This window comes from Pseudomonas sp. B22(2017), assembly GCF_002113105.1.
Lineage (GTDB): Bacteria > Pseudomonadota > Gammaproteobacteria > Pseudomonadales > Pseudomonadaceae > Aquipseudomonas > Aquipseudomonas asiatica.
In genome coordinates, this window is sequence record NZ_NEJN01000006.1 from 1 (window position 1) to 57,242 (window position 57,242).

The window sequence follows — 57,242 nt, forward strand, 5'->3', positions numbered from 1 at the left end:
CGTGACGCGCTTCGACAAGCTCGCGAAAAGCTATGCCGCCATGGTCTCACTGGCTTGTTCCATGCGGTGTCTGCGACATCTCTTTTCGTACAGAGCCTAATCATGCGGCCATGCAGGCGGGCGAGGTGAATATTCATAAGCTGTCCAATATTATTTATCTGCCTAAGTATGAGGAGAGCCATCCGGTGCGAACGGTGCATCGTGGCTCTCACGCGCAATATAATTCGGCTGTAGAGAAGAAACTGGATATTATTCACGAATACGGCAAGAAAAATGGCTGGACCAAAGCGGACTACCAGAAGGCTATTCACGGAGTCATGGTTGATGAGAGAAAAGGTCTGCGTGCAGGTAAAACGATGCTGAATAAAAACTCTGTTCGGGGAGCGACTTGTGGCTAAAAATTTTATACTTTCTATTTCAGATGACTATCCTGAAAGTTATTGGCTGAAGACAAAGATGTTGTCTGGTGAGGATTCTGGGATTTTCAAAGAGTGCGTGGTTGTAAGCAAGGATATAAAAGTCTGTTTCGAGGGGCCGAAAAGGGTCAGTGCTTCCAAGCTCCTTAGCTATGATTTTTTTTTCAGTGATGGGCCCAATTTGATTTCGCCGCGGCTCTACGAACTAATGAGGAGAGAAAGTATTTCTGGTGTTCAGTTTGTGGATGCGGATCTACTGATAGGTGAGGCTTCCTATACTGGTTACAAGATATTCAATGTTATAGGTAAATCACCAGCCTTTAACTTGAAAGAATCTGTTAGTGAGCCGTTACTTAGCTATATGCCAGATGGTCCGAGGTGGTTCAGTAAGATAGTTTTGGATAATGAGGCGGTGCTTTCTAGTGATGTCGTTAGGGCTGAAGAGGACAGCCCTACGATTGTGGTGACTGCTCGCGTCAAGTCTGTTTTGGAGAATGGCTTGGTGCGCGGGGTGCAGTTTAAGGATTAGATGCCTGTGCCGTCGAGTTTTCCCGAGAGTTATTTTCTGTGTAAATTTTTTGTTGTACGACTTTGATGGCGTGATCTTTAACAGTTAAAATAGACTGGCTCTGCCAAATTGCTGGCGGAGCCAAATATTTTTAGGGCAAATACGGTCAGCGCAACCCGCACGAGCAGGTGTACCTGGTGTGCACCGAGGGCGGCCACTACATCCTGCAAACGCGGGACAACCTGTTCTTCTACTTCGGCGAAGTGCCAGACACCAACACCGAAGTGCCGCTGCAACGCATCGAGAACGTTCTCGGCCACTTCCTGCATTTCACCCGCACGCCTGACGGTACGCTGACCGACATCAGCGCCACCGGCGGCACCCGCGTACACCTGCACTACGACCACCCGCTGGGTCGCCTGACCGACATCAATTGGTGAACAACGAATTTCTGATCGCGCCGATCTGGAAGCCTTGAGTGTTTCGTGACTTGGCTCTCGCTTTGCGGGAGGTATCAAGCTTGCCCTCAAAGGCATGCTGATTTACCCTCCGAACCGGCCATGATCATGGCTATTCGACACTCACGGACGACGATCACAGGAGTCACCAATGGAAGGCATCCCACAAACCCAATCCACCCCAGATAACCTCAAGCCAAAATGGCGGGAGCGTTTCGCTTTCTTCGATCAGTACGGCGCACCCACCTCCGAGCCCTACAAAGCCGCTTTCCGCGCCTTGCCATTTGGCAAGAAGCTGCTGATCAACAACAACTTCATCGCCTTTTTCTTCGGCCCGATCTACTGGTTCGTGCTGGGGCTGTGGAAGAAGAACCTGGTCATGCTGGCCATCATGATCGCCATCGGCGTTCTCCTGAGCTACTACGAGATCGCGACGGGTAGCGAAATCCCGCGCCCGGTGGATAACGGCATCAGCATGGCGTTTGCGTTTCTGTACAGCTTCCTGACCAACCGTGCCTACTACCTGAAGCAGACCAAAGGGCAGCAGAGCTGGAACCCGTTCGAGGGGCAGCGGTTCATCTGAGCCGTCAGCCAGTTCAACCGGTGCTCGCAGGTTGATGAAGCCCTGGTCACGGTCTCTGTAGGAGCGGCCTCGTGTCGCGAAAGGGCCGCAAGGCGGCCCCGGCGATTTTGCGGTGATGCGCAGATCCTGGGGGCGCTTCGCACCCCTTTCGCGACACAAGGCCGCTCCTACAGGGGCCGCGCATGTCTTGGGGCGGTGTAGTCAGTGTCGGGTGATATCCCCGGTTTGCCGGTGCAACAGCAACTCGGCCAAGGCCTTGGTCATCTGTACGTGATGCACCGCGTTGACCAGCATGTTGATGCCGGGCTCGCTGGCATTGGCGCAGATGTATTCGTCCAGCGAGTCTTCGATGCCGGCCATCAGCTGGAGGGTGTGGATCAGGGCGTCAACCGAGGGTGTGTCCTGGTTGATGGTGTAGAAGGGGCGGGCCGTTAGTTTTACGGGTGGATCGGGGACGATCTTTTTCGTGATTAAAACCCTTTGCTTGATCAGAGAATGCCACCACCGCAACCTTCTCACGGGTTTAGGTGGCAGCCGTGCGCGTGGTGAGAAACCGAGGAAGCAAAGGAAAACTCGGCCAGACCGAAGTCTGCCCGCGCGCGGCCGCCATGAAAGCTGACGGAATTTGCTTATCGTCGGGTTCTCACACCCGGTCACCGAAGCGACCCGGAAACGTTATCCGTGAGGTGTTTCCCCGACAACAGCGATAGTTCGGCAGCGCGCGTAGGATAATTCCTAAGCGGGTTGATCTTGAAGCATTGGGGTGCAGGTTCAGAAATATCTTACGGTGGCACCGGCTGCGCCGGTGTTCGCGGGCACGCCCGCTCCCACAGGGGGCGTGTAAGCAGCCAATGACTGTAGGAGCAGCCTTGTGCTGCGAAGAGGCCGGTATGACAGAAGACTGTCTGTGGCAGTCATGGCCTCTTCGCAGCACAAGGCTGCTCCTACAGGCCGGCGCGGTCACTGTGGGAGCGGGCATGCCCGCGAAGAGGCCTGCACAGGCAGCACATCACTTGGGATAGAGCGGCGGCAGGCTGCCGTTCTCGCCGGTCGGCAGCAATACCTGCTCAGCCGGGGGAATCGTACCGATCGCCCGCCACAAATCTTCACCCTGCCAATACTGCCCGCTCTCGCTATACAGCGCCCCGTTCAACCCATCCAGTGCATCCGACAACGGCACGAACCGCGCCGCCATCTCGGCCAGGGTTTCCGGCTGCTGGCGGGCCCAGGCGTCCAGCGCCTGGCGGGTTGCCTGTGGGTCGTTGGCCTGGCACGCGCGCTTGAGATCATCCAGCAAGGTACGTGGGCTCGGCCCGGCCTGCGCGGCACGCAGCACCGCTGGCTGCGAGCGGGCGCGCCACCACAGGGCAAAGCCCAGCACGGTGGTGAGGGCGAACACCAGGGTGGCCAGCTGCCAGGGCCACAGCAAGCTGCTGGCACTGCTGTTGTCGCCGACCGGGGTGTCGGCGCTCAGCGCCGGGTTGTCCTGCACGTTCAGCGTGCGCGCCGGCAGGCTGCTGTGCTCCAGGTGGTTTTCTCGGGTATCCCACCAGGCCACTTCCAGCGCCGGCAGGGCCAGCGCGCCGCTGTGGGTCGGCACCAAGGCTTCGCGCTCTTCGCGGTTGGCAATCATCCCTCGTTCGCTGATTTCGTTGCGCAGCAATGGCTGGTCGGGGTACCGGCGCAGGCCGGTGATTTCGGTGGCTGGCAGCGGTGGCAGCTGGGTGCTGGACAAGCCTTCGGCACGCAGGGTGATGTTGCGGGTCAGCGAGTCGCCAATCTGCACCTGCTGGTTGCCAGGGTCGGGGTTCCAGTGCTCTTCAAGTGTCAGGCTGCGGGCCGGTAGCCAGGGCACGCCAGCAGGCCAGGCCGCCGGAATCGGCCGCACGGCCAGGCGCAATGGCAACGAGCTGACCTGCACCTGGTGGCCGGCCCGGACCGTGCCGTTGGCTTGCGGGGCCTCGTCCTGGCTGGCGGCGGCGGTGGCGGTGAAAGTCAACGGTGGGATGTCGAGGGTGCCGCTTTGTTGGGCATACACGGCATAGCGGGTTTCGATCACGCCGTGGCGGACGCCGTTGATTTCCTTTTCATAGGTGCGCGATTCACCCAGCGGTTCGACCTTGGCGTTTTCCAGTTGCAGCGGGCTGAGGCTGCTGTCGTCGTACAGTGCCACTGAATGGTAGATGCGCAGGGTGAGCACGGCCTGGGCCTGGACGTAGACCTCGCTGCTGTCGAGCGTGGCTTCGATGAACACCTGTGAGGCACTGTCCTGGCGGCTGGCATCGGCCTGCAGCACTTGCAGTTCGATGGCCTGGCTGTGCGACTGGCCCAGTTGCAGTTCGGGGATGCGCAGGCTGCCGCTGCGCCGAGGCAGCAGGGTGATGATCCAGCGGGTACTGGCGCGGGTTTCGCCGTCGAGGCTGTGCAGGCTGTTCAGCTGGCGCGTGCCGCGCACTTCGAAGTCACCCTCCAGCGCGCGCAGGTCGGGCTTGCCGAACTGGGTGACGTCCTGGCTTTCCAGGGTCAGCTCCAGGCTTTCGCCGGCTTCCAGGCGGGTACGGTCGACGCTGGCGCGCAGCAACGGTTCGGCCTGGGCCAGCACGGCCCACAGCAGACAGAGGAGAAAGACGCCGAAGCGACTCATCGTGAGGTTTCCTGATGCAATTGCTGTTCATACCAGAATTTGCGCCGCAGCAGCTCCGCAGGGTTGTCGGGGATCTCCCGCAGCCATTGTTCCAGGGCCTGGCGCTGTTCGGTATCAAGGCTGGTCGATACCGGGCGCTGCGGCGGCTGGGTGACGCTGTCGTCCGCGCCCGCTTGGTTGCCGGGCGTTACCTGGCTGTTGCTGCTGCCTTCGCCGGGCTGTTCGGCGCTGGCCTGTTCGTCGTTGCCGGGCGTGCCCTGGGCCGGGCTGCTGGCCGAGCTGCTGTTGCCTTCGGTTTCGCTGCCGGGCGTGCCTTGGGTATCGCTGCTGGCCGGTTGTTCCTCGGCAGTGGCCTCGCGCTGTTGCAGCAGTTGCTGCACCAGTGCCTGGTTGTCCAGCGCCGCTTGCAGGTCGGGCTGGCGTTCCAGGGCTTGTTCGTAGGCGTCCAGCGCAGCTTCCAGCTCACCGCTGCGGGCCAGGGCGTTGCCTCGATTGTAGTGTGCGGCGGCGGTGTCGCCTTGGGAAAAGGCTTCGGCAGCGCCGGCATAGTCGCCGGCCTGGTACAGGGCCATGCCGCGCCATTGCGGGTCCTGGAACTGGCGCGCGGCGCTGGCCGGGCGGTTCTGCTCCAGCAGGCGCTGGCCTTGCTGGTCGGGGCGCAGCCACAGGTCGTTGAACTCGAAGGCCTGGCTGGGCTGGGGTAGGGCCAGCAGCAGCGGCAGGCAGAACAGCCAGCCGCGTCGGCCGGCACAGGCGGCCAGCAGCAACAGCGGCAGCAGCAGCCAGTAACCCTGGTCGGCCCAGCTGTCCAATTGCAGGGTCTGGCCATCATTGCGCCCGGTGCGCGGGCTGTCGAACAGGCCCAGGCCTCGCAGGTCGAGGTCGTCGATGCGAGCATTCCGGTAGCGCCCGCCGGTGCCGTTGATGAAGCCCTTGAGACTGGCGCTGTCCAGGCGTGGCAACAGGATGCCGCCCTGGTCGTCCTTCAGGTATTCGCCATTGGCCTGGCGCACCGGTGCGCCTTCGCGGCTGCCGATGCCCAGCATCAGCAGGCTCGGGCCCTGGCGGCCGAGGGCCTGGGCGATGCCTTCGCGTTCCGGGGCGCTGAGCGACGAGCCGATCAGCAGCAGGCGGCCCTGGCCCAGGCCGCTCTGGGCAAGCAGGGCAAGGCCTTTTTGCACGGCCAGGTCGGCGCGCTGGCCGGGCTTGGGCATGATCGATGGGTCGACCGCCTCGAGCAGGTTGCGGCTGGTGGCCAAGTCATCGGACAGCGGCACCAGGGTGTGTGCGGAGCCAGCGTAGACCACCAGCGCGGTCTGGCTGTCGCGGCGGTGCTCCAGCAGGTCGAGGATTTTGCGCCGCGCCTGCTCCAGGCGGTTGGGCGGGCTGTCCTCGGCGAGCATCTGCGGGGTCAGTTCGAGCAGGATCACCAGTGGGTCGGCCGGGCGCTGGCGGCTTTCTTCCACGCGCTGCCAACTGGGCCCGAGCAGCGCCAGGATCACCAGGACCCAGGCCAGGCCCAGTGCTACCCATGGCAGCTTGCTGGTGCCGCCGCTGCCACCGCCGAGCAGGACGCCATGGAACGCCGGTGGCAGAATCATCTGCCAGCGCCCGGCGCGCTTGCGCCGGTGCCACAGTTTGTACAACAGCCAGCCGAGCAGGGGCACGGCCAGCAGCCAGAGCGGGCGCAACCATTCGGGCCACAGTTCGATCATCGCCGCCTCCTCAGGCGCAGGCGCTTCAGGCGCTGGCGCCATTCCGGGTGCGGTTGCAGGAAGCGCGGCTTGCGCAGCAGGCGGTGCAGCAGGTTGTCGGGCCATTGCACGGCCAGTACCAGCAGCACGCTCAGCAGCAGGGCCAGGGCCAGGGGCCAGGCATACAGGGCCTTGGCCGTGCGCGCCTGGGTCGGCTGCTGGGCCACCGGTTCGAGCTGGTCGAGGGTGTCGCCGATGGCGTCCAGTTCGGCGCCGTCATGGGCGCGGAAGTAGGTGCCGTGGGTGATGTCGGCAATTTCCTTGAGCGAGGCTTCGTCCAGGTCCAGGCTTGGGTTCAGGCCGAGCAGGCCGGGGGTGCCGCTGGCTTCGGGGTTGGCGCCGATGCCGATGGTATAGATACGCACGCCTTCCTGGGCTGCCAGGCGGGCGGCGGTCAACGGGTGGATCTGCCCGCCATTGTTGGCGCCGTCGGTGATCAGTACCAGCACCCGGCTTTGTGCCGGCCGTTGACGCAGGCGCTTGACCGCCAGGCCAATGGCGTCGCCGATGGCGGTGTTCTTGCCGGCGATGCCGATCTGCGCCTCGTCGAGGAAGGTACGCACGGTACGTCGGTCGAAGGTGAGCGGGGCCTGCAGGTAGGCCTGGCTGCCGAACAGGATCAGGCCCACGCGGTCGCCTTCGCGGTCCTGCAGAAAGTCGCCGAGCAGCGCTTTGACCAGGTCGAGGCGGCTGATCTCTTCGTTCTGCCACTGCATGTCGGGGAAGTCCATCGACCCGGACACATCCACCGCCACCAGCAGGTCGCGGCCACTGGCAGCCACTGGCACCGGCTCGCCCAACCATTGCGGGCGGGCGGCGGCGCACAGCAGCAACAGCCAGATGACGACAAAGGGCGCCTGCTGGCGCCAGGTCGGCAGGTTGAGCCGCGCGCGGCGCCCGGCCAGGCCTTCGAGTTCGTCGAGGAAGCCCACCTTGAGCACCGGTTCGCCGCTGTCGGCGGCCGGCAGCACCAGGCGCGCCAGCCACGGCAGCGGCAACAGGGCGAAGACCCACGGCCAGGCCAGTTCAAACATGCTTGCGAATCCAGGTTTCGACGGCTTGGCTGAGCCCGGCGATGGCCTTGTCGTCGAGCTTGCACTCGGGTTTGTAGGCGCCTTCGACCAGTACCATCCAGCGCGTCAGGCCGGCGGCCGGGCAGCGGTTGTCGAGAAACGCCAGCCACTGGCGGCCGTTGAGGGTATGGCTGTTGGCACCCGGGTAGTGGCTGCGGCACAGGCGCTTGAGCAGGGCGTTGATCTGTTGCAGCCACGCCCCGGCCGGGGCGCCGTCGTAGGGGCGCGGCAGGCGGGCAAGTTCGGCCAGTGCTTCCACGCGTACCGGGTCCAAGGGTTGTTCGGCACGCACGATACGGCGTTTGCCCGGGCGCCAGTGGCGCACCCGCCACAGGCCCCAGGCCAACAGCGGCAGCACGGCCAGCAGCAGCCACCAGCCGGGTGCCGGTGGCCAAAGGCCGATCGGCGCGGGGGCGATCAGCGGCTGCAGTTGATCAAGCGGGTTCATTGGCCGCTGCTCTTCATGACGCGCTCCGTGGCCGCTGGGCGTTCAGGTACTCGCGCAGTTGCTCGATCATGTCGCTTTGGGTGCTCAGTGGCATCAGCAGCACGCGCAGCTTTTGCGCCATCAGCTCCCAGCGCTCGATGCGCGCTTCGGCCTGCTGGCGGTAGGCCTGGCGCAGGTTGGCGTCCAGGGTGTCGAGCTCCAGCTGCGCGCTGCGCTGGGCGAAGCGCAGCAGGCCAGCGGCGGGCAGGGCATGATCGAGCGGGTCGGACACCGGCATCAACAGCAGGTCGCAATGGCGCGAGAGCATGGCCAGGTGCTGCTCCACCTGGGCAGTGAGCGAGCGCTCATCGCAGATCACGATGGCCAGGCTGCCGGGGCGCAGCACTTCGCGGGCGCGGCGCAGGGCCAGGCCGAGGCTGTCGGCACCGGGCGTGGCCTCGGTGTGCAGCGCCTGGTTGACCTTGGCCAGGCGGTTGAGCAGTTGCAGCAGGCTCTGCTTGCTGCGCCGGGGCTTGATTTCGTGGTGCTCGTTGTCGCCAAACACCAACCCGCCAATGCGGTCGTTATGGCCCAGCGCGGCCCAGCCGAACAGCGCTGCAGCCTGGGCGGCCAGCACCGACTTGAACATCAGCCCCGAGCCGAAGAACAGCCGTTGGCTCTGCTCGACAAGAATGAAGATGGGCCGTTCGCGCTCTTCGTGGAACAGCTTGGTATGCGGCTCCTGGGTACGCGCGGTAACCCGCCAGTCGATGTTGCGCACATCGTCGCCAGCCTGGTAGACGCGCACCTGGTCGAAGTCCACGCCGCGCCCGCGCAGCTTGGAGTGGTGCAGGCCCACCAGCGGGCTGCGCTGGCCGGGCCGGGAAAACAGCTGGATTTCGCGCACGCGGTGGCGCATGTCGATCAGCTCGGCAAGGCCGATGCGGATGCCGGGTTCGGCCAGCGATGCAGTGGGCATGGGCTCAGGCAACGGCGACGACGTCGAGGATGCGCTGGACCACGCGGTCCTGATCGATCCCTGCCGCCTCGGCCTCGAACGAGAGGATGATGCGGTGGCGCAGCACGTCGAACAGCACCGCCTGGATGTCTTCGGGGCTGACGAAATCGCGCCCGGCCAGCCAGGCGTGGGCGCGCGCGCAGCGGTCCAGCGAAATGGAACCACGCGGGCTGGCGCCGTAGGCGATCCAGTCGGCCAGTTCGGCATCGAACTTGGCCGGGGTGCGGGTGGCCATCACCAGTTGCACCAGGTATTCCTCCACCGCATCGGCCATGTACAGGCCAAGGATTTCCTTGCGGGCGGCGAAGATCGCCTGCTGGCTGACCCGGCGCTCGGGCTTGGTCTCGCCGCCCAGGGCTTCACCACGGGCCTGCAACAGGATGCGCCGCTCTACCGCAGCGTCGGGGAAGCCGATTTTCACGTGCATCAGGAAGCGGTCGAGCTGGGCTTCGGGCAGCGGGTAGGTGCCTTCCTGCTCGATCGGGTTCTGTGTGGCCATGACCAGGAACAGCGGCGACAGGTCGTAGGTGCTGCGGCCCACGCTGACCTGGCGTTCGGCCATGGCCTCGAGCAGTGCGGACTGCACCTTGGCCGGGGCGCGGTTGATTTCGTCGGCCAGCACCAGGTTGTGGAAGATCGGCCCCTGCTGGAACACGAAGCTGCCGGTTTCCGGGCGGTAGATTTCGGTGCCGGTGATGTCGGCCGGGAGCAGGTCGGGGGTGAACTGGATGCGATGGAACTGCGCCTCGATGCCTTCGGCGAGCTCTTTGATGGCCTTGGTCTTGGCCAGGCCCGGCGCGCCTTCGACCAGCATGTGGCCGTCTGCCAGGAGCACGATCAACAGCCGCTCGACCAGTTTCTCCTGGCCTAGGATCTGGGAAGAAAGAAAGGTGCGCAGCGCGATCAGCGCTTCACGGTGTTCCATCGGTGACGGTTCCTGGTATGGGGCCGCAGGCGGCTGGAAGCAGCTGCCCTGGCAAGGGGTGATACTTTAATCCATCCGGGGGGGTGGCGACCAATGGCGGTAGGGAAATTTATCCTTGCCGGGGGCCATGCAGGTCCGGAAATGTCCTGTGTATCGCTGGCCATTGGCTGATGTTCCGCAGCAGCGTGCTGGCGCCTGCTTGTGCTTTTGGTACAAGCAGGAAGCACGACGATGGACCTGAACAGCTGTAGCACTGCACGCATCACGCCGGTCACCCTGCGTTTTGGCGTGTTCTTCGATGGCACCGGTAACAACCTGAGCAATGTGATGCCGGTGGATGCACCGGGGAACAAGGGGGGCAGTTATGCCAATGCCTTGAGCAATGTGGCCCTGTTGCATGCACTGTACCCGACGCAGGGGGCCAATGCTGATGGGACCATGGCGTTTCTGAAGCGCTATGTCGAGGGCGTGGGCACCCTGGCGGGGGAGGCGGATCATGCCTATGCCTTGGCCACCGGGTGTGGGCGTAGAGGGGCCGAGACGCGGGTCACCGAGGCCTTGGCGGGGATTGCCGGGCAACTGCGGGACTGGCGCCAGGCGCACCCAAAGGCAAGGCTCGAGCGGGTCGAGTTCGACTTGTTCGGTTTCAGCCGCGGCGCTGCGGCTGTGCGTCATCTGGCCAACCTGCTGCATGATGGCGGCAGCAGCCTGTTGGCTGTGCCCTGTGGCATCGTGATCAACTTCATCGGCCTGTTCGACACGGTTGCTGCAATTATCGCGCCGCTGCAGGGCGACTTCGATCCTGCCGACGACCGCCATGGTGGCTTGCGCCTTGGCCTGGGCGCGGGCATTGCCCGGCAAATGGTGCAGCTGGTGGCGGGGGACGAGCAGCGGCACAACTTCCCGCTGGTACGCAGCGGCCATGACATCGTGTTGCCAGGCGTGCACTCGAACATTGGCGGTGGTTACCCGGATACCACGCAGGAGCAGGTGCTGCTGTGCAAACCGCATTCTCAGCGGGTGCCGCTGAGAATGCGCGCCGAGCACACGCGTGTGCATGCCACAGTCAGTGCGTTGCTGGCGTCGTCGTTTGGCGAAATGGGCGCGCCCAGGCCGCGTGTGCTGGCCTGGGAGGTTCCGATTGCCGGTGGCCTGCCTAGCGAGGCGCAAAAACAGGTATACGCGGCGGTGTACCGCGAACGGGAAGTGGCGGGGCAGCTGTCGCGGGTGTACCTGAGCATCATGCGGGAGCTGGCGGTGCGCGCTGGTGTGCCGTTTGCGCAACTGGGCGGGCAGGTCGAGCACCGGCTGCCGGATGAACTGTTGGGCATCAGCCGCAAGTTGCATGCGTTTGCCCTGGCTGAATGCGAACAGCCTGGGTTGACCGAGGATGAGCAGCGATTGTTGCGAGACAGGTACGTGCATGCATCAGCGAACTGGAATGCGTTGAAGGGGTTGCACGGCAGTGTGCTGGATGTGTTGTTCGTCAATCGGCCGGGGGCAGGTGGGCGGGTGGTGCATGCCAATCCGGTCGCCTGAGTAGCCAGTGCGCAGATGAATCAATGGCCATGTGCTGTTCTGCAGGATCTGCCTTGCATTGCGAAAGGGCTGCAAAGCAGCCCTGGGGCTAGACAGGCTGTCGGTGCTTCCTGGCCAGGTAGGCCTCCTGCGCCAAGGTCAGCAGCACCGTCAGCAGCATGAACACGATCGATGCCACGAAGATGCCATGAGGCAGGCGTTGGTCGAGCATCCAGCCAAACGCCACCGGCCCGAGGGCACCGCCGATGCTGAAGCCGGTCGAGACCAGCCCGAACGCTTTGCCCTCGGCGCCGCTCGGTGCCGCTGCCTTCACCAGCATGTCCCTCGACGGGGCGATGATCCCGGTCAGCAAGCCAATGGCACCGAGAACCACCACCAACCCCCAGCCCCGAAGCAGCCCGAGGGCCACCAGCGTTGTCAACGCGGCAGCCAGTGCAAAGGCCGAGGCCGCCACCAAGCCGTGACGCCGGGTTCGGTCAGCCAGGGCCCCACCGCACAGTACACCTGCAGCACTGCTGAGCAGAAAGGCCGTGAGTGCCGTGTTGGCCCAGGCCAGGGTCAGGTCTTGGCCCTGGACCAGGGCGGCCACGGAGAACTTCTCGATGGCACTGGTGCTCAGGTTGAGCAAGATGAACAGGACCGTCAGCAGCCCGAGCATGGGCGTGAACAGTCGCGCGCGACCTGCTGCAGTGGGGCCAGCGCCGCCTTTGCCAGGCTTGGCAACGTGGTGGATTCCACTGCCTGGAACCGATATCAACAGCAAGGCGGCAACCCCCGCAGCCGAGCCCGCCATCAGGGCAGCCTGCGTGCCGAATAGTGCAGCGATGCCGAGAAATATCGCTGGCGTTACCGCCGAGCCGAGGAAGCCGGCAAAGGTATGGATCGAGAACGCCCGCCCCAGGCGGCCTTGTTCGATGCCGTTGGCCAGCAGCGCGTAGTCGGCCGGGTGGTACACGCCATTGGCCAGGCCGGCCATGGCCATCGCCACCAACAGCAGGATGTAGCTGGGGCTGACAGCAACCAGCAGGAAACTGATGCTGCCCAGCAGCAAGCCCGCCTTGAGCACCTTGCGCGCACCGTAGTGGTCGACGGCATAGCCTAGCGGTGCCTGCACCAGGGCGGAGACGATATTGAACACGGCCAGGGCTGCGCCGAGTTCGACGAACCCTACCCCCAGCAAGTCGGGGAGCACGGGTAGCAGCGCCGGGATAAGCATGATGTGCACATGGCTGACGAAGTGTACGGCAGCAATTTGGGTAAGAAGCTTGGGGCCAGCTTTGGGCATGTCGATACCTGTTGTACGGCGTGCGCACCTGGCGCACGGCAGGATGGTGGAAAGCCCGCTTACCGGGAGAAGTGGCAGAAACCGGGTAGGCGGCCGTTCAGTACGGCATAGGCCAGCAAGCCAATGACCAGCCCCCAGAATGCCCCGCCAATGCCAAACAGGTTGATGTTGGCTGCCGCGGCCAGGAATGTGATCAGTGCCGCTTCGCGTGAACGGGCATCTGCCATTGCGTTGGCCAGGCTGGCGCCGATGGTGCCGAGCAGTGCAAGGCCGGCCAGCGTGGTGATGAAGGTGGCCGGCAGGGCCATGAACACACTGGCCAGGGTGACCCCGAATACCCCTACGAGGATGTAGCAGACACCGGCAGCGATGCCCGCGACCCAGCGTTTGCCCGGGTCTTCGTGGGCTTCCTTGCCAGTGCAGATGGCGGCGGTGATGGCAGCGATGTTGAAGGCGTGCGACCCGAACGGTGCCATCAGCAACGACCCCAGGCCAGTGACTGCCACGATCGGATTGGCGCTGGTCTTGAAGCCATCGTTGCGCAGCACCAGCATGCCTGGCATGTACTGACCGGTAAGGGTGATCAGGAACAACGGCAGGGCCACGCTCAGGGCGGCGTTGAGGGAGAAGGTGGGCGCGGTGAACAACGGCGTGGCGAATTCCAGCCTGAGCGCTGTCAGGTCCACCTGGCCCTGCAGTAGCAGGTAGCCCAGGCCCAGCAGCAGAATGCCTACTACGGCATAGCGGGCGGTAAAGCGTTTGAATGTTACATAGGCCGCGATCAACAGCCCGGCCAGGGCGGGGTCGACCGAGAGGCCGCCGAATGCACCAATGCCGAATTGCAACAGGATACCCGCCAGCAGGCCGGCGGCAATTCCGCCCGGGATGGCCCGCACCAGGCGCTCGAAGTAACCGGTCACTCCCAGCATCACGAAGCCGCCTGCCGACAGCAGGTAGGCACCGATGGCGTCGCTGTAGGGCACGCTGGCCAGCGCTGTGACCAGGAACGCAGCGGCCGGCGTGGACCAGGCGGTGATCACCGGCTCGCGGCTGTACCAGGACAGGACCAGGCCACTGAGCCCGACGCCGATCGACACTGACCAGACCCACGAGGAGGTCAGCGCCGGGCTCAGCCCGGCCAGCTTGGCGGCCTGGAACACCAGGATGAAGGTGCCGCCATAATTGACTATTACCGAAACGATCCCCGCCACCACGGGGTGAAGGATGTCTGTCAGCCGTAGCGGGGTGGGAACAGTGTGTGCGGGCGTGTTCATCGAGGCCTCGGTCGTTCTGGCGCATAGGGTTGGAAAGGCTGGTTTTTATAGCGCTAGAATGGCCGGTATAGCCCCACCACTTTTCCACACATGGCCATACCAATGTTCAAGCATGCACAACTGGAGTCGGTGAAAGCCTGGATCGGCGACCCAGAGCGCGCGTCACTGCCTTTGCACGTAAGAATCCAGCGTGCGATACGCCAGCTTGTTCTCGAAGGGGCGTTGCCCGTGGGCAAGGCGTTGCCCGCCTCCCGTGCGCTGGCGGCCTCGCTGGCTGTGTCACGGGATACGGTCGAGGCTGCATATGGCCAGCTGCATGCCGAAGGCTTCATCGAGCGCCGGGTGGGCAGTGGCAGCTTCGTTTCACCCCGTGCGCAGCACCTGCCGGCCCAGCCCCGGGGCCGCAAGGTGAAAGCCCCGGACGAACCGCCGGCAATCAGCCGTCGTGGCCAGGCGCTGTGCCAGGAGGGCGGAGTGCACAATTTCTTCGTTTCTCGGCCGTTTGCGCCGGGGGTGGCGGAAACCCGCAACTTCCCGTTGCAGGCCTGGGAAAAGCTGCAACGGCAGGTGTTCAAGGAACATGGCTCCCAGGCATTGCAGCCCAGTAGCGCGCAAGGTACCGAGCCACTGCGGCGGGCTATTGCCGATTACGTCAATCTTGAACGTGGCGCACAGGCCACGGCTGACCGCGTGCTCATCCTTACCAGTTCACAGCAGGCGTTCAGCCTGTGTGCCCACGTATTGGCCGACGCGGGCGACCAGGTGGTTATCGAAGACCCGGCCTACCATGGGGTCAGGAAGGCGCTGGGTGCTGCTGGCCTGCATTGCATCGCCGTGGCCGTGGACACGGACGGCATGCAGGTCGAGCAGATAACACGGCTGGCTCCCCATGCCAGGGCTGTTTTCCTGACCCCTTCGCATCAGTTCCCTACTGGCGTGACCCTGTCCCTGGACCGGCGTCTGGCGGTGATCGAGTGGGCCCGGCAACAACGCGCCTGGATCATCGAGGACGATTACGACAGTGAGTTTCACTATGCCGGCAAACCCACCGCGTGCGTGCAAGGCCTGGATGCCCACGACCGTACGGTTTACATCGGCACGTTCACCAAGTCCCTGTTCGCCGGCTTGCGCATTGCCTACATGGTCTTGCCGCCGCAACTGGTCGAGCCGATGACCGCTGCGCGAACCTTGCAGGACGGGCATACGGCTTCGCTGGCGCAACTGACCTTGGCCAGGTTCATCGAAGGCGGGCACTTCGGCGCCCATGTGCGCTTGATGCGGGCGATCTATGCGGAGCGCCGCGATGCCCTGGCGGCATTGGTGCAGGCACAGCTGTCGGACTTTCTTGTCGCGCGTGTGCCCGCAGGCGGCATGCAGATGCCTTGTGTTTTCACCAGGCCGATGCCTGAAGAACAGGTCGTGAAGGCGGCGCAGGCCGCTGGTATCGACCTGCTGGGGCTAAGTGGCCTGTATGCGTCGACGAAAGGGGAGGCGGGATTGCTGATGGGGTTTGCGGCGCATACCCCTGGCGAGCTGGCGATGGCCGTGGCAAAACTGGCGAAGGTGTTGCGCCAGGTCGAGTCTGGCCAAGGGCGAGCAACATTGCCAGGATGAAGCCCGGCAGCAAGACGCCGCCGGGCAGTTGTCACGGTCAGGCGGCCAGTTCTACCAGCATGCTCTTCAGGTAGTCGTTGCCTTGCGCATCCAGCGGTTGCAGGGGCAGGCGTGGAGCGCCGACATCCTGGCCGAGCAGTTTCAAACCGGCCTTGATGGTGGTGGGCAGGCCACGGCGGGTGATGTACTCCAGCAGTTCATACTGCCGGTAGAACAACGCGCGAGCTTCGGCCAGGTTGCCTTGCTGCACCGCGTCCCACAGCGCCAGGTTCAGCGCCGGGATCAGGTTGGGCGCGGCGGTGCACCAGCCGGTGGCACCGGCCACCAGGGCTTCCAGGGTGAGCGGGTTGCAACCGTTGTAGAAGGCCACCTGGCCATCGGTGGCCTTGAACAGGCGGTGCATGCGCTGGATGTCGCCGGTGCTTTCCTTGACCATGGTCACATTGGGCACTTCGCCGAGGATGCGCAGGATCAGCTCCACCGACAGGTCGGTGCCGCTGGTGCCCGGGTTGTTGTAGAGCATGATCGGAATGTCGATGGCCGCGCCCACCGCCTTGTAGTGGGCGACCACTTCGGCTTCGGTGAGCTTCCAGTAGGAGATGGGCAGCACCATCACCGCCGTGGCGCCGCAGGCCTGTGCCAGGCGGGCGCGCTGCACGGTGCGTGCGGTAGTCAGGTCGGAGACGCTGACCACGCTGGGCACGCGGCCGGCAATGCGTGCCAGGCTGAAGCGCACCACCGTTTCCCATTCGCTGTCGGACAGGTAGGCGCCTTCGCCGGTGCTGCCCAGTGGTGCGATGGCGTGCACGCCGTCGGCGATCAGGCGGTCGATGGACAGGCCCAGGGCATCCAGGTCGAGCGCGCCGTCTGCCGTGAAGGGAGTGATGGTGTAGCCGATAACGCCGCGAATTACAGGTGTAGACATAACCAGGCACCTTTGCCGTTGTTGGGGAAAGAGTACAGCTTCAGTCAGCCCAGGCAGTCGCCATGGGCACGCAAGGCACGGCGCGCGTAATAGCTGAACGCGGCACCATGACGTTTGGGGGTGGAGATCCAGTCGTGGGCTTCCTTGCCCAGGGCATCCGGGATGGGGCGAATTTCACCGGCGCCCATGGCTAGCAGCTGCATCTTGGCTGCGCGCTCGAACAGCAGGGCGAGCACGCAGGCTTCCTCGATCGAGCGGCCGGCAATCAGCAGGCCATGGTGGGAAAGCAGGATCGCGCGCTTGTCGCCGATCGCCCTGGAAATGATTTCACCTTCTTCGTTGCCCACCGGTACGCCGGGCCACTCCTTGAGGAACGCGCAGTCGTCGAACAGCGGGCACAGGTCCATGTGCGAGATCGCCAGTGGCACTTCCAGCATCGACAGGGCGGCGCTGTGCAGCGGGTGGGTGTGGATGATGCAGTTGACGTCGGGGCGTGCACGGTACAGCCAGCTGTGGAAGCGGTTGGCCGGGTTGGCCATGCCGCGGCCTTGCAGCACGGTGAGGTCTTCGTCGACCACCAGCAGGTTGGAAGCGGCGATCTCGTCGAAGCCCAGGCCGAGTTGTTGCGTGTAGTAGGTGCCAGGCTGCTCGGCGCGGGCGGTGATCTGCCCGGCGAGGCCCGAATCGTGGCCGCCGTCGAACAGGATGCGGCAGGTAAGGGCGAGTTTCTGGCGAGGAGTGTAGGTGTTGTCGGCCAGCGCCGTCAGCATCTGCTGCTGGGCGAGTTTGACGAGCTGATCCTTGGGGGTCTGCATGGTGGTCGTCATGGGCGGTACCTGCATGAAGGGCCTATAAAGGCTGATTGGCGCGAAGCGCTATCAGGACACAAAATCGATATTAATGACACAAAGTGTCATTTGCAAGCGATGTGTCATCACCACTGCCACTCATGCGATGTGGTCCAGTGCAAACCGTTATGGCCCGCATACGTAACTGGTATTACTTGCTCCGAACGCGCGCTGTTTAGCATCGACCGGGTCTTAACCGCGACGAGAACAACAACGTGAACCTCGCAACCCTAACCAGTCGAAGTGCAAGATACTGGCCTGAGCGCTTGGCGGTGATCGACCGCCACACCCGCCTCACCTTCGCGCAGCTTGAACAGCGGACCAATCAGTTGGCCTCGGCCTTGTTGGCCCATGGCATCACCAGCGGCGAACATGTCGCGATTCTGGCTCCCAACCGGGTCGAGCTGGTGGAGGCTGAGGTGGCTTTCTACAAGGCCGGCCTGGTCAAGGTCCCGGTCAATGCACGCCTGGCGCTGGATGAAGTGATCCAGGTACTGAATGACGCCTGCAGCGTCGCGCTGATCGCCGACCCGCAAGCTGCCGAGGCCTTGCTGGCGCGCAGGCAGGAGGTGCCTGCGCTACGCCTGATCGTTACCCTTGGCAAGCAGGGCGGCGATATCGGCTACGGCGCACTGCTGGCCCAAGGCAGCAGCCAGCCGGTAAGTTGCGATCTGCCTGACGATGCACTGGCCGTATTGCACTACACCTCGGGCAGTTCCGGTGTGCTCAAGGCAGCAATGCTCAGCGTCGGCAACCGCAAGGCGCTGATCCGCAAGAGCATCGCCAGCCCCACCCGGCGTGCCGGCCCAGGCGACATCATGGCCCATGTCGGCCCCATCACCCATGCCAGCGGCATGCAGCTGATGCCGCTGCTGGCGGTGGGTGCCTGCAGCCTGTTGCTGGAACGCTACGATGACCAGTTGCTGCTCGAGACCATCCAGCGCGAGGGCGTGACCCGGTTGTTCCTGGTGCCGGCCATGATCAACCGTCTGGTCAATTTTCCCGGGGTCGAGCGCTATGACCTGAGCAGCCTGCGCCTGGTGATGTATGGCGCAGCGCCAATGGCGCCAGCGCTGGTCAAGCGGGCTATCGAAGTGTTCGGGCCGATTCTTGCCCAGGGCTACGGCGCTGGCGAAACCTGCTCGCTGGTGACGGTGCTGACCGAGCAGGACCACCTGTGTGAAGGCGGCGACTACCGCCGGCTGGCCTCGTGCGGACGATGCTACTTCGAGACCGACCTGCGTGTGGTGAACGACGATTTCCGCGATGTCCAGCCAGGCGAGGTGGGCGAGATCGTGGTCAAGGGACCGGACATCATGCAGGGCTACTGGCGCGCACCGCATCTCACCGCCGAGGTTATGCGTGATGGCTACTACCTCACCGGCGACCTGGCCACGGTGGACCAGCAGGGCTACGTGTTCATCGTCGACCGCAAGAAGGAAATGATCATTTCCGGTGGCTTCAACATCTACCCCAGCGAAGTCGAGCAGGTGCTCTACAGCCTGCCGCAAGTGTTCGAGGCTGCCGTGGTAGGCGTGCCCGACGAACAGTGGGGCGAAGCGGTGCGGGCAGTGATCGTGCTCAAGCCTGGCATGCAGCTGCAGGAGCACGAGGTGATCGAGCATTGCGCCCAGGCTCTTGCCGGGTTCAAGAAACCGCGCGGTGTGGACTTCGTCAGCGAGCTGCCGAAGAACCCCAACGGCAAGGTGGTGCGCCGCCTGATTCGAGACGCCTACTGGCAAAACAGCGAACGCCGCATCTGACTTGAGGAATTGCCATGTACCAGCCAAGCGAAAAGGCCAAACAGATCATCGAGGCCATCGGCGGCTTCGTTCGCAACGAAATCCTGCCCCTGGAGCAACGCGCCAGCCTCAGCTGGGCCGAACCGCACCCGCGTGAGGTGCTGCAGCAGGTGTGGCAACGCTCGTGCGAGCAGGGCTTCTACAACATCATGCTGCCCGAAACGATTGGTGGTGCAGGATTGAGCGTGTCCGACCTGTGTGCGGTGAAGGAGGCCACAGTGCTGACGGGCTCTATGCTGGCGCCGCACATTCTCGGCGAGCTTTCCGGGCCGCCGCGTGTCGGCCACCTGTTCAAGGTGGCCAGCCCGGCCCAGGTCGAGGCTTTCCTGCAGCCGGTGTGCCGAGCCGAAAAGGCAGTGTGCTTCGCGCTGACCGAAAGTGAAGCCGGGTCCGATGCCACGGCGATCAGGACTACCGCTCGGCGCGACGGCGAGCATTACGTGCTGAGCGGGGCCAAGCGCTACATTTCCGGGGCGCCTTATGCCGATATCGCAATACTGCTCGCGGTCACCGGCCCCGGGCGTGGCGCCCAGGGGATCTCGGCATTCTTTGTCGAGCTGGATGCGCCGGGCGTGCGGGTGGAAAGCGATTACTCGGTCATGTCCGGTGGCGGCGCCCATGGCGACATCCTTCTCGATGAGGTACGAGTGCCGGTGGCCAACCGCATTGGCGAGGAGGGGCAGGGCTTCAAGCTGGCAATGGGGCGCATCACGCTCAATCGTCTGCTGCATTGCCCAACCATGCTGGGCATGGCGGGCCTGGCGCTGAACCTGACGGTCGACTACGCCCGCACTCGCAAGCAGTTTGGCCAGCCGATCGCGATGTTCCAGTCGATCAATCACATGATCGCCGACATGGCCACCGAACTGCATGCGGCACGCAGCATGGTCTATGCCACTGCCGCGGTGAATGACGCCGGTGGCGATATCCGCACCCAGGCGCCGATGTGCAAGCTGTTCGTATCGGAAACGGCCTTCCGTATCGCCGACCGAGCGGTGCAGATTCATGGGGGGGCCGGGCTGTTGCGGGGCAACCCGGTGGAGTGGATCTTCCGTGCGACCCGTATGATGCGCATTCTTACCGGGACCAGCGAAATCCAGCGCAACACCATTGCCAAGGGCGTGCTCATGCCCGAGCAGTGAAACTGCACGCCCGGCCTCGAGTGGCCGGGCTCTCCCACAAGAACAATAAGAGAGATCGACATGACTCATACTGACTCCCGCGCGCGTGCAGGCACGGCCTGGATGATTGCGGTACTGCTGGCACTGCTTATGCTGGTGAACTTCCTGGACAAGGTGGTCATCGGCCTTGTAGCGGTGCCCATGTCCAGGGAACTGGGTTTGTCCCCGGCCGAGTTCGGCCTGGTGGGCGGCGCGCTGCACTGGTTCTTCGCCATCTCTGCAGTGGTCGGTGGCTTCATGGCCAACCGCCGGCCGACCCGCACCCTGCTGTTGGGCATGGGCGCGTTCTGGGCGCTGATCCAGTTGCCCATGCTGTTCGTCACCTCCCTGTGGGCTATTGTCGCTTGCCGGGTGCTGCTGGGCATCGGCGAAGGGCCGGCGTCACCGGTGGCAACCCATGCCTTGTACAAGTGGTTCCCCAACGACCGGCGCAACCTGCCGGTGGCGCTGTTGCATACCGGTAGTGCACTTGGGCTGCTGGTGGCAGGCGCAATGATTCCATGGATCAGCGTGCACTATGGCTGGCGCATGAACTTCATCGTGCTGGCCTTGATCGGTGCGGCGTGGTGCGTGCTGTGGTGGGCATTGGGGCGCGAGGGTACTCTTGACCGCAGCCGCCCCGGCCAGCCCAGGGAAGAACAGGCGCACATCGCCTACCGCCGTCTGCTCGGCGACCGCACCGTGCTGGGCAATTACCTGTGCCACTTCGCCGCCAATTGGTCGCTGGCCCTGACCTTGACGTGGGTGCCGAGTTATCTGGAAACCGGGTTGGGCATCGACCCGATCATGACCGGTCGGGTGTTCGTGCTTTTCGTGGTGGTGACCACGCCGCTGAGCCTGTTCATGGCCTGGCTGTCGCAGCGCATGATGCGCGCCGGGGTGGCGACACGCTGGTCGCGCGGAGCCTTCGTGTCCCTGTGCCTGATTGCCAGCGGGTTGTTGTCGGCGGCATTGTTCCTGCCGGGCCTGGGGAATGTCGAGCGAATCATCAGCCTGACTTTCAGTGGCGGGCTGGCGCTGGTCATGTACTCGGTGGGGCCAGCCATGCTGGCGGAGTTCACGCCCAGCGGGCAGCGTGGCGGCATCCTGGCTATCGGCAATGGTTTCGCTTCGCTGGCCGGGCTGGCGGCACCCGTAGTCACGGGGTTTCTGGTACAGGGTGCCGGAGCCGACCACCCGGCAGGGTATGGCCAGGGCTTCCTGGTATGCGGGGCGGTGCTGGTCATTGCCGGGTTGACAGGGTTGGTATGGATGGACCCTCAGAAAACCCGCCAACGGCTGCTTCAGGTGGGCACGGCCGCGCTGGCCCGTGCCTGACCTGCGCTGCGTCAGAGGCTCTGCTGGGGGAGGGGGGCACGCTCGATCAGGGTGCCTTTCCAGCGCTCGCTGCGCACCGCATCCACGAGCAGCCCGCGCACCAGGTCGCGCATGCAGGCGGCGGCGAACGACAATGGCTTGTGTTGCGAATGGGCCAGGGCAATCGTACGAGTGATGCGCGGCTCCACGATCAGTCGCGCGCTGGCCGGGGCGGCCAGGTCCAGCAATGGCGGCCAGTTGCTGATGGTCGCCGCCAGGCCGGCGCGTACCAGGCTGGCTATGCCGGGTGCAGACTGCTGTTCATAGCTTGAATCCAGGGCCACGCCGGTTTCCATGGCCGCCTGCTCGATGCGCCTGCGCAGGTGCAGGCTGCGCGGCGGCATTACCAGCCGGCTCGACGCGGCCTCGGCCAGGGTGATCGGTGAATCGTCCGGACCATGCGCAGGCAGGCCGACCCAGTACAGGTCTTCGGAGAACACGGGCTCGGCGACAATGTGCGCCAGCTCCTCGGCATTGGGCACCACACCGAAATCCACCTTGCCCAGCTCGATCGCCTGGCCGCCTTCGCGGCTAAGGCCGTCCCATACGGTGAGCTTGATACCAGGAAAGCGCGCCTGCGCCTGGGTGATGATGGCTGGCAACAACAGCGCCGAAGCCGTGGCCGGAATCGAGATGGCCACGTGGCCCTTGGGGTTGCCGCGGCTGGACTTGAGTTCGTCCTTCACCGAATCAAGCTTCTGTATCACCGAGCGTGCCACCTCGTACAGCTGGCGCCCTGCATCGGTCAGCTCGATGCCGTCATGCTGGCGCGCCAGCAACTGCATTTCCAGCTCGCTTTCCAGCAGTCCTATCTGACGGCTCAATGCTGGCTGGGCAATGAACGCGTGGCGCGCGGCGTTGGAGAAGCTGCCGGCTTCGACAATGGCAATCAGGTAACGCAGCTGTTTCAAAGTCATGGCAATTCTCAGGCTATGCCGAAGTGGTATGGCAACTATCGAGAGACGTTATTTGTTCAGCTCTAGTGGCCTACTTAGTATCGGGGAACACCGGCTCGAGGATAACAGAAACTTTCACTCATTTATCCAACCCCTTTTTACACAAGCCTTTGCGCCGTGTTTCGGCGCTAACTCGCAACTCACTCTCGAATAAACACAATAAGAGGTTAAGAGTGATGGCATTTCGTGCTTCTGGTCTTTCGGGACCGTTGTCGCTGCTTGCGTCGTCTGCACTTTTTTCTGTGCCTGCCCTGGCTGTTCAATTTAATCTGGGAGAGTTTGAAGGACAGTTTGATTCAGCGTTTTCGTTTGGCACCAGCATTTCCACTGCCAACCCGGACCCGGCTTTGCACAATAGTGCAAACAGTGATGACGGCCGCCTGAACTTTGCCTCGGGGGATGTATTTTCGGCAGTGTTCAAAGGTACCCATGATCTGGAGCTCAAACATGCCAACCTGGGTGTGTTCCTGCGTGGCACTTACTGGTACGACACGGCGCTGCGCGACCATGACCAGCGCTTCAAGCAGGTCAAGGACAACAACCGCAAGCGCTCGGCCAAGACCGCAGGTACCCAGCTGCTCGACGCCTTTGGCTACTACCTCTACGACATCGATGGCCAGCCAGGCTCGGCAAGGCTGGGCAAGCAGGTAGTGAACTGGGGCGAGAGCACCTTCATCCAGGGCGGGCTGAACGTCATCAATCCCTTCAACCTGGCGGCGCTGCGCCGCCCAGGTTCCGAGGTGAAGGATGCGCTGGTGCCGGTGAACCTGTTCTATTTCACGCAGAACCTGACCGAGGCGTTGTCGGTCGATGGCTTCTACCAATTGGACTGGGACCAGACCCAGCTCGACAACTGCGGCACGTTCTTCTCCAACAACGACTTCCTGCCCGATGGTTGCGATGGCTTGGATGTGGGGGCCAGGTTGCTTGGCAACCCGGCTGCCGTCGCCGGCCTTGCACCGTTTGGCGTGAACCTGACCAGCGAAGGCGTGCGCATACCCCGGGGCAGTGACCAGGATGCCCGCGACGGCGGGCAGTGGGGTGTTTCGTTGCGCTGGTACGTGGCGGCGCTGGACACCGAGTTCGGTGCCTACGCAGCCAACTATCACAGCCGCACGCCTTACCTGGGGACGGTCAGCAGCCCTTATTTCGACAACAACCGCTTCGCCCCGCAGCTGTGCGTTAACCTGGGCATCGGCCCGGCCGGCTGCGCCGGGTTCCTCGGTTCCGCTGCCGGTCAGTCGCTGGTCGGCGCTTTGCGCCTGGGTACCTCCCAGTACCGTGTGCAGTACCCCGAGGACATCCGCATGTACGGGTTGTCGTTCGCCACCACCCTGCGCAGCGGTACGGCCCTGCAGGGTGAGCTGAGTTACCGGCCGAATATGCCCATGCAACTCAACGGAACCGACATCATCCAGTCGCTGCTCAACTTCGAGGGGCGTTCGCCTTTGCTGGGCGACGGGCTGCGGCCAGAAAGCGCCAGCACCCTGTTCGACGGCTACCGGCGCAAGGAGGTGACCCAGCTTCAGGTGACCGCCGTACATGCCTTCAGTCAGGTGCTGGGGGCCAACCAGATGCTACTGGTGGGCGAGGCCGGGGCCACCTACGTCGGCGGGCTGGAGGGCGGCGCAGGTCCGCGTTACGGCCGCTCGGGTACCTTCAACAGTGGCGAGCTGGCGGACAACAGCGTCTGCCGGGCGATTTCCAAGACGCCAGAGCACTGTAACGACCAAGGCTTCATGACCCCGTTCTCCTGGGGCTACCGGTTACGCGCGACCTTGACCTACCCCAACGTGATCGCCGGCTTCGACCTGCGGCCGAACCTGTCCTGGTCGCACGATGTGCACGGTACAGGCCCGGTGGAAGGCTCGGCTTTCAGCGAAGGCTCCAAGGCCATGAGCGTCGGGCTGGATGCGACGCTTGCCAGTACCTACAGCCTGAGCCTGTCGTACACCGACTTTATCGATGGCGACTATGGCACCCGTGGTGACCGGGACTTTGTCTCGCTGAGCCTGGGCGTCACCTTCTGAGGGCATGATGATGAATATGCGAATGGTGATGATCGGCCTGTTCTGGGCCAGCGGCGCGCTGGCTGCGACAGGCCTGCCAGACAACCTCACCCCTGTGGGCGCCGAACGCGCGGCCAGCCCGGACGGCCGTATCCCGGCCTGGCAAGGCGGGTTGAGCGTCGCCCAGCAGCGCCTGGGTGACAACGGCACGCCGCTGGATCCGTATGCCGCCGAGCAGCCGCTGTACCGGATCACGGCGGCCAACTATCGGCGTTACCAGGGCCAGCTTTCCGACGGCCAGGTAGCCTTGCTCAAGCGCTTCCCGCACACCTTCGAGCTGCCGGTCTACCCCACCCATCGCAGTGTCGCGGTGCCTGCCGGCGTCGCCGCCTCGGCCGCCCGCAATGCAGCGCAGGCGCAGCTTGATGACCAGGGCAACGGCCTGCGCGGGTTCAATGGAGTGATTGCGTTTCCCCGGCCGGACAACGGGCTGGAAGTGATCTGGAACCATCTGACCCGGCACCGCAATGCCAGTTACATTCAGATGTCCGACAGCGTCACACCGTTCAAGAACGGCCGCTTCGTGCTGATGAGCGCGCGCCAGGATGTAGCCCGCCCGGAAGGCCTGGGTGGGCTGGGTGCAAGCAATGTGTTGTATTACTTCACCTACCGCATGACGGCACCATCACGGCTTGCCGGTGATGCCATGGTGGTTCACGAAACCCTTGACCAGGTAGCCGAGCCCCGCTTGTCCTGGGTCTACAGTGCCAGTCAGCGGCGTGTGCGGCGCGCGCCGAACATCGCCTACGACACCACGGGGCCAGGCACCGCAGGCCTGCGTACTGCCGACAGCCGCGACATGTTCAATGGCGCCCCCGACCGTTACCAGTGGAAGCTGCTGGGCAAGCAGGCCCTGCACGTGCCGTACAACAGCTACCGCCTGGCATCGCCCGAGCTGCGCTATGCCGAGCTGATCAGGCCTGGTCATGTCAATCCGGCGCCTACACGCTACGAGCTGCACCGGGTGTGGGTGGTGGAGGCGACGCTGAAGCCCGGCGCACAGCACATCTATGCCAAGCGACGCTTCTATGTGGACGAAGACACCTGGGCCATTCTCGAAACCGACAGCTACGATGCTGGCGGCCATCTGTGGCGTACATCACAGGCCCACAGCTTCTACCACCCAGGCGGCGAGGTGGCGGTCAACGCAATGGAGGTCACCTATGACCTCAAGAGTGGCCGCTACCATGCTTCGGGGCTGATCAACGAGCAACGTCGCCCGTTCGACTTCAATGTTCGCACCAGCCTTTCGTATTTTTCTCCCGGCGCCCTGCGCAGCTTTGGCGTGCGCTGATGGACGCGTTTGAACCACGGCCGGACTGGGCTCGGCGTCTGCTGGGGCAGGGCGAGGCGCCCGACCCTCGCTTCACCTTGGCCAACGAGCGCACGTTCCTGGCCTGGATCCGTACCGCGCTGGCGTTGCTGGGAGGTGGCATTGCCATCGAGACCTTTGCCGGCCAGGCCCTGCAGGCGCCGCTTCGGCTCTGGCTTGTCGGCAGCCTGATGTTGCTGAGCATGTTGCTGAGCGCCGGCGCCTGCCTGCGTTGGCTGCGGGTGGAGCGTGCCTTGCGACAGCGCCGGCCATTGCCGCTGCCGGCGCTGGTGCCGCTGTTGGCACTGGGTTGCCTGATCGCGGCGTTGATGGCCGCTGTCGTGTTGTGGCCGCGCTGGCATGCCTGATCCGGGCTTGCAGGCCGAACGTACCGAACTGGCTTGGCGGCGTACCTGGTTGGCGCTGGTGGCGGTCGCGGGGTTGGCTTTGCGCCAGGGCGACCTGGCGCTGGCGGCAGTAGTCGGCTTCGCAACGCTGACGCTGTTGACCCGCCAGGGGCGGCGCTACAGCGAGGGCCTGGCGATGTTGCGGGTCGAGCGCGGTCAGCCTGCGATTCTGCCGGTAGTGGCACTGGGCATCGCAGTGTGCCTGATGGCGCTGGCAGGGTTGTACCGGTTGGCGAACGGGGGCTGAAACCCCTCCCACAGGTACGATGTGAATCCAGACGCCATTGCGGTACCTGTGAGAGCGGGCTTGCCGGCGAAGATGCCGGCGCTCAAGGGGTCACGATGTTGAAACGGGAATCGGCGTTCTCCAGGCCGCCCATGAAACGCAGGAACTTCACCCGCTCACCTTCGATGGAGATCTCGCCCAGCGTGGCCTCCTTGAGGAACCCGGTCTGCTTCAGGGCAATGCGGTCCAATGTCTGTTTGCTCATGCTCACCTGCACATCGGCCTGGGCGTGACGAGCCAGGTCGCGATGGGTGAGCACGCCGTTGCGCAGGGTCAGGGCGTAGTCTTCACCCAGGTCGGTGAAGCGCCAGTTGATGCTCAGGTCGCTCTCCGCCGCCTTGAAGGCATCCACCCGTACCCCAAGGTAATCGAAGAACAGGCTTGGGGTCAGTGCCCGCACCATGTCGTCGGCATTGCCGCCACTGCCGGTGGCGGCGGCTATTCCGCCGCGCAGCTCCTGGGCGCCGCTGAGGTAGGCGTTGCGCCAGGTAGCGTTCTCGCTCTGGTAACCCAGCTGTTCCAGCGCATCGGCCTGCAGTTCGCGCGCTGCGGTATTGCCCGGTTCGGCGAATACCAGATGGTTCACCAACTGCGCGACCCAGCGGTAGTCACCTTCGGCAAAGGCTTGGCGTGCCTGGGCCAGCACCTGATCGGCGCCACCCATTGCCGCCACGTAGCGCTTGCCGGCAGCTTGCGGCGGCAGTGGGTCGAGGTTGGCCGGGTTGCCATCGTAAAAGCCCATGTAGCGTTGGTAGACCGCACGTACGTTATGGCTTAGCGAGCCATAGTAGTCGCGGCTGTACCACTTGCTTGCCAGGCGCGGCGGGAGGTTGGCCAGGCTCTGGGCGATTTCCATTGGTGTCTGGCCCTGGTTGATCAGGCGCAAGGTCTGGCTATCGATGAAGGCATACATGTCGCGCTGGTCGGCCAGGTACTCGCGGATTGCCGGCCCGCCCCAGGTCGGCCAGTGATGCTGGGCGAACACTACCTCGGCCTGGTCGCCGTAACGCAACAGCGATTGGTCCAGGTAGTGCGCCCAGACTTTCGGGTCGCGTACCAGCGCACCGCGCAGGGTCAGCACATTGTGCTGCACGTGGGTGGCGTTCTCGGCCATGCACAGAGCCTTGAGCCCAGGGAAGTAGATGTTCATCTCCGCTGGCGCTTCGGTGCCAGGGGTCAACTGGAACTCTACCTCCACGCCGCTGAGGGTCATGCGTTGCAGCGGCTGGCTGATTTCCAGCGTCGGCGCTATCAGGCTGACGGTGGCGTTGGCCGGCACCCCTTTGCCCAGCCCGGCATCCACCTGGCCGCGTGGCCCGCGGGGCAGGGGGGCACCGTACATGTACTGGGCGCGGCGCTTCATGGCCGGGCCGGCCAGCACGTTTTCGCCGATGGCATGCTCGAAGAAGCCTTCGGGTGCAATGACCTGGACCTTGCCGGCCTTTACGTCCGCCTCGTCGATCACCCCGCGCGCGCCACCGAAATGGTCGATGTGCGGGTGGGTGTAGATCAGCGTGGTCACCGGCTTGCGCGGGCGGTGCCGAAAATACAGTTCAAGGCCGGCCCTGGCGGTTTCGACGGCCAGCAGCGGATCGAGCACGATCAGCCCGTCCTGGCCTTCAACGATGGTCATGTTGGCCAGGTCCAGACCGCGGACCTGGTAGATGCCTTCGGTGACCTTGAACAGGCCGGCGATGGTGTTCAGCTGGGCGATGCGCCACAGGCTCGGGTTTACCGTGGCCGGGGCCTGCGTCGGGTCGAGAAAACGATACTGGCCCAGGTCCCACACAGTCTTGCCATCGGCGGTCGCGACCGGCCCGTCGAAGCGTTCAAGCAGCCCGCGCCGGGCCGCTTCGAAATCCCCGTGGTCATCGAACGGCAGGCGTTGCAGCCATTGCTGGTTGCTGGCCTGGGTGGCCGGGGTGGCATCCTTTGCCGCCGTAGTGGCCAGGCTCGGGAGGGGCGCCAGCAGGGCGAGCGCCAGCATCGACAGTGGGAAGCGCATGGTGTGTCCTTGTTGTTATGGTGGCGGACCACTGTAGGGGACGGGTTCGGGCACCAGCCAATACCAGAGCGGCATGGTTGCCATCGCATTTGCTGATGGGCTCAGGCAGGCGGAAGCTCCATGATCTGCTCCACCAGCCAGGCCAGGGCGGGGTCGTGCCGACGATGGGTCAGGTGCACCAGTTCCAGCTCGAACGGCTCCAGGGCGAAGGGCAGTTCGTGCACCGCCAAGGGCAGCAACTTGGCGAACTGCTGCGCAAGTTGCCGCGGCAGCACCACGCACATCTCGGTGGCGGCGGCCAGATGCGCTGCTTGAAGGTAGTTGGGGGTGGTGTAGGCAATTTTCCGGGTCAGGCCTTGTTCGGCCAGCCATTGGTCGACCATGCCGCGGGTCTGGCCACCGTGTACCCAGATGTGCCGCAAACCAAGAAACGCCTGAAGATCCAGTGCCTGGTCCGGCGCCAGTTGCGGATGCTTCTGGCGCAGCGCGACTTGCAGGGTTTCACGCCTCCAGGGGCGGCGGCTGAAACGTGCCGGCACCTCATCGAAGCGCCCCAGCACCAGGTCGAGGTCGCCGCGGTCCAGCGCTTCGGCCGGCAGGTTTGGAGCCAGGTGCACCACATCGATGCGCAAGTGCGGGGCCAGTACCTGCAGGCGTGCCAGCAGCGGTGGCATGCACAACTGTTCGACGAAGTCGGTGAGGGCGATGCGCAGTTGACGGTGGCTGCGCCGTGGCTCGAAGGCATCGCCAGTGGCCAGGGTCTGCTCGATTTGTTGCAGCGCCGCTCGAATCGGCCCTTCCAGCGCCAACGCCCGTGGCGTAGGGCGCATGCGCCGGCCCACACGAACCAGCAGCGGGTCGCCCAGCTGGTCGCGCAACCGCGCCAGGGCGTTGCTGACAGTGGGCTGGGTCAGGGCCAGGCGTTCAGCCGCCCGTGAGACGTTCTGCTCGCGCAGCAACATGTCGAAGACCCGCAGCAGGTTCAGATCGAAGTTGGAAATATTCATGGGCAGAATATATGGCATACGAAATTGAAATTTCAAAAATACCTGCGGCCTGCTTAGGGTGATGCCTGTCCTCATACCTACAACAAGCAGGAGCGTTGCGCGTGAATACCCCCTTTCCGATCAACCAGGTGGCCGTGATAGGCGCAGGTACCATGGGCCGCGGCATTGTCATCAGCCTCGCCAGTGCCGGGCTGTCGGTGCTGTGGCTCGACAGCAACGCATCAGCCCTGGACGCTGGCCTGAGCATGGTCAGCCAGGCCTGGACCCAGCAGGTGGAGAAGCAGCGCGTCACCCAGGCCGAGGCTGAAGCCTGCCTGGCGCGAGTGCAGGCGGTGGATGGCTACGCCGCGCTGGCCCAGGCCGATCTGGTGATCGAGGCAGTGTATGAAAGCCTTGAACTCAAACAGGAAATCTTCCGGGCCCTGGACCAGCACCTCAAACCGGAGGCGATCCTGGCCAGCAATACCTCGGCGCTGGACATCGACGCGATCGCGGCGGTGACCCGGCGACCGTCGCACGTACTGGGCCTGCATTTCTTCAGCCCCGCGCATGTCATGAAGCTGCTCGAGATAGTGCGCGGCGCGCACACCGACCAGGCGGTGCTCCATACCGCCCTGGCGCTGGGCGAGCGCCTGGGCAAGGTGGCGGTAGTGGCCGGCAACTGCCCCGGTTTCATCGGCAACCGCATGCTGCGCAGTTATGTGGCCGAAGCGCGCAAGTTGCTGCTCGAAGGCGCGCTGCCGCACCAGGTGGATGCGGTGCTGCAACAGTTCGGTTTTGCCATGGGCCCGTTCCGCATGTACGACGTGGTCGGTATCGACCTGGAATGGCGTGCCCGCCAGCTGGCCAGGCAGGGCATGCACGATCCGCTGGTGCAAGTGGATAATGCGCTGTGTGATCTGGGCCGGCTGGGTCAGAAGACAGGGAAGGGCTATTACCGTTATGCACCTGGCAGCCGCCAGGCCGAGCATGACCCCGAGGTCGACGCCCTGGTGCTCAAGATTTCCAACGACCTGGGTTACCGACGCCGGGGCATCAGCGCCGAGGAAATCGTCGAGCGCTGCCTGCTGGCGCTGGTCAACGAGGGCGCGAAGATTCTGCAGGAAGGCATCGCTGCCAGCAGCGCCGACATCGACCGGGTGTGGCTCAACGGCTATGGCTTCCCTGCGGCCACAGGTGGCCCGATGCGCTGGGCCGATGACCAGGGTGCAGCATTCGTCCTGGCTCGGCTGGAATACCTGCAAAGCGTACTGGGCGAGCACTGGCGCCCGGCCGCTCTGCTCTGCACGCTGGTGGCCAACGGCAAGCGTTTCGAGCAGCAGGCGGAGGTTCAGGCATGAACTACCAGGCTCCCTTGCGCGACATGCGCTTCGTGCTGCACGAGCTGTTCGACGTTGCTGCCCATTGTCAGCAGCTGGGTATCGAACTGGACCGCGACACACTCGACGGCATACTGGAAGAGGCCGCGCGCTTTACCGGCGAGGTAGTCGCTCCGCTCAACCGCAACAGTGACGAGCAGGGCTGCCAGTTGGCTGATGGGGAGGTCATCACGCCCGATGGTTTCCGCGACGCCTACCGGCAATACGTGGCCCATGGCTGGGCCAGCATGACCGGGCCGCAGGCTTACGGCGGGCAGGGCCTGCCGCAAATGGCCTCGGCCAGCTTCCACGAAATGCTGATGGCCGCGTCGTTGTCGTTCCGCATCTACTCCGGCCTCACCGAAGGTGCCGTGCTGGCTTTGCATCGCCATGGCAGCCCGGCGTTGCAGCAGTCCTATCTGGCGCGCATGGTCAGTGGCGAGTGGGCCGGCACCATGTGCCTCACCGAGCCGCAGGCCGGCACCGACCTGGCCTTGCTGCGCACCCGCGCCCAGCCGCAGGTCGACGGTTCCTATCGCATCACAGGCAGCAAGATCTTCATCAGTGGCGGCGAACAGGACCTGACCGACAATATCGTTCATCTGGTACTTGCACGCCTGCCCGATGCGCCGGCCGGGGTGCGGGGCATCAGCCTGTTCCTGGTGCCCAAGCTGCTGCCGGGCGGCGAACGCAACGCGTTGGGCTGTGGCGCGCTGGAGCACAAGATGGGCATCAAGGGCGCCTCGACTTGCGTGATGAATTTCGACGGTGCCCAGGGATGGCTGGTAGGCGAGGCCAACCAAGGCCTGGCGTGCATGTTTACCATGATGAACGACGCCCGTTTCCAAGTCGGCCTGCAAGGGCTGGGCATTGCCGAAGCGGCCTTCCAGGGGGGGCTGGCCTATGCACGCGAGCGCTTGCAATCGCGCGCGCTGACCGGCCCGGCGGCGGCGGACAGGTCGGCCGATCCGATCATCGTCCACCCGGATGTGCGACGCATGCTGCTGACCCAGAAAACCCTTACCGAGGGCTGCCGAATGCTGGCCATCTATACCGCCCGGCAGCTCGACCTGGAGCACGCAGCGCCTGGCGATCAGGCACGCAAGGGCGCAACCCGGCGGGCGGCACTGCTGATCCCGATCGTCAAGGCGTTTTTCACCGATGTCGGGCAGGAGGTCGCCAGCCTTGGCGTGCAGCTATATGGCGGACACGGCTATATCCGCGAGTGGGGCATGGAGCAGTTGATGCGCGACAGCCGCATCACCCAGCTCTATGAAGGCACCAACGGCATCCAGGCTCTCGACCTGGTGCGCCGCAAGCTGCTGGGCGACGGCGGGGCCGAGCTGAACTTGCTGGTCGATGAACTGGCCCTGCATGTCGAGGCGGCTGGTGTCGGTGGTGGTCTGCATGCCATGGCGACAGCGGTCGGGCAGCGCCTGGAGGAATGGCGTGTGCTGGCAGGCCATGTAGTCGAGGCTTGCCAGCGTGACCCCCAGGAAATGGGCGCGGTCTCGGTGGACTTCCTGGCCTACTCGGCTTATGTGCTGCTCGCAGCGTTTTGGCTGCAGGCGGCCGTGCGCGCCGAGACGGCGCTGGCTGGCGGCAGTGCCGAAACGGATTTCTACCGGGCCAAGCTGCACGCGGCGCAGTTCTACTGGCGACGCGTCCTGCCCCGCGCCACCGCGCACCGCGAAGCCCTGCTGGGCGGTGCAGATTGCCTCATGGCACTGCCAGCGAGTGACTTCGCCTTCTGACGCAGGGCCAACGACGACAAGGAGAGCCAGATGCAGCCTTTCAGCTTTGCCACTACCGGGCAGATCCTCTGCGAAGCAGGCGCGGTGCAGCGCCTTGCCACTCTGTGCCGCGAGCGCGGCGCACGGCGCGTGCTGATCGTCAGTGACCCCGGTATCGCCCGCCTGGGCATGCTCGATGATCTGCTACCGGGATTCACGACGGCCAAGGTCGGCGTGGCGATCTTCAGCGAGGTTACCGCCGACCCCAGCGAAGCTTGTGTACTGGCAGCCACCCAGCGGGCCCGGCATATCGGTGCCGACCTGGTGGTGGGCTTTGGCGGCGGCAGTTCGATGGATGTTGCCAAGCTGGTCGCGCTGCTGGCCCACCGCGACTGCAACCAGCCGCTTGCCGAACTCTATGGCATGGACAAGGCCAAGGGCCGACGCCTGCCGTTGATCCAGGTGCCGACCACGGCCGGCACCGGTTCGGAGGTGACGCCGATCGCCATCGTCACCACCGGCGCCACCAGCAAGATGGGCATCGTATCGCCGCTGCTGCTGCCGGACCTTGCGGTACTCGATGCCGTCTGCACGCTCGGCCTGCCCCCGGCGGTAACCGCCGCGACCGGTATCGATGCCATGGTGCATGCCATCGAAGCCTATACCAGCCGTCTCAAGCGCAACCCGCTGTCGAGCCTGCTGGCGCGCGAGGCGCTGCGGCTGCTGGCGGAAAACCTGGATCAGGCCGTGCACAATGGCGGCAATCTGGATGCGCGTCAGGCCATGCTGCTGGGCGCCTGCCTGGCCGGCCAGGCGTTTGCCAATGCCCCGGTGGCGGCGGTGCACGCGCTGGCTTACCCGTTGGGTGGGCACTTCCACATTCCCCATGGCCTGTCCAATGCATTGGTGTTGCCGCATGTGCTGCGTTTCAACCTGCCCGTGACGGTGACGGACTATGCCCAGCTGGCGGTGCCCCTGTTGGGCGCACGGTTGCAGCCTGGCGACCTGCACCGGCAGGCTGATCAGTTCGTCGAGGAACTGGCCGCGCTGGGCGCCCGCTGCGGTTTGCCTGGGCGGCTGCGTGATGCCGATGTTCCGCGCCATCGCCTGCCGCAACTGGCAGAAGATGCCATGCAACAGCAGCGCCTGCTGGTCAACAACCCGCGTGAAGTCACCCAGGCCGATGCACTGGCCATCTACGAGGCTGCCTACTGATGAGCGTGCATCGGCAACGTGACTACTACCGGCACTACACGCCAATCGCCACCCGCTGGCATGACAATGACGCCTACGGGCACGTGAACAACGTGGTCTATTACGGCTTTTTCGACAGCGCCGTGAACCGCCTGCTGATCGAGCAGGGCGGACTGGATATCCACCATGGCGCGGTGATTGCGCTGGTGGTCAGTTCGGCCTGCGACTACCAGTCGCCTGTAGCGTTTCCGCAGGGCATCGAGGTGGGCTTGGCGGTAAGCCGGCTGGGCAACACCTCGGTGCAGTACCAGTTGGCCGTATTCATCCAAGGCCAATCCCTGGCTTGCGCCACCGGACGCTTCGTCCATGTATTCGTCGACCGGCAGGGCCGACGCCCGGTCCCGGTGCCTGCCCGCTTGCGGCAGGTGTTGAGCGAACTGCAGCCTTTACTCCCCGAGGAATTTCGACCATGAAAGACGCCGTGATCGTAGCCACTGCCCGCACACCCATCGGCAAAGCCATGCGTGGCGCCTTCAACGACCTGAAAACCCCCAGCATGACTGCCGTCGCCATTCGGGCAGCCGTCGAGCGGGCTGGTATCGAGCCGGCGCAGGTGGAGGATCTGGTGCTGGGTACCGCCATGCAGAGTGGTACCGCCGCGATCAACCCTGGCCGACTGTCGGCGCTGGCTGCCGGCTTGCCGCAATCGGTCAGCGGGCAGACCCTCGACCGCCAGTGTGCGTCGGGCCTGATGGCCATCGCTACAGCGGCCAAGCAGATCATTGTCGATGGTATGCAGGTGACCATCGGCGCCGGCCAGGAGCAGATCAGCCTGGTCCAGCAGGTGCACAACCAGCTGGCCAGCGAGGCCTATGACCCTGCCGTGCTGCGAATGAGCGAACACGCCTACATGCCGATGCTGCAAACCGCCGAGTTTGTCGCCCGCCGCTATGGCATCAGCCGGGAAGCGCAGGACGCCTACGCCTTGCAGTCGCAGCAACGCACTGCAGCGGCGCAGGCGGCGGGGTTGTTTGCCGATGAAATCGTGCCCGTCTCGGCACGCAGGAAGGTTGTCGACAAGCTGTCCGGTGCGGTGAGCCATGAGGAAGTCTGCCTCAGCCAGGACGAAGGAAACCGGCCGGCGACCACCCTGGCAGACCTGCAAGGGCTGAAGCCAGTTGTCGAAGGCGGCTGCGTGACGGCCGGCAATGCCAGCCAGCTGTCTGATGGCGCCAGTGCCTGCGTGCTGATGGAAGGCGCACTGGCCGCAAGGTCGGGCAAGGCGCCGCTGGGGCTGTATCGTGGTATCGCCGTGGCCGGACTGGCTCCTGAGGAAATGGGTATCGGCCCGGTGCTGGCGGTGCCCAGGTTGCTGCACCAGCACGGCCTGAACGTGGACGACATCGGTCTGTGGGAGCTGAACGAAGCGTTCGCCTGCCAGGTACTGTACTGTGCCCAGCGTTTGCAGATAGACCCTGCGAAGCTGAACGTCAATGGCGGTGCCATTGCCATCGGCCACCCCTACGGCATGAGCGGTGCACGGATGGTCGGGCATGCGCTTCTGGAGGGCAGGCGGCGCGGGGTGAAGTACGTGGTGGTGACCATGTGTGTTGGCGGCGGGATGGGCGCGGCAGGGCTGTTCGAAGTGCTGTAGGGCATCCGTCAGGCCAGCCCCGGCGTCTGCGGCTGGCCGCGGGGTGGCCTGCAAGTCAGAACGGCGGCTCGTTCGGGGGCTGCAGCCTGAGTCAGTCAAGGCGCGCCGAACAGCATCGTCCAGTACACGCCGTTATCGCTACGCGAGTTTTCGGCAAAGGCCGCACCCACCTGGGTAAACATCGGGTTCATCAGGTTCGCGCAATGCCCGGGGCTGGCCAGCCAGCCTGCCATCGCCTTGCTCGGTGACCCTTGGCCTGCGGCAATGTTCTCGCCGATCTGCCGCCCACGGTAGCCGGCATCCCATGCCCGATCCGCGGGCAGATCACCGTCGAGGTCACGGTGCGCGAAGAAATTATCGTTGGCCATCGCCCGGCTGTGTCGCTGCGCCGCCGTTCCCAGGGCGGTGTTCCAGGCTAGCGGGCGTGCAGCGGCAAAGCGCTTGCGACCACACAGGCGTGGTTTCGCCCGTGCAGCGTTCACCTGTGCCAGCAACGCTTTGCTTGCCGATCGCCCATCGCTAAGCTGGGCATCGAGCAGGGGCCGAGCCAGCAGCACCCGCCACTCGTTGCGTGAGCGACTGACGCCGATATCGGCATATTGGCTATCGAGCAGGGCCGTGCAGTAGTCGCTGCGCAGCATGTCGAAGGCCTCCTCGGCATCTTGTGCGCCGACCAGACGGATGGCCCGCACCTTCACCGCCTGATACCCCGCAGCCTTCAATCCTTCCCGCAATGCCCCGCCGTAGCCGACCGGCAACGCCAGTTTCGGCTTCAGCACCAGCGGCGTCGAGCCCCGGATAATGCGCCGCTCGCAGCGTTGTGGCTGGGTGCGATAGTCGTTGATGGCTGCGACCAGTTGCCTTTCCCCGCTGGCATGGGCGGGGTTGGCGAACAGGTGGAAAAAAGGAATGAGGCAGAGCGAGACAAAGGGGGAGCGACGGACTGCGTGGCGCATGGGGTGAATGGCTCTGGTGAATGGCGGCGGCAAGGCCGAATTTAGGGCTCGGCTAAGACTGTGCGCCTCAATCCAGGTTCACTGGTGGCGGGTACAAATTTGTAGCTGGAGCTTCGGTACTCAAACGAAGGCAATCCAGGCCAGGGTTTCATGCATCCCCGATCAAGCCGGTAACCCCGCCAACCTCAACCCTTCGGCAAATCGGGCCAGATCCTCATCGCGGTAAATCGGCAGCCACTGGCGCAAGGTCGACACCCTTAACCCTGGGTCTTGTGCCCGCAAGCGCTCCATCGCCCGGTGCGCGCTGTCCATCCGCCCACTCAGTGCATGGCTGGCCGCTAGCAGGGCCACCGCTGCCAGCAGGCTGGGCAGATTCCCCAGCGACTTTTCCGCCCACTCCACAGCCTCATCCAGCCGCCCGGCAAAGAAATGCGCCAACGCCATGCCCACCTGCATGCGAAACATCTCCGGGTCCAGTGGGCTCAGCCGTGTGGCGTGCTTGAGATTGTCGATGGCGGTCTGTGTCTCGCCGCGTAACGCCCTGAGTATCCCGCCCAGGTACCAGGCCGGCGCCAGGTTGGAGTTGAGCAGGCGTGCCCGGTCAAGCAGCGCTATCGCGCCGTCCAGGTCACCCGTCAGATGCCCCAGGGCATGGCCGCCGCGGGTCAACGCCACGGCATCGTCACGCCCCAGTTCCACTGCCAGGCGCGCAAGCCGGGCACCTTCGGTGATTTCCTGGGCGCGATCATCCATCCAGCCATTGAGCTTGCGCCAGAAGTAGCACCACGCCGCCATGCCATAGGCCGAAGCGAACTCAGGGTCCAGTTCGATGGCTTGGTAGTACAGCGGTAGAGCCTGGGCGATGGCGTCGCGGGTACCGTTATGCAGCTTGGCCGTGCCGCGCAGGTAGTAATCGTAGGCGCACAGGTTGCCGGTGGGCTTGCGCTTGGCCCGTTCGATCTCCGCCCGTTCCAGCTGCGGGGCGATGGCGCCCACCACGCTTTCGGTCACCTGGTCCTGCAACTCGAACAGGTCGTCTAGCCGCCCCTCGAAACGCTCGGCCCACAGATGCTCGCCGCTGGTGGCGTCGATCAGCTGGCCGGTGATGCGTAGCCGCTTGCCAGCCTTGCGCACGCTGCCTTCGAGCACATAGCGCACGCCCAGTGCCTGGCCAACCTGCTGCACATCGATGCGCTGGCCTTTGAAGGTGAAGCTCGAGTTGCGGGCGATGACGAACAGCCAGCGAATGCGGGACAGGGCGGCGATGATGTCCTCGACCATCCCGTCGGCGAAATAGTCCTGTTCAGGGTCACCACTGAGGTTCTGGAAGGGCAGCACGGTGATCGACGGTTTATCGGGCAGGGCGGGCCCACAGGCGACGGGAACAGGTTCGGATGGGGCCTGTGCCGCGCTGCTGGAAGGCTCGCGGACCAGGCCGACGAAGCGGTAGCCCTTGCGCGCGATCGTGCGTACCAGGCGCTGCTCTTCACCGGAATCGCCGATGGCTTTGCGCACGGCATTGATATGGCTGGTGATGGTCGATTCCGAGACGATCTTGCCGTTCCACACGCGCGCCAACAACTCGTCACGCCCCAGCACCTGGTCGCGGTGACTGACCAGTTGCAAGAGCAGGTCGAACACCTGCGGGCCGATGGCCACGGCCTTCCCGCACAGGGTCAGCTCCCTGCGCTGTTCGTCGAGCACATAGTCGTCAAACTCGAATGGCACGTGACATCCCCTCGCACGCCCTAGGCTTCGTGTCCGAGGCGACTGTTCAGTGGTATGGGCCGATGATACGGCAGCGCAAAGCTGGCTGCACATGCCAGGGCGTGGATTGAACAGTTTGGACGGAAATTCAAGCAAGCCTGGAGGCAAATCCAGCCGGTGCGCAAGGACTCTGCACAGGGCGGCGGCGCATGCTTGAACCACCACGACGGCAATGGTTGCAGTCGTGAACGTGGAGACAGCCCCAATGAAAATCGTGGTGATCGGAGGCACTGGCCTCATTGGTTCGAAGCTTGTCGATGGCCTGCGCGAGCGCGGCCACGATGCCGTTGCGGCAGCGCCGAGCACGGGGGTGAACAGCATCACCCGCGAGGGATTGGCAGAGGCGATGAACGGTGCGGATGTGGTTGTGGATGTGGCGAATGCCCCCTCCTGGGAGGACCAGGCAGTGCTCGATTTCTTCGAGACGTCCACCCGCAACCTGCTGGCAGCCGAGAAAGCTGCAGGGGTCAAGCATCATGTCGCGTTGTCTATCGTGGGCAGCGAGCGATTGCCGGAAAATGGCTACTTCCGGGCCAAGGTCGCCCAGGAGGCGCTGATCAGGCAGTCCGCGCTGCCGTACACCATTCTGCGCGCCACGCAGTTCTTCGAGTTCGTCGAAGGCATTGCCCAGGCAGGGACGGTGGGAGAGGAGATTCGCCTGTCGCCGGCGCTGTTCCAGCCTTTGGCCGCGGATGACGTGGTCGCGGCGCTGATCGATGTGGCGTTGGCGCCACCCGTGCTCGGCACGCTGGAGGTCGCCGGGCCAGAGGCCGCGCCACTGGATGAACTGGTGCGCCGCTTCCTGCGCCTGCGTGGCGATACACGCAAGGTGGTGCCGGATGTGCACGCCCGCTATTTCGGTGCCGAGCTCGATGACAAGTCGCTGACTCCCGGCAGCGGCGCGCGGCTTGGCAAGATCCGCTTCGAAGACTGGCTGGCTCGCCAGTGAGCGATTCAACCCCTATCCCGAACCGAAGGAGCACCACCATGTTCAGCCGCCCCCTCCTGGCCGCCGCGTTCACCGTGCTGGCCATAACCCCGGTAATCGCCGCCGAGCGGCCAGTCAGCAAAGTCACCGTGGTCTTCGACAGACCACTGCCCAACGTGCCAGGCAAAAGCATGCGCGGAGTGATCGTCGACTACGCCCCCGGGGCCGCGTCGCCCGCGCATCGGCATCCGAAATCCGCATTCATCTATGCCACGGTGCTGGAAGGCGAAGTGCGCAGCAGCGTCAATGGCGAGCCAGCCAAGGTCTACAAACCTGGCGAAAACTGGTACGAGGCACCGGGCGCTTTCCATGGCGTCAGTGCCAACGCCAGCGACAGCAAGCCGGCCAAGCTGATGGCCGTGTTCGTGCTCGACAGCAATGAGACGGTACTGGTCACGCCGAGCGAGAAGTAGGCCTTCGGCCCTGTTGGCAGTGCCATGCCACCAGGGCCGAATACAGGACAACGCATCATGAACACACATGAACCTGAGCAGGCCCGCGCGGCGGTGATGCCGCAGCCTGCACGGATGAAGATAGTGGGCGTCGTGCTGTGCGTGGCAGCGATACTGTTGCTGGCTGTGGGCTGGCTGACGTTGCGCTCTGCTGACGCCGCCTTTACCGACAACGCCTATGTGCGTGGAGATGTAACGTCGCTGGCGGCCAAGGTGTCGGGTTACGTGACGGCGGTGGAGGTCGGGGACAATCAGCAGGTCAGAGCCGGTGACGTGTTGTTCCGTATCGATGACCGCGACTACCGTGCGCACCTGGCCCAGGCGCAGGCCAACCTGAAGGCTGCCGAGGCGCGTCTTGGCGATGTCGACGCTCAGACACGCCTGCAGCAGGCGCAGGTCCGCCAGGCCGAGGCGCAGCGCCAGTCGGCCCAGGCCGAGCGGCAGCTGGCCAGCAAAACCCACGAGCGCAGCCGCAAGCTGATTCAGTACAGTGCAATCAGCCAGGCCTTGGTCGATCAGACCGACGCCGCCCGAAGCAGCGCCGAGGCCGCGCTGAAGGCTGCGGCGGCGACACTCGATGCTCAGCGTCAGCGTATCGCCGTGCTGGATGCCCAGCGCGAGGCGGCCGTGGCGGCTATCGCCCAGGCCAGGGCCGCGCGCGACCTGGCGCTGATCGAGCTTGAACATACCGTGGTGCGGGCGCCGGTTGCCGGAGTGATTGGTAATCGCCAGGTACGGGTCGGACGATTCGTTATGCCGGGTGCTGCCTTGCTCGATCTGGTCACGGTCGACGGGGTATGGATCGTGGCCAACTTCAAGGAAACCCAACTGGAGCAAATCCAGCCTGGGCAGCGGGCACGGGTCACCCTGGATGGCTACCCGCAGGACAGCCTCGAAGGCGTGGTAGACAGCTTCGCACCTGGCAGCGGCGCGGCGTTCAGCCTGTTGCCGCCGGACAACGCAACGGGCAATTTCGTGCGTGTGGTGCAGCGGGTGCCGGTGAAGATTCGCCTGGCCCACAACCCGTTGCCCGGGCGCATCGTGCCGGGGCTGTCGGCGCGAGTGCGGATCGAGGTCGGAGGTGGCTCGTGAGCACCCGGAAGGTGGGCGTCAGGTGGCTTAAAGGGTGGCTGCTGGTTGCTGGCATCGTACTGGCTGCGCTCACCGACGCCATCGCCAGCAGCGTGCTGGCGATAGGGCGCAACGACATCATGGGCGATACCCATGCCACGCCGGATGAATTCGCCTGGCTGGACGTTGCTTACACCGCCTGCAAATTGGCAGGGTTCCTGTTCGCGCCCTGGCTGCTGGGCAGGCTGCCACCGCGCGCGGTGATCATCGGAGCGACCCTGGCCATGGGGTTGGCCTGTGTCGGTGCGGCGCAATTGGTGAGCATCGAGCTACTGGTGGCTTTGCGCGCCTGCCAAGGCCTGGCAGGCGGTGTATTGCTGGTGGCGGGGCAGACACTGATCTTTCTTGCCTGCCCGCGGCGGCAGCAGCCGGTCTTGCAAGGCTTGTTCGCCATTGGCGCGGTGGTCGCGCCAGCGGCACTCACGCCGTCGATGCAGGGGTGGTTGATCGATAGCCAGGATTGGACCTGGATATTTCTCAGCGTTGCGCCGCTGACCTTGGCGGCGACCGGCCTGTTGCTGCTGGTCGAGCTGCCTGCCTATGGCCTGCCAGGCCGGCGCCGCTTCGATTGGCCGGGCTGGGTACTGGCGGCCACCGCGTTGCTGTGCCTGACCTACCTCCTGACCCAGGGCAGCCGCTGGGATTGGTTCGAGGCAGCACACATGTGCTGGGCCGGCGTGGTCGGTGGCGCGGCGTTGTTGCTGTTGCTTGGCCAGCAACTGACGGGTAATGGGCAGGGGTTGCTGGACTTCAGTCTGTTCCGGTCGAGTGATTTCACCTTCGCCTTCATTGTCAGCTTCGTTGCTGGCGCGGCATTGTTCGGCAGCGCCTTTGTGATACCGGCTTTTGCCTTGTCCATGCTGGGTTTCACCGCCACCGACGCCGGCCTGTTGCTTCTACCCAGTGGCGTGGTGTTCATCGCCGTGCTGCTGGGGGTGGCGTACCTGATCCAGGTGCGTGGTATCGCGACTTTTGCCACTGTGCCGTTTGGCATCCTGGCAATCATGGCGGCGATGTGGATGCTTTCGGGCTCGACCCGCGAGAGTGGCATGCACGACATGATGGCCGCGGTCATGCTGCGCGGTGCCGGGCTGGGGTTGCTGTTTCTGTCGCTGACTCTGATTGCCTTTGGCAGGCTGGGCCGGCACAGCCTGGCCAGTGGTATCGGCCTTTTCAATACCGGGCGGCAGGTGGGTGGGCTTTTGGGGGTGGCAGGGTTGCAGACGCTGCTCGACCAGCATGGCGTGCTCAATGCCCAGGCGCTTGGTGCGCATGTGAGCACAGGCGCGACGGCGGTAAATGAACGGCTTGATTCGGTGACGTCGATGTTGCGGCTTGAGGGTTTTGACCCGCCGGCTGCTGGACGAGTGGCCATGAGCCTGATGTCGCAGGCAGTGACGGGGCAAGGGGCGGTGATCGCCTTCGACACGGCGTTCATCGCTGTGGCGTTGCTGTTTGCCGTGGCAGCGCCGCTGCTAGTGTGCATCAAAATGCTGTTGGCGCGCATGGCCGGGAAACAGGACGCCGGGCAATCTCATGAAGGTGAATTGCCGGTTTCACATCGTTAGCTTTCGCTGTAAAACGGCGCTGTGCCTAATTTGAATGCAGCAGCAAGGTAAACCGCAATGACACAAGCTACCGATCAGGCTTTTTATGACCGCGCGGATGCGCATATCGAACTGGCGAACCAGCAGATCGAGAAAATCGAAGACCTGGGCAAGGTCAGCGCCTCACTGACCTTCGGCGCCTCGCGCTTCAATGCCTGGATGAGCGCCCGCAGTTTCAAGACCAGTGCGGAACTGGCTGCCGCGCGGGAGGAGCTGTTGAAGTATTTCTGCGAGCAGTACCGGATGATGCTCGAGGACAACCTGGACGAGCACATCGAGCATTTCGACCGGTATGTGCTGGGCAAAGGCGACTGAGCCATGGGAATAGATGGCTCATCGATTTAGCGGGTAATTGTAGGAGCAGCCTTGTGCTGCGAAGAGGCCAGTAATGACAATGCGTATCTGTTGCCTGTACCGGCCTCTTCGCAGCACAAGGCTGCTCCTACAAAGTGGAGTGCATGCCTTATCGGGCCTTCTTCTCCAGAATCCGCGGCCCGGTACCTTCCTTGCCCAGCACATCCTCGGGGTTGCGCAGTGGGCAATCTTCCAGCGACAGGCAGCCGCAACCAATGCAGTTGTCCAGGCTGTCGCGCAACGCTTCCAGAGTACGAATGCGGGCGTTCAGGTCTTCGCGCCAGGCGGTCGACATCTCGCCCCATTGCGCTGCCGTGAGCTTACTGTTGGGCGCATAGCGGCTGAAGGCCTGCTTGATCTCGTCAAGCGGAATACCCGTGCGCTGCGCCACCTTGATGATGGCCAGCGTGCGCAGCACCAGTGAAGGATAGCGGCGCTGGTTACCCGCCGTACGGACGCTGGCGATCAGCCCCTTGGTCTCGTAGAAGTGCAGCGCAGAAACCGCCACGCCGCTGCGTTTGGCCACTTCCCCTACCGTTAGCATCCGTGTGTTGTCCACTGCCATGCCTGTTGACCTCAAGTTAACTCGAGCTCTTATAGTCCTGCCCGATCTTCCCCGCAACCGCTTTCCCTGATGATCGGAGCACTGCATGAACAAAAGGACGTTACTGGCCTGGGCTGGCGCTGTTGCAGGTGTGCTGGCCGCTGCCTATGCATTGGTCGGCAGTGGCTCGGCGCCGCCGGCTGCGGCGGCATGGCCAGCGACCAAGGTGGCCCTGGCCACGGCCGAGCAAGTGCAGCTGGCACGGCAGAACTTTGCCTCGGGGGAGCTGGAGGCGGTCAACCAGGTACAGGTGGCGGCCGAGACGGCGGGGCGCATCACCCGCATCGCCTTCGAGTCGGGGCAATGGGTGAGTGCAGGGCAATTGCTGGTACAGCTCAACGATGCCCCGGAGCAGGCCCAGCGCGTGCAGTTGCGCGCCAGGCTGCGCAATGCCGAAGTGGTGCTGCAGCGCAGCCGCAAGCTGCGCGCGGTGAACGCCGTGTCACAGGAGCTGCTCGACAATGCGGCCACCGCCGTGGACGTGGCAAGCGGTGAGCTGCAGCATGTCGAGGCGCTGATCGCGCAGAAGGCGATACGCGCGCCGTTTGCCGGCAAGCTCGGCATTCGCCGGGTGCATCAGGGCCAGTACCTGAGCGCCGGTGAGACCATCGCCAGCCTGGCCGACATCAGCCAGCTGTACGTCAATTTTTCCCTGGGCGAACAAGCCGCCCCCGAAGTGCACGTGGGGCAACTGCTGGCGCTGACGGTGGATGCGGTGCGCGGGCAGGACTTCCAGGCCCGGGTGGTCGCGGTGGACCCGGTGGTGAGCAAGGCGCGCCTGGTGCAGGTGCAGGCGGCCTTGCCGAACCCGGGCGGGCAGTTGCAGCCGGGTATGTACGCCGGCGTGCGCCTGGATGCCGCGCAGCCGTCAAGCGTGCTGGCCGTGCCGGAAACCGCGATCACCTACACCGCCTACGGGCAGACGGTGTTCGTCGCTACCCGGGACCCTGAACAGGGCACCCGGGTCAGCCGGGTGCGGGTGACTACCGGTGAGCGCTGGCAGGGGCGGGTGGAGATCACCTCAGGCCTGGCACCCGGTGACCAGGTGGTGGTTTCCGGCCAGTTGAAACTGAGCGACGGCATGCCGGTCGAGCCAGTGGCTCAGGACAGCCTGCAGGCCAGCCAGGGAGGGCGGCAATCGTGAAGTTCACCGACCTCTTTGTCCGCCGCCCGGTGCTGGCGCTGGTGGTCAGCAGCCTGATCATCCTGTTGGGGCTGTTTGCCATGGGCAAGCTGCCGATCCGCCAGTACCCGCTGCTGGAAACTTCCACCATCACCATCAGCACCGAGTACCCGGGCGCCTCTGCCGAGCTGATGCAAGGCTTCGTGACCCAGCCGATCACCCAGGCGGTGTCGTCGGTCGAAGGCATCGACTACCTGTCCTCGTCGTCGCAGCAGGGGCGCAGCCTGATCACCTTGCGCATGGTGCTCAACCGCGATTCGACCCAGGCGCTTGCCGAGACCATGGCCAAGGTCAACCAGGTGCGCTATCGCCTGCCGGAAAAGGCCTACGACCCGGTGGTGGAGCTCTCGGCAGGTGACTCCACGGCGGTGGCCTACGTGGGCTTTGCCAGCGAAACCTTGTCGATACCCGAACTGAGCGATTACCTGTCGCGGGTGGTGGAACCGCAGTTCTCCGGCATCGACGGTGTGGCCAAGGTGCAGTCGTTCGGCGGGCAGCGCCTGGCCATGCGCCTTTGGCTGGACAGCGAACAGATGGCCGGGCGCGGGGTGACGGCTGCCGACGTGGCACAGGCGGTGCGTGCCAACAACTACCAGGCGACGCCGGGGCAGGTGCGTGGGCAGTACGTGCTGGCCGATATCCAGGTGGACACCGACCTGACCCGGGTCGAGGACTTCCGCGAGCTGATCATCCGCAACGATGGCACCGACCTGGTGCGCCTGCGCGATGTCGGCACCGTCGAGCTGAGCGCGGCGGCCACCCAGACCAGCGCCACCATGGACGGCAAGCCCGCCGTGCACCTGGGGCTGTTCCCCACCCCGACCGGCAACCCGCTGGTGATCGTCGAGGGTATTCGCCAGCTGCTGCCGCAGATCCGCCAGACCCTGCCACCCGGGGTGGAGGTGGCGCTGGCCTACGAAACCGCACGCTTCATCGACGCCTCGATCGACGAGGTGCTGCGCACGCTGGTGGAGGCCATGGTGATCGTGGTGCTGGTCATCTGGCTGTGCCTGGGTTCGCTGCGCAGCGTGGTGATCGCGGTGGTGGCCATCCCGCTGTCGATGCTCGGTGCGGCGGGCCTGATGCTGCTGTTCGGCTTCAGCCTGAACCTGCTGACCTTGCTGGCGATGGTGCTGGCCATCGGCCTGGTGGTGGACGATGCCATCGTGGTGGTGGAGAACGTGCACCGTCATATCGAAGAGGGCAAGTCGCCGATTGCCGCGGCGCTGGCCGGGGCGCGGGAAATCGCCGGGCCGGTGATCGCCATGACCCTGACCCTGGCCGCCGTATACGCGCCGATCGGCTTGATGGGCGGGCTGACCGGCACGCTGTTCCGTGAGTTTGCCCTGACCCTGGCGGGGGCGGTGATCGTGTCCGGCATCGTCGCGCTCACCCTGTCGCCGGTGATGAGTTCGCTGTTGTTGCAACCCGGCAAGCAGCATGGCGCCATGGCCAACATGGCCGACCGCCTGTTCGGCATGCTGACCGGGGCCTATGGGCGAGTACTCGCCTACACCCTGTCGCATCGCTGGATCAGTGGTGGTGTGGCGCTTCTGGTGTGCCTGAGCCTGCCTTGGCTGTACCTGCTGCCGCAGCGCGAACTGGCCCCGCCCGAGGACCAGGCGGCGGTGCTGACGGCCATCAAGTCCCCGCAGCATGCCAGCCTGGATTATGTGGAGCGCTTTGCCCTGAAGCTGGACCAGGTGATGAAGTCCCTCGCCGAAACCACCGACACCTGGATCATCAACGGCACCGACGGCCCGGCCGCCAGTTTCGGCGGCATCAACCTCAGTGGCTGGCAGGCCCGAGAGCGTTCCGCCGCGCAGGTGCAGGCGCAGTTGCAGCAGGCCGTGGCGGACATCGAGGGCAGCAGCATCTTCGCCTTCCAGGTGGCCTCGCTGCCGGGTTCCAGCGGTGGCTTGCCGGTGCAGATGGTGTTGCGCAGCGCACAGGACTACCCCGAGCTGTACCAGACCATGGAAATGATCAAGCAGCGCGCCCGCGACAGCGGCCTGTTCAGCGTGGTGGACAGCGACCTCGACTACAACAACCCGGTGGTCAAGGTGCGCATCGACCGCGCCAAGGCGGCCAGCCTGGGCATCAGCATGCAGGCCATCGGCGAGTCGCTGGGTGTGCTGGTGGGTGAACAGTACCTCAACCGCTTCGCCCTGTTCGGGCGCTCCTACGACGTGATCCCGCAAAGCATCCAGGACCAGCGCCTGACGCCGGCAGCGCTGAACCGCCAGTACGTGCGCGCCGAAAACGGCACCCTGGTGCCGCTGGCCACGGTGGTGCACCTGGACATCGAAGTGGCGCCCAACCGCTTGCTGCAGTTCGACCAGCAGAACGCCAGTACCCTGCAGGCGATCCCGGCGCCCGGTGTGTCGATGGGTAATGCCGTGGCATTTCTCGAACAGCTTGCCGCCGAACTGCCACCTGGCTTCAGCCATGACTGGCAATCGGAGTCGCGCCAGTACGTGCAGGAGGGCTTTGCCCTGATGTGGGCGTTTCTCGCCGCCCTGGTGGTGATCTACCTGGTGCTGGCCGCGCAGTACGAAAGCCTGGTGGACCCGCTGATCATCCTGGTGACCGTGCCGCTGTCGATCTGCGGTGCGCTGCTGCCGCTGGCGCTGGGCTGGGCCACGCTGAACATCTACACGCAGATCGGCCTGGTGACCCTGATCGGCCTGATCAGCAAGCACGGCATCCTGATGGTGGAGTTCGCCAACGAGATCCAGGTGCGTGACAACCTCGACCGTGCCGCCGCCATCGTCCGCGCCGCGCAGATACGCCTGCGGCCGGTGCTGATGACCACGGCGGCGATGACCTTCGGCGTGCTGCCGCTGCTGTTCGCCAGCGGCGCCGGGGCCAACAGCCGCTTTGGCCTGGGGGTAGTGATCGTGTGCGGGATGCTGGTGGGGACCTTGTTTACCCTGTTTGTGCTGCCGACGATCTATGCCTTGCTGGCGCGAGACCATCGGGTGACCACGGTGCGGGGGCAGCAGTTGGTGGAGGCTGAGCGGGTGCTGGACATGTGAGGTAAACCTGGTCACTGCTTACAGGGATCGCGCAAGTTTTGGGATATCGAGCATGGCGCTGGTTTGATCAGCCAGGCGACCGGTCGCGGCGCATCTGGCTAACCAGGGTAAAGCGGTCATCCGGGTGCACCGTCTCGGACACCGCCATCAGGTCGCCGTTTTCCTCGCGGTAATGGCGAATGATCTTCAGCCCCGGCGAGCCTGCCTCGGCCTTCAGCACCCGGGCCATTTCCGCGCTCAGCAACACTGCCCGCACCTGCTGGTCGACCACCGCGATCGCCCGGCCATAGTGCTGCTCGATCAGCCCCGCAATCAGTTGGTCGGGGTGCTCGCGGGCCAACTCGATGACCTCGGCATGGTCGCGCTGCGCGTACACATCGGTCCAGCACAGCGGCGCCGCGTTGTGCACGCGGTCGACACGGATGCTCGACACGCAGAAGTAGTGCTCGCCCGGTACCAACCCCAGCCGCGCCGCCTCGCTCAGGTCGGCGACGAAGTGGCGCACGTCCTGGATTTCCCGTTGCTGCGTTTCCGCCAGGTGCGCCAGGTCCGCCACGCTGGCCAGTGACTGCGAGTAGCCACCGCGAGGGCTGCTGGCCTCCACCCGGGTGCCTACGCGTTTGCGCCGCGATACCAGCCCTTGGTTGAGCAACTGGTTGATCGCCGCGCGCACCGTGTGTCGGCTCACGTCGTACAGGTCGCACAGCTCGAACTCGGTCGGCAGCAGGCTGCCCACCGGGTAGCGGCCGCTGGCGATGCCTTCCATCAAGTCCTTGGCCACGGTGCTATAGCGCGTCGGGTTCATACCTTTGGTCTGTCTCGCGAATTTGTAACAGCGGCGGGGCGCAATGCGGCCCCGGAAATCAAGCCTGTGCGGGCAGGCTCATATGCAGCAAGGGGAACGGCCGGCCTTCGCCATCCAGCGGTGAACGGCCGGTCTGGATGAAACCATAGTGCCGGTAGAACCCCACCGCCTGCGGGTTCTGCTCGTTGACATCGACGCTCATCACGCTGTGCTTCTGGCGGCCGAAGTCCAGCAGCGCGCGGCCTACACCCTGGCCATGGTGCTCGGGGGCGACGAAAAGCATTTCCACGTGGTTGCCATTGAAACCGATGAAGCCCAGCGGGCGGTCTTCGGTGTCAACCGCGACCCAGAGCTCGACGGCCTGGAAGTAGACGTCGCGCAATTGCGGCAGCAGTGCGTCGATGTCGGACGCTTGCAGAAAGTGGTGCGTGGCGCGCACGGCGCGCAGCCAGATATCGAGCAGTTGCGGGTGGTCTGCAGCGATACTTTGGCGAATGATCATGGAGTCATGCCTGGGCGGTGTATGGCCGGGGAGGCCGGGAGGAAGAAAAAGGGTACCCGGATTGTGTGGGGCGGGGCAATGGACGGTGGGGCAGGGCATCAGCTGATGTGTTGCCCGGGCCGGCCCTTTCGCGGGTAAAGCCGCTCCCACAGGGTACGCGTACCGCTTGCGTATTCAGTTCTCTACGCGGCAGCGCAGCCCAACGCGCTGGGCAATCTTCCTGAAAAACGGTATCTAGATGCCCGCCTCCAGGCCCAGCAAGTCCTGCACCGTCTGCCTGCGGCGAATCATCCGTAGCGCTCCATCCTCGATCAGGAACTCCGGCAGCAACGGCCGGCTGTTGTAGTTCGATGACATCGACGCGCCATAGGCCCCGGCGTCGTGGATCACCAGCAGGTCACCCACCTGCGCCTGGGGCAGGTCGTGCGGGGTCAGTTCCTGGTCATCCTGGGTGAACACATCACCCGACTCGCACAGCGGCCCGGCCACCACGGTCGGCTGCCGTGGGCGGTCCACCGGTTGGCCGTTGGCGTCGAGCAGGGTCATGCGGTGGTAGGCCCCGTACATCGCTGGGCGCATCAGGTCGTTGAAACCGGCGTCGATCATGACGAAAGTGTTGCGGCCCACCTGCTTCACGGCGCGTACCTCGGCCACCAGGTAGCCCGATTCCGCCACCAGGAAGCGCCCTGGCTCGATCTCCATGCGCACGGGGTGGCCCAGCATCGCTTCGATTTCCTTGCGGGCCACGGCCCAGGTCCGGGCGTAGCGTTGCAGGTCGACCGGCTTGTCGCTGCTGCGGTACGGGGTGGAAAGGCCGCCGCCAATGGAGAACGCCTCGATGTCCACGCCCAGGCGGCCGATCAGCTCGATCATCGAGCGGGCCACTTGCTCCAGGTGCTGGTAATCCACCCCCGAGCCGATGTGCATGTGCACCCCTACCAGGTGCAGGCCATGGGTTTTCACGCAGGCCAGCGCTTCGCCCAGCTCTTCGTGCCAGATGCCGTGCTTGCTGTTTTCGCCGCCGGTGTTGGTCTTGCGGCTGTGGCCATGGCCGAAGCCGGGGTTGATGCGGATCCACACGCGGTGGCCGGCCGAGCGTTCACCCAGTTGGCGCAGCATGTCGATGGAACCGGCGTTGACTTCGATCTTCGAGGCCACCACCCGCTCCAGGGTCGGCCGGTCCAGTGCGTCGCAGGTCAGCACCACGCCGGCAGGGTCGCCATCCACGCTGGCGCCCGCGGCAAAAGCCCGCTCCATTTCGCCCAGCGACACTGCGTCCAGCACCAGGCCGTGGGCGCGCATCAGGCGCAGCACATGCAGGTTGGGGTTGGCCTTCTGGGCGAAGCGCACGGTGTCGAACACCTTCAGCTGTTCGACACGCTCGGCGATGGTGCCGGCGTCGTAGGCCCACAGCGGCGAGCCGTGCTGGCGGACAGCCTCGGCCAGAAGAGTGAAGGGTGCAGTCATGGTGGCGCTACTCATATAAGGAAGGTCATGAGGATGAGCCAAAGCAGGAATTCAGAAAAATAGCTATTTTTCTGTCAGCCATTCATATCTGATATGACCATTACCGACTTGCCAGGTGTTGCCCGTGAAACTGTCCGTCCGCCATATCGAAGTGTTCCGCGCCATCATGGCCGCTGGCAGCGTTACCGGTGCGGCGCGCCTGCTGTTCACCTCGCAGCCCACCGTCAGCCGCGAACTGGCGCGGCTGGAGCAGGTAACCGGGTTGAACCTGTTCGAGCGCGAAGGTGGCCGCCTGGTGGCGACGGCCCAGGCGCTGCTGTTGATCGAGGAGGTTGAGCGGGCCTACGTAGGGCTGGAGCGCATCGACCGCTTTGCCCAGGCCATCCGCAATTTCGAGCAGGGCCGGCTGGCCATTACTTGCCTGCCGCTGTTTTCCCAGACCTTGCTGCCCAAGGCTTGCCAGCGCTTTCACCAGCAGCACCGGGGCGTGAGCGTGAGTATCCTGGCGCAGGAGTCGCCGTTGCTGGAGGAGTCACTGGTTGCCCAGCAGCATGACCTGGGCCTGACCGAGGTAGAACAGATACCGCGTGGCGCCTACGGCGAACTGCTGTTCAGCGCCAACATGGTGTGCGTGCTGCCCGACGGCCACCCGTTGCAGGCCAGGGCCGAGCTGGAGCTGAGCGATTTCCATGAGGTCGATTTCATCAACCTGGCCAGCCTGGACACCTACCGGCAGCGCCTGGACCAGCACTTTCGCGCGGCAGGGGTGAACCGCCGCACGGTCATCGAGACCACCAGTGCTGCCTCGGTGTGCGCCATGGTGAGGCAAGGCCTGGGGGTGGCGATCATCAACCCGCTGAGCGGCCTGGAGGCGGCGCAGGGCGGGTTGCCAATTCGGCGGTTGCGGGTCTCGGTGCCGTACCAGGTGATGCTGATCAGGCCGGACCACCGACCGGCGTCGGCGGCGGTGGAGCCGTTTTGCCAGGCGTTGCGGCAACAGGCCCAAGAGATGCAGGCGGCACTGGCCTGACCCAATTCCCCATTTCGGGCCTTGCGCAGACTCCTGTAGGAGCAGCCTTGTGCTGCGAAGAGGTCAGTGCAGGATTTCAAGAAATTGGCTGACTGCACTGGCCTCTTCGCAGCACAAGGCTGCTCCTACAGATCCTGCGCAGCGCTTCGATGAACCATGTCAGAGCTCGCAGACGAAGGTGCCGGTCCCGGCCAGGATGTTCTCCAGGGTTTCCTTCACTTCATCCATGTCACTCAACTCGCTGGTCAGGTTGATCTCCAGCACCTCATCCCCCTCCAGCGCATCCCGGTCGCCGGCCGCCACTTCGATCAGCAGGCGCTTGGCGCTCAGGGTCACTTTCAGGCCATCCAGCGTCGACGGCTCGTCATCCAGGGTCAGGTCGACGGTGTCTTCGTCCGGGTAGCGGGTCAGCAGGAACATCTGACCCTTGTCGCTGTGGCAGCACAGGGTCGCCATGTTGTCTTCCTCGTCATCGCAAGGGGTGGCGAACAGCAGGGCAGTATTGATTTGCATGGACAAGGCTCGGATCAAAGGAAACGGAAGGGAATTCTGACAGTCTTGCCGACAGGCATAAACGTAAAGTTACCGCCCCTTGACCGAAATTGTCGCAGCGCTGCAAGCCTTGATGACCGATCAGTCGTTAAGCTTCGGCGAGCCCTGGGCGTGCCTGCGCACGTTCAACGCCTGGTTTTACCGTCCGCCTTGCCACGGGTTGGCTATCGTTGATCCGTACACGGCGCACGCAGCGACGCTTCAATTATTACAAAGCCCAAGCGGAGTACCACAGATGGCGTTCTTCACCGCAGCCAGCAAAGCCGACTTCCAGCATCAACTGCAAGCGGCCCTGGCGCAGCACATCAGCGAACAGTCCCTGCCACAAGTCGCGCTGTTCGCCGAGCAGTTCTTCGGCATCATCTCTCTGGACGAACTCACCCAACGCAGGCTTTCCGACCTGGCCGGCTGCACCCTGTCAGCCTGGCGCATCATCGAGCGTTTCGACCCCGAATACCCGCAAGTACGGGTGTACAACCCCGATTACGAGCGTAATGGCTGGCAATCGACCCACAGCGTGGTCGAAGTGCTGCACCACGACCTGCCGTTCCTGGTCGACTCGGTACGCACCGAGCTCAACCGCCGCGGCTACAGCATCCACACCCTGCAGACCACCGTGCTCAGCGTGCGCCGCGGCGCCAAGGGCGAGCTGCTTGAACTGCTGCCCAAGGGCACCCAGGGCGAGGACGTACGCCATGAGTCGCTGATGTACATGGAGATCGACCGTTGCGCCAACGCCGCCGAGCTGACGGTACTGGCCCGCGAGATCGAGCAGGTGCTGGCCGAGGTGCGGGTGGTGGTGGCCGACTTCGAACCGATGAAGGCCAAGCTGCGTGAAGTGGTTGCGGAGGTGGAGCAGACCGCCTTTGGCCCGGCGCAGAACGAAAAGGGCGAGGTCAAGGCTTTCCTCGAGTGGCTGCTGGACAACCACTTCACCTTCCTGGGCTATGAAGAATTCACCGTCAAGGGCGACGCCGATGGCGGCCAGATGGTCTACGACGAGCAGTCGTTCCTCGGCCTGCCGCGTCGCCTGCGCGTGGGCCTGACGAGCGACGAGCTGCGCATCGAAGACTACGCCGTGGCCTACCTCAACGAACCGCTGCTGCTGTCGTTCGCCAAGGCCGCGCTGCCAAGCCGCGTACACCGCCCGGCCTACCCGGACTACGTGTCGATCCGCCAGCTGGACGCCGATGGCAAGGTGATCAAGGAACACCGCTTCATGGGCCTGTACACCTCGTCGGTGTACGGCGAAAGCGTGCATGCCATCCCTTATATCCGGCAGAAGGTCACCGAAGTCGAGCGCCGCTCGGGCTTCGATCCCAAGGCCCACCTGGGCAAGGAACTGGCCCAGGTACTGGAAGTACTGCCGCGCGACGACCTGTTCCAGACCCCGGTCGACGAGCTGTTCAGCACCGTCATGTCGATCGTGCAGATCCAGGAACGCAACAAGATCCGCGTGTTCCTGCGCAAGGACCCATACGGCCGCTTCTGCTACTGCCTGGCCTATGTACCGCGGGAAATCTACTCCACTGAAGTGCGGCAGAAGATCCAGCAGGTGCTGATGGAGCGCCTGAAGGCCAGCGACTGCGAGTTCTGGACCTTCTTCTCCGAATCGGTGCTGGCACGTGTTCAGCTGATTCTGCGGGTAGACCCGAAAAACCGCATCGACATCGACCCCCAGCAGCTGGAACGCGAAGTGATCCAGGCCTGTCGTTCGTGGCATGACGACTACTCGGCGCTGGTGATCGAGAACTTCGGCGAAGCGCAGGGCACCAACATCCTCGCCGACTTCCCCAAAGGTTTCCCGGCCGGCTACCGCGAGCGCTTCGCCGCGCACTCGGCAGTGGTCGACCTGCAGCACGTGCTGAACCTGTCGGAAAGCAAGCCGCTGGCGATGAGCTTCTACCAGCCGTTGACCCAGGTCGGCGAACGCACCCTGCACTGCAAGCTGTACCACGCCGACACGCCGCTGGCGCTGTCCGACGTGCTGCCGATCCTGGAGAACCTTGGCCTGCGCGTACTCGGCGAGTTCCCGTACCGCCTGCGCCATGCCAGTGGCCGCGGCTACTGGATCCACGACTTCGCCTTCACCTACAGCGAAGGCCTGAGCCTGGACATCCAGCAGCTCAACGACACCCTGCAGGATGCCTTCATCCACATCGTCCGCGGCGATGCCGAGAACGACGCCTTCAACCGCCTGGTGCTGACCGCCGGCCTGCCATGGCGCGACGTGGCGCTGCTGCGCGCCTACGCCCGTTACCTGAAGCAGATTCGCCTGGGCTTCGACCTGGGCTACATCGCCAGTACCCTGAACAACCACACCGACATCGCCCGCGAGCTGACCCGGTTGTTCAAGACCCGCTTCTACCTGGCGCGCAAGCTCACCCAGGAAGACCTGGATGACAAGCAACTGCGCCTGGAGCAAGCCATCCTGACCGCGCTGGACGACGTGCAGGTGCTCAACGAAGACCGCATCCTGCGTCGCTACCTGGACCTGATCAAGGCCACCCTGCGCACCAACTTCTACCAGCCGGACGCCAACGGCCACAACAAGTCGTACTTCAGCTTCAAGTTCAACCCCAAGCTGATCCCCGAACTGCCTAAACCAGTGCCCAAGTTCGAGATCTTCGTCTACTCGCCACGGGTCGAAGGCGTGCACCTGCGCTTTGGCAACGTCGCCCGCGGCGGCCTGCGCTGGTCCGACCGCGAGGAAGACTTCCGCACAGAAGTGCTGGGCCTGGTGAAAGCCCAGCAGGTGAAGAACTCGGTGATCGTGCCGGTCGGCGCCAAGGGCGGCTTCCTGCCGCGCCGCCTGCCGCTGGGCGGCAGCCGTGACGAGATCGCCGCCGAAGGCGTGGCGTGCTACCGCATCTTCATTTCCGGCCTGCTCGACATCACCGACAACCTGAAGGACGGTGGCGTGGTGCCGCCGGCCAACGTGGTACGCCATGACGATGACGACCCGTACCTGGTGGTGGCGGCCGACAAGGGCACCGCGACCTTCTCGGACATCGCCAACGGCATCGCCATCGACTACGGCTTCTGGCTGGGCGACGCCTTCGCCTCGGGCGGCTCGGCCGGTTACGACCACAAGAAGATGGGCATTACCGCGCGCGGCGCCTGGGTGGGCGTGCAGCGCCACTTCCGCGAGCGCGGCATCAATGTGCAGGAAGACCCGATCACCGTCATTGGCGTCGGCGACATGGCCGGCGACGTGTTCGGCAACGGCCTGCTGATGTCCGACAAGCTGCAATTGGTGGCGGCGTTCAACCACCTGCACATCTTCATCGACCCGAACCCGGAGCCTGCGTCCAGCTTTGCCGAGCGCAAGCGCCTGTTCGACCTGCCGCGCTCGGCCTGGAGCGACTACGACACCAGCATCATGTCCGAAGGCGGCGGGATCTTCCCGCGCAGTGCCAAGAGCATCGCCATCAGCCCGCAGATGAAAGAGCGCTTCGCCATCGAAGCCGATCGCCTGACCCCGACCGAGCTGCTCAATGCGCTGCTCAAGGCACCGGTAGACCTGCTGTGGAACGGCGGCATCGGTACCTACGTCAAGGCCAGCACCGAGAGCCACGCCGACGTCGGCGACAAGGCCAACGACGCGCTGCGGGTCAATGGCAACGAGCTGCGCTGCAAGGTGGTGGGCGAGGGCGGCAACCTGGGCATGACCCAGCTTGGCCGGGTCGAGTTCGGCCTGCATGGCGGCGCCACCAACACCGACTTCATCGACAACGCCGGCGGCGTGGACTGCTCCGACCACGAGGTCAACATCAAGATCCTGCTCAACGAAGTGGTGCAGGGTGGCGACATGACCGAGAAGCAGCGCAACCAGCTGCTGGGCAGCATGACCGACGAAGTGGCCGGGCTGGTGCTGGGCAACAACTACAAGCAGACCCAGGCGCTGTCGCTGGCGGCCCGCCGCGCCCGCGAGCGGATTGCCGAGTACAAGCGTCTGATGGCCGACCTGGAAGCCCGTGGCAAGCTGGACCGTGCCATCGAGTTCCTGCCGTCCGAAGAGCAGTTGGCCGAGCGCCTGGCCGCCGGCCAGGGCCTGACCCGCGCCGAGCTGTCGGTGTTGATCTCGTACAGCAAGATCGACCTCAAGGAACAGCTGCTCAAGTCGCTGGTGCCGGACGATGACTACCTGACCCGCGACATGGAAACCGCTTTCCCGCCGTCGCTGGTCAGCAAATTCGCCGAGTCCATGCGCCGCCACCGCCTGAAGCGCGAAATCGTCAGCACCCAGATCGCCAACGACCTGGTCAACAACATGGGCATCACTTTCGTCCAGCGCCTGAAGGAGTCGACCGGCATGAGCCCGGCCAACGTGGCCGGGGCCTACGTGATCGTGCGCGACATCTTCCACCTGCCGCACTGGTTCCGTCAGATCGAGGCTCTGGACTACCAGGTGCCGGCGGAAATCCAGCTGACCCTGATGGACGAGCTGATGCGCCTGGGCCGTCGTGCCACCCGCTGGTTCCTGCGCAGCCGCCGCAACGAGCAGGACGCCGGGCGCGACACCGCGCACTTCGGGCCGAAGATCGCGCAACTGGGGCTCAAGCTCGACGAGTTGCTCGAAGGCCCGACCCGCGAGCGCTGGATGGTGCGCTACCAAGGCTTCGTCGAGGCTGGTGTGCCGGAGTTGCTGGCGCGCATGGTGGCTGGTACTACCCACCTGTACACCCTGTTGCCGATCATCGAGGCTTCGGACGTTACCGGCCATGACCCGGCGCAGGTGGCCAAGGCGTTCTTCGCCGTGGGCAGCGCACTGGACCTGACCTGGTACCTGCAGGAAATCAGCAACCTGCCGGTGGAGAACAACTGGCAGGCGCTGGCCCGCGAGGCGTTCCGCGACGACATCGACCTGCAGCAGCGGGCGATCACCATCTCGGTACTGCAGATGGCCGATGCACCGGAAGACATGGACGCCCGCGTGGCGCTGTGGGCCGAGCAGCACCGGGTGATGGTGGAGCGCTGGCGCGCCATGCTGGATGACCTGCGCAATGCAACGGGTACCGATTATGCGATGTACGCGGTGGCCAACCGCGAGCTGGTCGACCTGGCCATGAGCGGGCAGGCGGCGGTGGTGCCGTCCTGAGCCATGAGCTGAAATGAAAAGCCCCGGCAGTGATGCCGGGGCTTTTTTGTATTCCTGTGTTGGCCCCTTCGCGGGCATGCCCGCTCCCACAGGT

Annotated in this window: 47 protein-coding genes and 2 pseudogenes; 28 read left to right on the forward strand and 21 right to left on the reverse strand. The window is 64.4% G+C overall.

Features of this window, described 5'->3' with window-relative positions; translation table 11 throughout:
- The 5 genes and pseudogenes from CAG18_RS27095 to CAG18_RS14600 all read left to right on the forward strand — a co-directional run.
- Positions 1-100 (forward strand): annotated as a pseudogene (locus tag CAG18_RS27095) (IS5/IS1182 family transposase); the annotation flags it as partial.
- 25 nt (positions 101-125) lie between these two features.
- Positions 126-398 carry an AHH domain-containing protein gene (locus CAG18_RS14585; RefSeq protein ID WP_256573358.1) on the forward strand — a complete coding sequence of 91 codons (273 nt, stop codon included), beginning with the start codon at positions 126-128 and terminating at the stop codon, positions 396-398.
- Positions 391-945: a hypothetical protein gene (locus tag CAG18_RS14590; protein ID WP_223998074.1), complete on the forward strand. Its 555-nt coding sequence runs from the start codon at positions 391-393 to the stop codon at positions 943-945. The genes CAG18_RS14585 and CAG18_RS14590 overlap by 8 nt, the downstream gene beginning before the upstream one ends.
- Positions 946-1,088: 143 nt before the next feature.
- Positions 1,089-1,355 (forward strand): annotated as a pseudogene (locus CAG18_RS14595) (hypothetical protein); the annotation flags it as partial.
- Between the two features lie 178 nt (positions 1,356-1,533).
- Complete coding sequence (locus CAG18_RS14600; protein ID WP_015269456.1) at positions 1,534-1,965, forward strand: DUF2628 domain-containing protein; 432 nt, start codon at positions 1,534-1,536, stop codon at positions 1,963-1,965.
- Between the two features lie 201 nt (positions 1,966-2,166).
- Here CAG18_RS14600 and CAG18_RS27100 read toward each other — a convergent pair whose 3' ends face one another.
- From CAG18_RS27100 to CAG18_RS14630, 7 genes are all read right to left on the reverse strand, one after another.
- Positions 2,167-2,325: a hypothetical protein gene (locus CAG18_RS27100; RefSeq protein ID WP_178075718.1), complete on the reverse strand. Its 159-nt coding sequence runs from the start codon at positions 2,323-2,325 to the stop codon at positions 2,167-2,169.
- A 649-nt stretch (positions 2,326-2,974) separates the two neighbouring features.
- The gene (locus CAG18_RS14605) at positions 2,975-4,609 is read right to left on the reverse strand and encodes a BatD family protein (protein WP_085721090.1); all 1,635 of its coding nucleotides are present in this window, start codon (positions 4,607-4,609) and stop codon (positions 2,975-2,977) included.
- Positions 4,606-6,324, reverse strand: a complete 1,719-nt coding sequence (locus CAG18_RS14610; RefSeq protein WP_085721091.1) for a tetratricopeptide repeat protein — start codon at positions 6,322-6,324, stop codon at positions 4,606-4,608. Before CAG18_RS14610 ends, CAG18_RS14605 begins: the two co-directional genes overlap by 4 nt.
- Positions 6,321-7,397, reverse strand: coding sequence for a VWA domain-containing protein (locus CAG18_RS14615; RefSeq protein WP_015269460.1), 1,077 nt, complete (start codon positions 7,395-7,397; stop codon positions 6,321-6,323). The genes CAG18_RS14610 and CAG18_RS14615 overlap by 4 nt, the downstream gene beginning before the upstream one ends.
- Positions 7,390-7,884 (reverse strand): DUF4381 domain-containing protein, encoded by a 495-nt coding sequence (locus tag CAG18_RS14620; protein ID WP_015269461.1) that lies wholly within the window; start codon positions 7,882-7,884, stop codon positions 7,390-7,392. The genes CAG18_RS14615 and CAG18_RS14620 overlap by 8 nt, the downstream gene beginning before the upstream one ends.
- A gap of 13 nt (positions 7,885-7,897) precedes the next feature.
- Positions 7,898-8,842, reverse strand: a complete 945-nt coding sequence (locus tag CAG18_RS14625) for a DUF58 domain-containing protein (protein WP_013971643.1) — start codon at positions 8,840-8,842, stop codon at positions 7,898-7,900.
- 4 nt (positions 8,843-8,846) lie between these two features.
- A complete protein-coding gene (locus CAG18_RS14630) occupies positions 8,847-9,806 on the reverse strand; it encodes a MoxR family ATPase (RefSeq protein ID WP_013971644.1) in 960 nt (319 codons plus the stop codon).
- Positions 9,807-10,037: 231 nt separating this feature from the next.
- Here CAG18_RS14630 and CAG18_RS14635 point away from each other — a divergent pair, with 231 nt between their 5' ends.
- Positions 10,038-11,345: a DUF2235 domain-containing protein gene (locus CAG18_RS14635; RefSeq protein WP_085721092.1), complete on the forward strand. Its 1,308-nt coding sequence runs from the start codon at positions 10,038-10,040 to the stop codon at positions 11,343-11,345.
- An 88-nt stretch (positions 11,346-11,433) separates the two neighbouring features.
- Here CAG18_RS14635 and CAG18_RS14640 read toward each other — a convergent pair whose 3' ends face one another.
- Entirely contained in the window at positions 11,434-12,630 is a 1,197-nt protein-coding gene (locus tag CAG18_RS14640) for an MFS transporter (protein WP_085721093.1), read from the reverse strand.
- A gap of 59 nt (positions 12,631-12,689) precedes the next feature.
- A complete protein-coding gene (locus CAG18_RS14645) occupies positions 12,690-13,904 on the reverse strand; it encodes a benzoate/H(+) symporter BenE family transporter (RefSeq protein WP_043935451.1) in 1,215 nt (404 codons plus the stop codon).
- A 102-nt stretch (positions 13,905-14,006) separates the two neighbouring features.
- On the opposite strand from CAG18_RS14645, the gene CAG18_RS14650 reads away from it, so the two are divergent.
- A complete protein-coding gene (locus CAG18_RS14650) occupies positions 14,007-15,518 on the forward strand; it encodes a PLP-dependent aminotransferase family protein (RefSeq protein WP_085721094.1) in 1,512 nt (503 codons plus the stop codon).
- Positions 15,519-15,555: 37 nt separating this feature from the next.
- On the opposite strand, the gene CAG18_RS14655 is transcribed toward CAG18_RS14650, so the two are convergent.
- On the reverse strand, positions 15,556-16,443 hold the full coding sequence (locus tag CAG18_RS14655; RefSeq protein WP_085721095.1) for a dihydrodipicolinate synthase family protein: 888 nt from the start codon (positions 16,441-16,443) through the stop codon (positions 15,556-15,558).
- 44 nt (positions 16,444-16,487) lie between these two features.
- A complete protein-coding gene (locus CAG18_RS14660; RefSeq protein ID WP_085721096.1) occupies positions 16,488-17,270 on the reverse strand; it encodes an aldolase in 783 nt (260 codons plus the stop codon).
- A gap of 236 nt (positions 17,271-17,506) precedes the next feature.
- On the opposite strand from CAG18_RS14660, the gene CAG18_RS14665 reads away from it, so the two are divergent.
- The 3 genes from CAG18_RS14665 (at position 17,507) to CAG18_RS14675 (ending at position 21,591) form a co-directional block, all read left to right on the forward strand.
- Positions 17,507-19,054, forward strand: a complete 1,548-nt coding sequence (locus CAG18_RS14665) for an AMP-binding protein (protein ID WP_085721097.1) — start codon at positions 17,507-17,509, stop codon at positions 19,052-19,054.
- A gap of 14 nt (positions 19,055-19,068) precedes the next feature.
- Positions 19,069-20,235, forward strand: a complete 1,167-nt coding sequence (locus CAG18_RS14670; RefSeq protein ID WP_085721098.1) for an acyl-CoA dehydrogenase family protein — start codon at positions 19,069-19,071, stop codon at positions 20,233-20,235.
- A 102-nt stretch (positions 20,236-20,337) separates the two neighbouring features.
- Positions 20,338-21,591 (forward strand): MFS transporter, encoded by a 1,254-nt coding sequence (locus CAG18_RS14675; protein ID WP_085721099.1) that lies wholly within the window; start codon positions 20,338-20,340, stop codon positions 21,589-21,591.
- An 11-nt stretch (positions 21,592-21,602) separates the two neighbouring features.
- Here CAG18_RS14675 and CAG18_RS14680 read toward each other — a convergent pair whose 3' ends face one another.
- Positions 21,603-22,547 carry a LysR family transcriptional regulator gene (locus CAG18_RS14680; protein ID WP_023663061.1) on the reverse strand — a complete coding sequence of 315 codons (945 nt, stop codon included), beginning with the start codon at positions 22,545-22,547 and terminating at the stop codon, positions 21,603-21,605.
- 215 nt (positions 22,548-22,762) lie between these two features.
- On the opposite strand from CAG18_RS14680, the gene CAG18_RS14685 reads away from it, so the two are divergent.
- The 4 genes from CAG18_RS14685 to CAG18_RS14700 are packed head-to-tail and all read left to right on the forward strand — an operon-like array spanning position 22,763 to position 26,621.
- Positions 22,763-24,616, forward strand: a complete 1,854-nt coding sequence (locus CAG18_RS14685) for a DUF1302 domain-containing protein (RefSeq protein ID WP_085721100.1) — start codon at positions 22,763-22,765, stop codon at positions 24,614-24,616.
- A 22-nt stretch (positions 24,617-24,638) separates the two neighbouring features.
- Complete coding sequence (locus tag CAG18_RS14690) at positions 24,639-25,949, forward strand: DUF1329 domain-containing protein (protein ID WP_081014001.1); 1,311 nt, start codon at positions 24,639-24,641, stop codon at positions 25,947-25,949.
- Positions 25,949-26,335, forward strand: a complete 387-nt coding sequence (locus CAG18_RS14695; RefSeq protein ID WP_015269474.1) for a YidH family protein — start codon at positions 25,949-25,951, stop codon at positions 26,333-26,335. The genes CAG18_RS14690 and CAG18_RS14695 overlap by 1 nt, the downstream gene beginning before the upstream one ends.
- Positions 26,328-26,621, forward strand: a complete 294-nt coding sequence (locus CAG18_RS14700; RefSeq protein ID WP_085721101.1) for a DUF202 domain-containing protein — start codon at positions 26,328-26,330, stop codon at positions 26,619-26,621. Before CAG18_RS14695 ends, CAG18_RS14700 begins: the two co-directional genes overlap by 8 nt.
- 82 nt (positions 26,622-26,703) lie before the next feature.
- On the opposite strand, the gene CAG18_RS14705 is transcribed toward CAG18_RS14700, so the two are convergent.
- The gene (locus tag CAG18_RS14705; protein ID WP_023663035.1) at positions 26,704-28,665 is read right to left on the reverse strand and encodes an alkyl/aryl-sulfatase; all 1,962 of its coding nucleotides are present in this window, start codon (positions 28,663-28,665) and stop codon (positions 26,704-26,706) included.
- A gap of 101 nt (positions 28,666-28,766) precedes the next feature.
- Complete coding sequence (locus CAG18_RS14710) at positions 28,767-29,690, reverse strand: LysR family transcriptional regulator (protein WP_054573340.1); 924 nt, start codon at positions 29,688-29,690, stop codon at positions 28,767-28,769.
- Positions 29,691-29,773: 83 nt separating this feature from the next.
- Between CAG18_RS14710 and CAG18_RS14715 the strand changes: the two genes are divergently transcribed.
- The 5 genes from CAG18_RS14715 to CAG18_RS14735 are packed head-to-tail and all read left to right on the forward strand — an operon-like array spanning position 29,774 to position 35,611.
- Positions 29,774-31,012, forward strand: coding sequence for a 3-hydroxyacyl-CoA dehydrogenase (locus CAG18_RS14715; protein WP_085721102.1), 1,239 nt, complete (start codon positions 29,774-29,776; stop codon positions 31,010-31,012).
- Positions 31,009-32,784: an acyl-CoA dehydrogenase C-terminal domain-containing protein gene (locus CAG18_RS14720; RefSeq protein WP_085721103.1), complete on the forward strand. Its 1,776-nt coding sequence runs from the start codon at positions 31,009-31,011 to the stop codon at positions 32,782-32,784. The genes CAG18_RS14715 and CAG18_RS14720 overlap by 4 nt, the downstream gene beginning before the upstream one ends.
- Positions 32,785-32,814: 30 nt before the next feature.
- Entirely contained in the window at positions 32,815-33,978 is a 1,164-nt protein-coding gene (locus CAG18_RS14725; protein WP_054573337.1) for an iron-containing alcohol dehydrogenase, read from the forward strand.
- Positions 33,978-34,430, forward strand: a complete 453-nt coding sequence (locus tag CAG18_RS14730; protein WP_003260181.1) for a thioesterase family protein — start codon at positions 33,978-33,980, stop codon at positions 34,428-34,430. Before CAG18_RS14725 ends, CAG18_RS14730 begins: the two co-directional genes overlap by 1 nt.
- Positions 34,427-35,611, forward strand: a complete 1,185-nt coding sequence (locus tag CAG18_RS14735; RefSeq protein ID WP_023663031.1) for an acetyl-CoA C-acyltransferase — start codon at positions 34,427-34,429, stop codon at positions 35,609-35,611. Before CAG18_RS14730 ends, CAG18_RS14735 begins: the two co-directional genes overlap by 4 nt.
- A 95-nt stretch (positions 35,612-35,706) precedes the next feature.
- On the opposite strand, the gene CAG18_RS14740 is transcribed toward CAG18_RS14735, so the two are convergent.
- Together CAG18_RS14740 and CAG18_RS14745 are read right to left on the reverse strand one after the other, a co-directional pair.
- Positions 35,707-36,567: a CAP domain-containing protein gene (locus CAG18_RS14740; protein WP_085721104.1), complete on the reverse strand. Its 861-nt coding sequence runs from the start codon at positions 36,565-36,567 to the stop codon at positions 35,707-35,709.
- Positions 36,568-36,729: 162 nt separating this feature from the next.
- Positions 36,730-38,295, reverse strand: coding sequence for a winged helix-turn-helix domain-containing tetratricopeptide repeat protein (locus CAG18_RS14745; RefSeq protein WP_085721105.1), 1,566 nt, complete (start codon positions 38,293-38,295; stop codon positions 36,730-36,732).
- 244 nt (positions 38,296-38,539) lie between these two features.
- Between CAG18_RS14745 and CAG18_RS14750 the strand changes: the two genes are divergently transcribed.
- Genes CAG18_RS14750 through CAG18_RS14770 form a run of 5 tightly spaced genes read left to right on the forward strand, consistent with a single transcriptional unit; the run spans position 38,540 to position 42,827 of the window.
- Positions 38,540-39,283 (forward strand): SDR family oxidoreductase, encoded by a 744-nt coding sequence (locus CAG18_RS14750; RefSeq protein WP_085721106.1) that lies wholly within the window; start codon positions 38,540-38,542, stop codon positions 39,281-39,283.
- A 38-nt stretch (positions 39,284-39,321) separates the two neighbouring features.
- A complete protein-coding gene (locus CAG18_RS14755) occupies positions 39,322-39,735 on the forward strand; it encodes a cupin domain-containing protein (RefSeq protein ID WP_003260184.1) in 414 nt (137 codons plus the stop codon).
- 57 nt (positions 39,736-39,792) lie between these two features.
- Positions 39,793-40,866 carry an HlyD family secretion protein gene (locus CAG18_RS14760; RefSeq protein WP_039614514.1) on the forward strand — a complete coding sequence of 358 codons (1,074 nt, stop codon included), beginning with the start codon at positions 39,793-39,795 and terminating at the stop codon, positions 40,864-40,866.
- Positions 40,863-42,473, forward strand: coding sequence for an MFS transporter (locus CAG18_RS14765; protein ID WP_256573359.1), 1,611 nt, complete (start codon positions 40,863-40,865; stop codon positions 42,471-42,473). Before CAG18_RS14760 ends, CAG18_RS14765 begins: the two co-directional genes overlap by 4 nt.
- Before the next feature lie 57 nt (positions 42,474-42,530).
- Positions 42,531-42,827 carry a DUF3144 domain-containing protein gene (locus tag CAG18_RS14770; protein ID WP_015269483.1) on the forward strand — a complete coding sequence of 99 codons (297 nt, stop codon included), beginning with the start codon at positions 42,531-42,533 and terminating at the stop codon, positions 42,825-42,827.
- 148 nt (positions 42,828-42,975) lie between these two features.
- Here the strand turns inward: CAG18_RS14770 and soxR are convergent, their stop codons facing one another.
- Positions 42,976-43,431: a redox-sensitive transcriptional activator SoxR gene (gene soxR, locus CAG18_RS14775; protein ID WP_085721107.1), complete on the reverse strand. Its 456-nt coding sequence runs from the start codon at positions 43,429-43,431 to the stop codon at positions 42,976-42,978.
- A gap of 85 nt (positions 43,432-43,516) precedes the next feature.
- Between soxR and CAG18_RS14780 the strand changes: the two genes are divergently transcribed.
- The gene (locus CAG18_RS14780; protein ID WP_085721108.1) at positions 43,517-44,614 is read left to right on the forward strand and encodes an efflux RND transporter periplasmic adaptor subunit; all 1,098 of its coding nucleotides are present in this window, start codon (positions 43,517-43,519) and stop codon (positions 44,612-44,614) included.
- Entirely contained in the window at positions 44,611-47,691 is a 3,081-nt protein-coding gene (locus CAG18_RS14785) for a MexW/MexI family multidrug efflux RND transporter permease subunit (protein WP_085721109.1), read from the forward strand. The genes CAG18_RS14780 and CAG18_RS14785 overlap by 4 nt, the downstream gene beginning before the upstream one ends.
- Before the next feature lie 67 nt (positions 47,692-47,758).
- Here the strand turns inward: CAG18_RS14785 and CAG18_RS14790 are convergent, their stop codons facing one another.
- The 3 genes from CAG18_RS14790 to lysA all read right to left on the reverse strand — a co-directional run bounded on the left by CAG18_RS14790 (position 47,759) and on the right by lysA (position 50,465).
- Entirely contained in the window at positions 47,759-48,496 is a 738-nt protein-coding gene (locus tag CAG18_RS14790) for a GntR family transcriptional regulator (protein ID WP_085721110.1), read from the reverse strand.
- A 58-nt stretch (positions 48,497-48,554) separates the two neighbouring features.
- Positions 48,555-48,998 carry an acetyltransferase gene (locus CAG18_RS14795; protein ID WP_085721111.1) on the reverse strand — a complete coding sequence of 148 codons (444 nt, stop codon included), beginning with the start codon at positions 48,996-48,998 and terminating at the stop codon, positions 48,555-48,557.
- A 234-nt stretch (positions 48,999-49,232) separates the two neighbouring features.
- Positions 49,233-50,465, reverse strand: a complete 1,233-nt coding sequence (gene lysA, locus CAG18_RS14800) for a diaminopimelate decarboxylase (RefSeq protein ID WP_085721162.1) — start codon at positions 50,463-50,465, stop codon at positions 49,233-49,235.
- A 124-nt stretch (positions 50,466-50,589) separates the two neighbouring features.
- Here lysA and CAG18_RS14805 point away from each other — a divergent pair, with 124 nt between their 5' ends.
- Positions 50,590-51,495: a LysR family transcriptional regulator gene (locus CAG18_RS14805; protein ID WP_061552298.1), complete on the forward strand. Its 906-nt coding sequence runs from the start codon at positions 50,590-50,592 to the stop codon at positions 51,493-51,495.
- 159 nt (positions 51,496-51,654) lie between these two features.
- Here CAG18_RS14805 and CAG18_RS14810 read toward each other — a convergent pair whose 3' ends face one another.
- Entirely contained in the window at positions 51,655-52,008 is a 354-nt protein-coding gene (locus CAG18_RS14810; protein ID WP_085721112.1) for a hypothetical protein, read from the reverse strand.
- Between the two features lie 274 nt (positions 52,009-52,282).
- Between CAG18_RS14810 and CAG18_RS14815 the strand changes: the two genes are divergently transcribed.
- A complete protein-coding gene (locus tag CAG18_RS14815; RefSeq protein ID WP_015269491.1) occupies positions 52,283-57,148 on the forward strand; it encodes an NAD-glutamate dehydrogenase in 4,866 nt (1,621 codons plus the stop codon).
- The last annotated feature ends 94 nt before the right edge of the window (positions 57,149-57,242 follow it).

What these genes read in the sequence shown, in the direction of transcription:
- CAG18_RS14610 (WP_085721091.1), bottom strand. Translation starts at nt 6,324, where the DNA reads ATGATCGAACTGTGGCCCGAATGGTTGCGCCCGCTCTGGCTGCTGGCC.
- CAG18_RS14770 (WP_015269483.1), top strand. Translation starts at nt 42,531, where the DNA reads ATGACACAAGCTACCGATCAGGCTTTTTATGACCGCGCGGATGCGCAT.
- CAG18_RS14690 (WP_081014001.1), top strand. Translation starts at nt 24,639, where the DNA reads ATGGTGATGATCGGCCTGTTCTGGGCCAGCGGCGCGCTGGCTGCGACA.
- CAG18_RS14740 (WP_085721104.1), bottom strand. Translation starts at nt 36,567, where the DNA reads ATGCGCCACGCAGTCCGTCGCTCCCCCTTTGTCTCGCTCTGCCTCATT.
- CAG18_RS27100 (WP_178075718.1), bottom strand. Translation starts at nt 2,325, where the DNA reads ATGGCCGGCATCGAAGACTCGCTGGACGAATACATCTGCGCCAATGCC.
- CAG18_RS14630 (WP_013971644.1), bottom strand. Translation starts at nt 9,806, where the DNA reads ATGGAACACCGTGAAGCGCTGATCGCGCTGCGCACCTTTCTTTCTTCC.
- CAG18_RS14790 (WP_085721110.1), bottom strand. Translation starts at nt 48,496, where the DNA reads ATGAACCCGACGCGCTATAGCACCGTGGCCAAGGACTTGATGGAAGGC.
- CAG18_RS14605 (WP_085721090.1), bottom strand. Translation starts at nt 4,609, where the DNA reads ATGAGTCGCTTCGGCGTCTTTCTCCTCTGTCTGCTGTGGGCCGTGCTG.
- CAG18_RS14685 (WP_085721100.1), top strand. Translation starts at nt 22,763, where the DNA reads ATGGCATTTCGTGCTTCTGGTCTTTCGGGACCGTTGTCGCTGCTTGCG.
- CAG18_RS14645 (WP_043935451.1), bottom strand. Translation starts at nt 13,904, where the DNA reads ATGAACACGCCCGCACACACTGTTCCCACCCCGCTACGGCTGACAGAC.
- soxR (WP_085721107.1), bottom strand. Translation starts at nt 43,431, where the DNA reads ATGGCAGTGGACAACACACGGATGCTAACGGTAGGGGAAGTGGCCAAA.
- CAG18_RS14730 (WP_003260181.1), top strand. Translation starts at nt 33,978, where the DNA reads ATGAGCGTGCATCGGCAACGTGACTACTACCGGCACTACACGCCAATC.
- CAG18_RS14810 (WP_085721112.1), bottom strand. Translation starts at nt 52,008, where the DNA reads ATGCAAATCAATACTGCCCTGCTGTTCGCCACCCCTTGCGATGACGAG.
- CAG18_RS14815 (WP_015269491.1), top strand. Translation starts at nt 52,283, where the DNA reads ATGGCGTTCTTCACCGCAGCCAGCAAAGCCGACTTCCAGCATCAACTG.
- CAG18_RS14755 (WP_003260184.1), top strand. Translation starts at nt 39,322, where the DNA reads ATGTTCAGCCGCCCCCTCCTGGCCGCCGCGTTCACCGTGCTGGCCATA.
- CAG18_RS14705 (WP_023663035.1), bottom strand. Translation starts at nt 28,665, where the DNA reads ATGCGCTTCCCACTGTCGATGCTGGCGCTCGCCCTGCTGGCGCCCCTC.
- CAG18_RS14750 (WP_085721106.1), top strand. Translation starts at nt 38,540, where the DNA reads ATGAAAATCGTGGTGATCGGAGGCACTGGCCTCATTGGTTCGAAGCTT.
- CAG18_RS14680 (WP_023663061.1), bottom strand. Translation starts at nt 22,547, where the DNA reads ATGACTTTGAAACAGCTGCGTTACCTGATTGCCATTGTCGAAGCCGGC.
- CAG18_RS14625 (WP_013971643.1), bottom strand. Translation starts at nt 8,842, where the DNA reads ATGCCCACTGCATCGCTGGCCGAACCCGGCATCCGCATCGGCCTTGCC.
- CAG18_RS14725 (WP_054573337.1), top strand. Translation starts at nt 32,815, where the DNA reads ATGCAGCCTTTCAGCTTTGCCACTACCGGGCAGATCCTCTGCGAAGCA.
- CAG18_RS14655 (WP_085721095.1), bottom strand. Translation starts at nt 16,443, where the DNA reads ATGTCTACACCTGTAATTCGCGGCGTTATCGGCTACACCATCACTCCC.
- CAG18_RS14710 (WP_054573340.1), bottom strand. Translation starts at nt 29,690, where the DNA reads ATGCCATATATTCTGCCCATGAATATTTCCAACTTCGATCTGAACCTG.
- CAG18_RS14635 (WP_085721092.1), top strand. Translation starts at nt 10,038, where the DNA reads ATGGACCTGAACAGCTGTAGCACTGCACGCATCACGCCGGTCACCCTG.
- CAG18_RS14650 (WP_085721094.1), top strand. Translation starts at nt 14,007, where the DNA reads ATGTTCAAGCATGCACAACTGGAGTCGGTGAAAGCCTGGATCGGCGAC.
- CAG18_RS14700 (WP_085721101.1), top strand. Translation starts at nt 26,328, where the DNA reads ATGCCTGATCCGGGCTTGCAGGCCGAACGTACCGAACTGGCTTGGCGG.
- CAG18_RS14660 (WP_085721096.1), bottom strand. Translation starts at nt 17,270, where the DNA reads ATGACGACCACCATGCAGACCCCCAAGGATCAGCTCGTCAAACTCGCC.
- CAG18_RS14735 (WP_023663031.1), top strand. Translation starts at nt 34,427, where the DNA reads ATGAAAGACGCCGTGATCGTAGCCACTGCCCGCACACCCATCGGCAAA.
- CAG18_RS14760 (WP_039614514.1), top strand. Translation starts at nt 39,793, where the DNA reads ATGAACACACATGAACCTGAGCAGGCCCGCGCGGCGGTGATGCCGCAG.
- CAG18_RS14720 (WP_085721103.1), top strand. Translation starts at nt 31,009, where the DNA reads ATGAACTACCAGGCTCCCTTGCGCGACATGCGCTTCGTGCTGCACGAG.
- CAG18_RS14640 (WP_085721093.1), bottom strand. Translation starts at nt 12,630, where the DNA reads ATGCCCAAAGCTGGCCCCAAGCTTCTTACCCAAATTGCTGCCGTACAC.
- CAG18_RS14695 (WP_015269474.1), top strand. Translation starts at nt 25,949, where the DNA reads ATGGACGCGTTTGAACCACGGCCGGACTGGGCTCGGCGTCTGCTGGGG.
- CAG18_RS14620 (WP_015269461.1), bottom strand. Translation starts at nt 7,884, where the DNA reads ATGAACCCGCTTGATCAACTGCAGCCGCTGATCGCCCCCGCGCCGATC.
- CAG18_RS14615 (WP_015269460.1), bottom strand. Translation starts at nt 7,397, where the DNA reads ATGTTTGAACTGGCCTGGCCGTGGGTCTTCGCCCTGTTGCCGCTGCCG.
- CAG18_RS14780 (WP_085721108.1), top strand. Translation starts at nt 43,517, where the DNA reads ATGAACAAAAGGACGTTACTGGCCTGGGCTGGCGCTGTTGCAGGTGTG.
- lysA (WP_085721162.1), bottom strand. Translation starts at nt 50,465, where the DNA reads ATGACTGCACCCTTCACTCTTCTGGCCGAGGCTGTCCGCCAGCACGGC.
- CAG18_RS14670 (WP_085721098.1), top strand. Translation starts at nt 19,069, where the DNA reads ATGTACCAGCCAAGCGAAAAGGCCAAACAGATCATCGAGGCCATCGGC.
- CAG18_RS14795 (WP_085721111.1), bottom strand. Translation starts at nt 48,998, where the DNA reads ATGATCATTCGCCAAAGTATCGCTGCAGACCACCCGCAACTGCTCGAT.
- CAG18_RS14675 (WP_085721099.1), top strand. Translation starts at nt 20,338, where the DNA reads ATGATTGCGGTACTGCTGGCACTGCTTATGCTGGTGAACTTCCTGGAC.
- CAG18_RS14600 (WP_015269456.1), top strand. Translation starts at nt 1,534, where the DNA reads ATGGAAGGCATCCCACAAACCCAATCCACCCCAGATAACCTCAAGCCA.